The organism is Streptococcus sp. 4094 (genome assembly GCF_013277125.1).
GTDB lineage: Bacteria > Bacillota > Bacilli > Lactobacillales > Streptococcaceae > Streptococcus.
Genome location: NZ_VMMI01000011.1, coordinates 1 through 57,671 on the forward strand (window position 1 = coordinate 1; position 57,671 = coordinate 57,671).

The window sequence follows — 57,671 nt, forward strand, 5'->3', positions numbered from 1 at the left end:
ACTCTTCGAAAATCTCTTCAAACCTCCTCAGCTTCCATCTGAAACCTCAAAACAGTGTTTTGAGCAACCTACAGCTAGCTTCCTAGTTTGCTCTTTGATTTTCATTGAGTATTAAAAAACTCTCTTATCTGAAACCATCACAAAAAACAATTGAGATACTAAGCCTACACAGACTGATTCCAATTGTTTTTTTAGATTGTTTAACAATCAATTTTACCATTCTTCATAGTCAAAACCATCATAATCTGGATATTGTTCTGGCGGCGTTCCAACCGAACGTACGAGATAAGCTTCTTCGTCCTCCGTCTCGATTTCTCTCAGCACTTGACATTCGAAACGCCATTCATCACCGAAGTCGAAAATAAACTTAAATTTTTGTTTGACACTTAGGGTATCCAGATAGACATTTTCTGTGTAACGTTCTTCAACATCGTCACTAACAAAGCTAAGAAAGTAAGAATCTGCATGACTCCACGCAACATTATCCATGAAAAATGCATGAGCATGATCATTTGCAAAATCAAAACTCCATAAAATCACATCTGCTAGTTATGCTAACGTTTTTGTTTTTGGAATTTGTATATGTCGGTAGCAACCTTTTTAAAATTTGACGAAAATGACCCAGGCTTCTACAGATGCTGGCTTTTCAGCTTCTATTTCTTGTTTTACTAATTTTAAGTGTACCACAATACCTCCAATAGCTAATCGATAGGGGTGCTCCTAAGAGACATTCCCTCTCAGTCATTTTAACATAAGTTTGTCTAACTGTAGTATTTGAAACTAGATAATCCCTCTGTTTCACGCGAAACACCCTACGCCAAGCAAGGTGTTCTTATTTTTAAGTTGTATAAATGGTTGAAGCTGTCGCAATAGTATGCCATTGGTTGGCTGTTGTGGCTGCGAAGCCCTTGTCTGCGTAGAAGTCGTTAAATGGCAGAATTTCTACTTCCAGCTCGTCTATGCGGTCAAGCTGACCAGCCAGATAAGCCTCGATACGGCTTTCTGCTCGTTTGATGCGTTGCAAGAGTCCGCCCATACGGATATCGACCGTATCCAAGCCAAAGACCTTGTTTTCCTTCAGCCATTGATGGCTAAAGAGGGAATGGAAGTCTTCAATTTGGCTTCTGAGTTCTGGTAATTCTTGTCTTGCGATTTCTTGCAGACTTTCCTTATCGTTTACTTGATAGGCCTGACGAATGCGTCTTCCCACATCCACTTTGCTACTTAAAATAGCATTCAACTGGGCCTGAGTTTCAAAGAGGTAGGCATAGTTGCCAGCTTTTTCTTTAATATCAGCAAGCATCTCAGCAGCCTGAGCAAAGTGTGGTTTGTCCTGTTCAGGTGTCATGTGCCGGTCAAGGATCGGACAGAGAACATCCTGATAAAAGACATAGCGGTTGGGATTGATGCCACTGAGATTGCCTGGTAGGTCTGGCAAGAGGTTGGCTAGGTCAATCTGCATGAAATCCTCAACTGATAGACCTGTATTGGTCTGGAAGTGTGCAGACAAACAGTCTAGGTCATTGCGGTAGCTTAGTTCTGCCCAGATTTGCAAGCTTGGGAGAATAGAAAACTGGGCTGTTTCACCACCATTGTCCCCCCAACCAGTCACGATGACTTCTTTGATTTCATTGGCACGGCAGGCTTTATTGGCCTCAATAGCTACTAGACGGCTAAAATGGTTGTGAGGTGTAAAGCCAATCCACTTCCAAGCTCCCCCTGCAAAGGCAAGGTCATGACTAATCTTATGATGGTTGCGGAAATTGCGATTGTATTTTTCCTCGCTATCCTGGTAATAATCCCAGTAAACCAAAGTCACTCGGTCTTTGAGACGGTCTAGGTAGACACGCGTTTCCTCTGGAATTTCCACATCACGGTCGTACTGGCCATCTGCTGACATAAGTTTAAAGAACATATCGCTCCACATCTGGCAGTGGAAACCATATTTGTCAGCAATATCCAGCACGCGCTCCAAGTGTTGGCACATGAGGAGACTACGATCCACAACACCGTTCAATATCAAGTAACGTCCCAAGCCAACCAAGTGTGCTTCGTCCATCCCAATATTGACCTTGCGAGTTTGTAGTTTAGATAGAGTAGCAAACATGCCATCAATCAGGTTATAAACCTTTTCTTCGCCAATGAGGAGAATGTCCTCTACATCACGGAGCTCCTGGACTTCTTTGACACCCCATTTGACGAAGGCTGACAAGTGAGCCAAGGTCTGGATACATGGCACAAAGGTCATGTCAAACTGCTGGGCATAGGCTTCGATTTCCTGCAACTCCTCAGCCGAATAAGCTCCACGGAAATAGCCAAAGTAAGGCTGCCCTTCAATCTGGTAGGTATCTTCCATGTAGAGTTCAAAGGTTGAGTAGCCCATGAGAGCCAAGACCTCAATCATCTGCTTGGCAGAAGCCACATTCAGCACCGCATTTCGCGAACAGTCAGCCATATAAGCCAACTCTTCATAAGCCGCCTGCTCCTCAATTTCTACTTTGTCACCTTCTGCTAGAGCTGTTACCAACAAGGACAAGGCACGATAAAGTTGGTGGGGGTTGCGATAAGTTAATTGATAGCGACCACCCTCACCCTTGATAGAGATAGAGGCTTGGTCAGATTGAGCGACTGCTACCTCTACATCTGGTAGCGAAATGTGCTTTTGAAGCAACTCTATAGCTTGATGTTGTTTACTGCTAATTCCTGTAAATCTTACCATTGGTTTTCCTCCTGTAGCCAGTTGACAAGGGCACCGTAGAGATTGGCATCTGCATGATAGGTGCAGGCTTGGATAACGGGTGCGACCGTGTATTCTTCGTAGGTCTCAACAAAGTCATCTACAGCTTTTTTGACACCTTGGATAAAATCTGGATTTTGACTGATAGAGCCTCCCAGACTAATGACATCTGGGTCGATCAGATACTGGATATTAAGCAAACCTTGCGCCAGATTACGGTTCATGCGCTCAATGGCTTCTTGACAAAGGGTATTACCTTCTTTAGCTTCTTGGTAAATCTTGCGGCCGTCCCAGTCAGTCTGACCAGATTTTTCAATCACGTATCGCACCATATTTCCAGTTGATGCTAGTTGCGACCAGTTGTTGAGCTTTTCAGCAGGGGCAAGGGTTGTCATATAGCCAAATTCTCCACCCAGACCGTGGCGACCTCGGTGCAGTCTGCCATTGATAATCATAGCTCCGCCAATCCCTGTCCCAATCACGACACAGGCTGCATTTTCAAGTTCTGGATGAGCCAGTAATTCACTGAGTCCAACGCAGTTGGCATCATTTTCCAGATGGACAGGAATCTGATAAGAGCTAAGCGCCTCATACCAAGAAAAGCCATGGATGTAGGGCACCGCACTGAAGCCATCAATCACACCTGTCTCTTGATTGACCGCGCCTGGAACGCTCATAGCAATCCCGCTATAATCCTGCTCTGACAAGCGCTGGTCTAGCCAAGTTAGTAAATCTTCCAAACTTTCAGGCGTTGGAATGCTTGTCTTATTCAGTATTTTCCCATCAGGAGTCAGACTGGCAAACTTAATCCCAGTCCCTCCGATATCAATCGTTGCAATAGTCATTGTTTTTACCATAAAAAGGGGCGAATCAGTAGTTAGTTCTTACCTTTTCGCCCCTCCTTTCTTTTTATGTTTACTTTTTGAAATTAAATTTCTTCTTTTTTGATGAATTCTGTACGAATTTCTTGTGGAGCCAATAGTCCTGAATGAACTGGGTATGGTCGTTCAAGTAGGTCAAGGAAGAGATGTTGACTTTCCGGTACACGTACATTTTCACTACACATATTGTAGTAACGGAGGACATAGCCTTCTTCATTTTCCGCCACTTTAAAGGCTGTTGGACAAACTTGCGGTATGCTGAGAACAGAATGGCTCAAGAGGCTACCAGTCGCAGCCACGCTTCCTTCCTGTCTAGTAAGCTGAAGACTGGTAAACGGCGTCTGCAAGGCTTTAGCGCGACGATAAGCCGAGAAGCGTTCTTGGGTTTGGTGGCATTCAAGCGCAAACTCGACTTCAAACTCACGCAAGCATTGTGCTTCTGGTGTTGGGAAGTAGCCCCAGTCACCTAGCTCACCTGACGCACGCAGAATGGTCACGGCAATGGTGTCGTCTCCAAGGATTTCGTATTCATTCAATCCCTTGTTGGATACAGTCACACCTTTTTCATCGTCATACAGACTGACAAAGGCTTGTTGGTGTTGAGGATTTTCAGGATTTTCCCATGAAGCAGCTGGTTTGTTTGGTCGTGTCACCACCTCATAGATGCTTTCAGAATCATTGCTTGGACGCGTGTTGTGAGTCTTGACCAAGAGACGGATACGGTGGTCTTTGGCAGTGTTGGTAAAGCGAGTCTTGCAACGGATTTGTGGATTGTCAACGAAGACAGTCAACTCAGTTTCCAGAGGAATGCTTGTCAATTCTTCTGAACGTCCAGCCTCACGCTTCATAAACTCGATGATGCCTTTTTGCTCTTCTTCTAGCTTTTCATCTGCACTGACAGGCACGGTCAATTCATGTTTGAGCAAAATCTTAGCGTAGCGAGCTGTATTTTCCAAGACCTCGTAGCTCTTAAGCTCTGCATAGATTGGCTCTGTTCCTTTTGGTTGGAAATAGATATACTCGTTTCCGATGTCACCACGGTCTTCGAAGCGGATAAAATCTTCGTAAGCTTCGTGAGTTGTCTTGTCATAAACTGTGATAGTATCATCCACACTCACCGTTACAAATGGCGTATCAATCACTCCGTTTTGGTAAATACCCTCACGGTGTTCTTGTTCTCCTTCCAGCAATTGGAAAGTTGTCCAAGAAAGCGGCGCTAGGTGAACTGGAATAGTCACGCGCACTTGTCGAGAAATACGAGCTTGGCGGAACTTGTCTTTTGGTAAATCGTACTCAAAATTAGCCCCAAGATCCTCGATTTTAGCCTCTACAGGACGACCATCCAAGTCCTCCACACGGTAGCTTGGCAAGGTAAGAGCAGCCATCTTCTTGTAACCTTCTGTTGGGTGCAATTCCTTGAAATCACAAGTCGCAACATCAATCACTGTGCTGACAGTATCGACCTTATCATGCAGACCTGTGTTAATGACAGTAAAGAGATAGTCACTTTGAGCCTTAGACGTAGCGATTTTACCCTTCCATTCGTTAAGAAGATTGCTCTTAACAAAGGTTCCGACTTGGTTAACCTTGGCAAAACGAGTTTCCATCTCACGGTGAACTTCGTCCACGCTACAGCCACAGATACTATCATGCGGCGCATTTTGCAAAAGAGTTTTCCAAGCATAGGTCAACTGGTCCTTGTGGTTATGACCCCCAGTGATAATAGTTAGTGGCTCCACTACTTGCTCTAGGAGGTTGCTATTTTCTTGGAAGGCTTGTTTGAGATAAATACGAGATGAAGAAGTGTTGGCAAGTGTGTACCAGCCGTCTGTTTCCTGACTGGTCAACTCACCTGTAACCGTTGATAACTGCTCTGGTAGGGCACTTTCCACGGCTTGTACATATTCATCAAAAGAACTATGAACAAAGGTTACATCTGGGAAGAGTTCATTTGCTACACGAATGGCTTCGCTCAGATTTTTCTGAACAGGCTGGTGGTCACAGCCGTTCATCATCAACCATTGGTTGGTCGAAGCATAGTCACGCACGTCTGCCAGTTTTTGTTTCCAGAAGGTCAAGGCCTCGTCTTTATCAACTGGGATTTCATTCCCATTACTGTACCAGTTGGCAAAGAGAATCCCGAGGACACGACTTCCGTCCGCACCCTGCCAGTACATTTCTGAAAACTGGGAAGTAAACTGCTCATCTTCGAGGACTTGGTTGTCAAATCCAATCGGTTTCACACCACGACCAAAGGCTGCCACATGAATGCCTGATTTTTGAAGGATTTGAGGAGCTTGTCCCATATTTCCAAAGGTATCTGGAAAGTAACCAATCTGGGTTGACTTGCCCCATTTTGCACATTCTGCTTGACCAATCAAGGTATTGCGGATATTGGCTTCACTTGAAATCAAGTAATCATCCTGCAAAATGTAAAAGGGACCAATTTTCAATTTTCCTTCGTCAATGTAGCGTTGAACCTTGTCACGATTTTCAGGACGAATCTCCAAGTAGTCATCAAGGACAATAGTTTGTCCATCTAAATGGAAACTCTTGAACTCAGGATCATTTTCAAAGAGATCAAAGAGATTATCAAACAACTCCACCAACTGCATACGGTGGCTTTCAAAAGGCAAGTACCACTCACGATCCCAGTGACTATGTGAGATGATATGTACGACAACATTTTCCATGAAGTAAAACCTCATTCTAAATTAAATTTTTCATATTTTAAATGTAAAAGTGTAATTCTGACAAGAATTAGTGAAGCTAAAGCGTGTTCCTTAGCGGATATCCAAGTAATCCAAGACCAATTCACAGAACATCATGTTGGCCCAAGAGAACCATTCACGAGAATAGAGAGTTGGGTCGTCCACGTGGAAGCTTTCGTGCATAACACCTGTGCCCCCATCGCAAGCAACCAGCTGATCTAGCAAGAATTTCTTCTCTGCCTTATCCCTTGTTGTCAAACCTTGGATAGACAGGGCGATTGGCCAGATATAGCGATAGAAGGTGTGAGAACTTCCGAGACCGCTAGCGTATTCTCCTTGGTAGAAGTATGGATTTTCAGGGCTCAGAATGGTACGGCGAGTAGCTTGATACACTTCATCATCGACCGAACAGTAGCCCAGATAAGGCGCAGCCAACAAACTTGGTACATTTGGATCATCCATAATACTAGCATTTCCTAGACCATCCACTTCAAAGGCATAGATTTTCTCGCCCTTGCTGTTGCTTGTGTAGGCGTAGTTTTCAATTCCTTCTTGGATTTCATCCTGGAGACGCTTAGCATCAGCAATAATGCTCTCGCTATCAGCTAGATTCAATTCTGTAAAGATTTCTTGCACATAACCCAAGACTACTACAGCAAACATATTTGACGGAATCAAGTAACTATACTGACAACAGTCATCACTCGGACGAAAAGCGGACCAAGTCATACCTGTCACTGCAAAATCAGGTCCAAAGCCATCATTTACCAAGGTGTCTTCCTTGCGGTCCGTATCTCGGACAAAACGATAAGGAGAGTTCTTGTGGTCTTGTTCTACCGTCCACAGATGGAGAATTTCCTTAGTCGCTGCGACAAAAGTCTCATCAAACTGACTAGTCTCGCCAGTTTCTTTCCAGAGGAGATAAGCCAACTGCAAAGGATAGCAAAGCGAATCCACCTCGTACTTGCGTTCCCAAATCCAGCCATTAAGGTCTGTATGGTCGGTCTCGTGATGCCCCTTCCAGTTCTCCTCTATGTTGAAGGAATTGGCATAAGGATCCTTGAGTACCAAGGTCATCTGACGCTTGACCAAACCTGCAATGGTCTGACGCAGGATGGGATCTCTTTTAGCCACATGCAGGTAGGGTCTGAGTTGGGCTGTCGAATCTCGAAGCCACATAGCAGGAATATCTCCTGTGAGCACAAAGGTTGAACCATCTTCTAGGATTTCAACTGTATTGTCCAAGGTGTCGGTGTAGCAACGCTCGAAAACATCCACCCACTCTGGATGGTCCTTAGCCCTCTCTGCCACTTCATCTAGCCATTCTCTAACAATTTCTTTTGAATAAATCATCGTGCAGTATCCTCTTTCAAACAAGTTTCATTTTCAGTATATAGCTTTTGAGACAGAAAATACATACACAAATGATAGTCATTTTTCTACAAAATAGTTATCTTTGAAACTCCTTTTCTAAAGGCCCCATTTTTCTGATATAATGTATAAAAACAGCTAAAGGAAAGACTATGAAACCACTACTTGAAAGCATCGATACCCGCTTTGGTACTGCCAGCAAGCATGCCTTTTCTCGGGGAAATACCCTGCCATACACAGGCGTTCCTTTTGGGATGAATTACTTTGTGCCCCAGACCAGTGACCAGGAGGGAGCTTGGTTTTTCGATCCGCATCTGCCTATCTTTCAGGGGATTCGATTAACCCATCAGCCTAGTCCTTGGATTGGGGACTACTCTTGGCTCCTTCTGACACCTGTCACAGGCCAGCTAGGTGGAGACAGCCTCTTCCATCGTCAGTCTTCCTATGATATGGATAAGGCCTCTTTCAAACCTCATTATCTGAAGATTTTCTCCCTGCGCTATCAGATTGAAACCCAGCTCACACCGACTTGCTACGGTGCTTCTATTCGTTTGGAGCAAAAACAAGGCAAAGCCCTCTCCCTCTACCTTCACGCAGCAGATGAACTGACCGTGGAGCAAGTAGATAAGCGAACTCTTGCCCTGCGACAAGAAGGTAAAACTGAAACCAACAAAAATCCACTGATACTGTTCACATCCCTGAAAATGAATACGGATATTCTTGCTATCAGCCAAGAAGGTGAAGACTGGCGAATCGACCTGGCAGATAGTCATGCTGAAATTCAGCTAGCGACTTCTTTCATCTCCCCTTCTCAAGCTCTAATCAATCTACCTCAAGAAGATTTTGATAGCTGTAAAGCAAATGCCCAAGCGGACTGGGAAAATCTCCTCCATCGTTTTGACATTATAGAGACAGGAAAAGCTGACCGAACCTTCTTTGATCACTGTCTTTACAGACTCTTCCTCTTCCCACAGACTTTTTATGAGGTTGATGAATCAGGGCAAGCCATCCACATGGATCTGGCTACTGGCACTGTCAAGCCTGGTGTTCTATTCAGCAACAATGGCTTCTGGGATACCTTCCGCACCACCTTCCCCCTCTTTGCCCTTATCATACCAGAACACTACCACCGCTTCTTAGAAGGATTTCTCAATAACTACCGCGATACTGGTTTCCTTCCAAAATGGCTGGCTCCAGATGAACGGGGTATGATGCCAGGTACACTTTTAGACGGTATTATCGCAGATAGCGCCTGCAAGGACATGACCACCGACCTAGAAGAAGAACTCCTCCAAGCCATGCTTGAAACAGCCAGCAAGGCCGACCCTCTCGGCATCAATGGTCGTCACGGACTAGCCAAATACCAAGAACTAGGCTACCTCTCTACCGACCACCACGAAAGCGTCAGCCACACCCTAGACTATGCCTATAGTGACTTTTGTATCGCTAGCTGTGCTGAAAAACTAGGGAAAATAGAAATCGCTGAAACCTACAAGGCCGCATCACAAAATTACCGCCATCTATTTGACGCTGAGACAGGTTACATGCGAGCGCGTGATAGTCAAGGCAACTTCCGTCCTGACTTCTCTCCTTATAGTTGGGGACGCGACTATGCCGAATGCTCTGCCATCCAAGCAACTTTAGGCGTCCTCCACGATATCCCAGGCTTGATCCAGCTTATGGGTGGAAAAGAAGCCTTTAGCAACTATCTTTTAAAAGCCTGTCAGGAGGCTCCCCTCTTTGAGACAACAGGCTATGGCTACGAGATTCACGAAATGAGCGAAATGGCTACTGCTCCTTTTGGGCAACTCGCCATTTCTAACCAGCCTAGCTTCCACATTCCTTATCTCTTCCGCTACAGTAACTACCCTGACTACACTGCCCTTCTTATCAAGACCTTACGTCAAAAAGCCTTTCACCCAAGCCGGCAAGCCTATCCTGGCGATGAAGACAATGGTAGTCTCTCGGCCTGGTACATCTGGTCAGCTCTCGGATTTTATCCGACCTGTCCAGGAAAACCAAGCTATGACCTCGGAATTCCTCTCTTTGACCATCTCCGAGTCTATCTTGCCAAAGAAGATAAATGGCTAGATATTCATACTGAGCAAAACCACAGCCACTTCAACTTTGTCAAAGAATGCCGACTGGACACAACTCTAGTATCAACTATTCAACACCAAGATCTCCTAAAAGCTGAGCAACTAACTTTCACCCTTAGCTGGTTGCCAAGTCAGCCGTCCACTTCCTGAAATACAAAAATCTCCTAGCAGACTTTCCTGCTAGGAGATTTTCTTATGAGAGGTACTTGTTTAAGCTTTGAAAATCGGATTTATTATTCGATAATTATCAAACAATCTACCAATTAAGCTTCTTCGTCTTCTTTACGACGACGGCCTGCAAGACCAAGACCAAGTAAGGCACTTGCGGCAGCTGCTACCATAGCTACAGTAGAATCTGCTGTACCTGTATTTGGCAATTCTTTAGCTGCTTTACGCGCGTTTGTTGCTGCTTGGTTGGCATTTGCTGCTTGAGCAGTAGCTGGAGTTACATCTGATGTTTGAGCAGCTTGGTCCTTAGCTGGGCTTGTAGGGTCAGTTGCTGGAGCAACTTTCGCCATGAAGTCTTCGATACGTTTAACCATTGCATCCACTTCATCTTGGCTTGCTTTCGGATCTGCAAATACTTTCTTAGCGTCTGCCAATAAGTCAGTCGCTTCTTTTGCAGTTTCTGCATCAAGCTTAGCTGATTCTTGGATGAACAATTCATCTAATTGATGGATAGCACCTTCTAACTTCGCTTTATCCACTTTTGCGGCAGTGTTATTAGCTGCGTTATTGCCTCCACCATTTGATGGTACATATGGACGTTGTTTGAATGCGTCATCTCTTGGAATTGCTAATACTTGGCCTTCTTTTGTAACGATTGTTACATTTCCAGCTTTATCAATATTAACAGCTACTTCTTTCTTACCATCTTTTTCGACTGTTGCATTACCATCTTTGTCGATTGTAATTTTCACTTTAGAATCTTTAGATGTGTAAACTGTGTTTCCATCTTTATCTGTTGATTTAATGTAAGCATCAAGATCGAATTCTTCTACATTTGTGATAGCACCTAGAACTTTGAATTGGAATTTCGCTTTTTCTTCTGGAGTAATATTAGCAAGGTCTGCTACCTCTACTTTACTCAAGTCGAAATCAAGATTATTACCACCGTTTTTAGCTTTCGCTTCTTCTGCATTCTTCACTAGTTGTTCTTTAGAAATTGTTGCTGTAGAACCGTCTGGCATTGTTACTGTTGCGTTTCCTTTATCGTCTACTACTACAGTTGCGCCTGGGTTTACTGCTTCAATTGATTTCTTAACAGCATCTTTTTCGTCTTTTGTTAAGTTTTCTTTATTTCCAACTAATGTACGGATAGCTGGTGTTTTCACTTTAGCAGTCTTAGCTTCGTCAGCAAATTTTTCTGCTGGGATTACTAAGTCTGTAGCTGGGATGTTAAGAACTGTTCCGTCACCTTTGGTTACTATTGCGTTTCCTTTATCGTCTACTACTACAGTTGAACCTGGGTTGACTGCTGCTACAGCTTTCTTAACAGCTGCTTTTTCTTCATCTGTAAGTTTAGTTGGATCTGCTACTACAGTCTTAGCTGCTGGTGTGTTTGCATCGTTACCACCATTTGGTTTCGTAGCATCATCTTCAACTTTAACTAAGTCTGTTGATGGGATAACTGAAACATTGCCATCTTTCACTACAGTTGCATTTCCTTGGTCATCTACTACAACTTCAGCACCTGGATTTGCTGCTTTAACTTTGTCTTCGATTGCTTTCTTCTCTTCTGGAGTTAGAGAATTTGGATTTGCTACTTTTGTCTTAGAAGCTGGTGTAACTGCGTTGTCTTTAGCTTTTCCATCATTCACATCTTTTTCAGATTTTGTTAAATCTGATGCTGGGATAACTGCTGTATTTCCGTTTGGAAGAGTTACTGTCGCATTTCCTTGGTCGTCTACGACTACAGTTGAACCTGGATTTACGGCTGCTACTTTAGCTGCAATTGCATCTTTCTCATCTTGTGTTAATGAGTCTGGATTTGCAACTTTTGTCTTAGAAGCTGGTTTAACGATGTCGTTTCCTGCTTTTGGTGCCTTTTCTGCATCTGCATTCTTCGTTAAGTCTGCCGCTGGAATGACCGCTGTCTTACCATTTACTGTTACTGTTGCGTTGCCTTGGTCGTCCACTACAACTTCAGCACCTGGGTTGACGGCTGCTACTTTAGCTGCAATTGCATCTTTCTCATCTTGTGTTAATGAGTCTGGATTTGCTACTACAGTCTTATCTGCTGGTTTAACGATGTCGTTTCCTGCGTTTGGTTTAGCTGCGTCTGATGCTGTCTTAGTTAAGTCTGATGCTGGAATGACAACTGGTTTTCCATCTTTAGGTGTAACTGTTGCATTTCCTTTGTCGTCTACTACTACAGTCGCATCTGGATTTACTGCTTTAACTTTAGCTGCAATTGCATCTTTCTCATCTTGTGTTAATGAGTCTGGATTTGCTACTACAGTCTTATCTGCTGGTTTAACTACGTCGTTTCCTGCGTTTGGCTCTTTGGCTGAATCTGCTGTCTTAGTTAATGCCGCAGCTGGAATGACTGCTGTCTTACCATCTTTAGTTACTGTTGCGTTTCCTTTGTTGTCCACTACAACTTCAGCACCTGGATTTACTGCTTTAACTTTTTCTTCGATTGCTTTTTTCTCTTCTGGAGTTAGAGCATTCGGATTTGCTACTACAGTCTTATCTGCTGGAGTGTTTACATCGTTTCCTGCATTTGGCTTAGCTGCTTCTTCTGCTGTTTTCACCAAATCTTTCGCTGGGATAACCACTGTCTTACCATCTTTAGTTGTTACAGTTGCATTTCCTTGGTCATCAACAACTACAGTTTTAGCTTCTGGATTCACTTCTGCAACTTTAGCTGCGATTGCATCTTGCTCATCTTTTGTTAATGATTCTGGATTTTCTACAACTGTCTTGTCAGCTGGTTTAACTACATCGTTTCCTGCATTTGGTTCTTTAGCTGAATCTGCTGTCTTAGTTAATGCCGCCGCTGGAATGACCGCTGTCTTACCATTTACTGTTACTGTTGCGTTTCCTTTGTCATCTACTGCTACAGTTGCACCAGGGTTAACTGCTGCTACTTTAGCCGCAATTGCTTTCTTCTCATCATCAGTTAATGAGTTTGGATCTGCTACTACAGTCTTATCAGCTGGTGTGTTGATATTGTTTCCTGCATTTGGTTTCGCTGCTTCTTCTGCAGTTTTCACTAAATCAGCCGCTGGAATTGTTGCAATATCACCATCTTTAGTTGTTACCGTTGCATTTCCTTTGTCGTCAAATGCCACCTTAGCTTCTGGATTTACCGCTTTGATCGCTTCTGTAATCTTAGCTTTATCCTCGTCTGATAAATGATCTGGATCACTTACAACTACTTTATCAGCTGGTGTGTTAACTTTGTTTCCTGCATTTGGTTGTTTAGCTTCTTCTTGACTTGTTACTAAATCTGCCGCTGGAATTGTTGCTGTTTCCGTATTACCATCTTTATCTTCTATAGTTACCGTTGCATTTCCTTTATCATCTACGAAGATCGCTTTTGCATCTGGATTTACTGCTTTAATCTTAGCCTCAATCGCTTTTTTCTCTTCTTGAGATAATGGTTTAGTTGGATCTTCTACTACTACTTTATCAGCTGGTTTGTTAATGTTGTTTCCAGCTTTTGCATTTTTAGCTTCTTCTGGAGTTTTCACTAAATCTTTTGCTGGAATTACAAAGCTTCTACCATCTTCTGTAGTTATCGTTGCATTTCCATTGTCATCAACAACAACCGTTGAACCTGGGTTCACTTCCTCAACAGCTTTCTTAATAGCGTCTTTATCCACATTAGCTGGATCTGTTACTAACACTTTGTCAACAGGTTTCTTAATTAAATCTTGTTTCTCAGGTTTTAATAGATCTGCTTTTGGTTTCGCTAAGGCTTCTACAGGAATTGTTGCGATGTCTCCATTTGCATTCTTAACAGTCGCATTTCCTTTTGCATCAAATACTACTGTTGCTCCTGGGTTAACTTCTAAGATGTTTTTCTCAATTTCTTGAATATCTTCCGCTGTCAATTTATCTCTGTCTTTGACTAAGACTCTGTCTGCTGGTGAATTGATTTTATTTCCTGCATTCACTTTAGCTTTATCAGCATCAGTCTTCGTTAAATCTTTCACTGGAATTGTTGCAGTTTTACCTTCTGATGTTGTTACTGTCGCATTTCCATTTTCATCTACGAATACTGTTGAACCTGGATTTACTCGTTGAACCTTAGCAGCGATTTTAGCTTTAACATCATCCGTGATTTGTCCATCTTTAACAAATACGCCGTCTGCTGGTTTGTTAATAACGTTACCTGCTTTTGGATCGCTTAATACTTCATCATCAGTTTTCACTAAATCATCCGCTGGAATTACTGCTGTTTTTCCGTCTGGTGTTGTTACTGTTGCGTTTCCTTTTGCATCAACTACTACAGTTGCATCTGGGTTAACTTCTTGAACCTTAGCTTTAATAGCGGCTAAATCTGCTTTAGTTAATGCATCTTTATCAGCAACTACTGTTTGATCGATAGGTTTCTTAACCGCATCTTGTTTCGCTGCATTTTCCAAGTCTTCTTTAGCATTTGATTTCACTAAATCACTTACAGGGATTGTCGCTGTAGCTGTAGTACCGTCTTGATTTGGTACTGTTACTGTTGCATTTCCTGCTTCGTCAAATACAACTTTAGTTCCTTCAGGGTTTACCTCTTGAATCGCTACAGTAGTCTTAGCTTTTTCAGCATCAGTTAATTTAGCTGGATCTGCTACTACTGTTCTTTCCGCTGGAGTGTTTACTTTGTTTCCTGCTGATGGAGTATCTTTAGCTGCTGGATCTTTCAGTAAATCTTCAACAGGGATTGTTGCTGTGTTTCCTTCTGGAGTTGTTACTGTTGCGTTTCCTTTTTCGTCAACGAATACAGTCGCTCCTGGGTTTACTGCTTCAACCGCTTTTTTGATTTTAGCTGCAACTTCATCTTTCTTAGGTCCAACTAAATCTGCCGCCGCTGCCGCTACTTTATCCGCTGGCTTGTTGATGTTATTTCCTGCTTTTGCACCATCAACTTCTTGTGGAGATTTCACTAAGTCTTCTTTGGCAATTACTACAGTTTTACCGTCTGGAGTTGTTACTGTTGCATTTCCTTCGTTATCAACTACGATAGTTGTCTTCGGATCTCTATTTACTTTAGCGATTTCTGCTTTGATTGCGTCTTTTTCATCTTGAGTTAATTTACCTGCTTTCTTAACAAGTGTTTTGTCCGCTGGTTTGTTAACTTCATCTTGTTTGTCTGGGTTCCTTAAGTCAGCTGCATCTTTTGCTAAATCAGCTGCTGGAATTGTTGCCACAGCTCCATCTTTCGTTGTTACTGTTGCGTTTCCTTTTTCGTCAAATGCAACTGTTGCACCTGGGTTAACTTTCAGGATTTCTGCTCTAATCTTATCTTCATCAGCCTTGATATTAGCAGGATCTGTTACAACCACTTTCGTTGCTGGTGTGTTTACTTTGTTTCCTGCATTTGGTTGAGTTGTATCTTTGATAAGATCTTCAACAGGAATTGTTGCTGTTTTACCATATGGAGTTGTTACAGTCGCATTTCCTTGGTCGTCTACGAATACTTTTGAACCTTCTGGGTTCACTGCTTCTACAGCCGCTTTGATTTTAGCTTTAACGTCTGCTTTCTTCGCATCATCAGCTAAATCAGCTTTTGTTGCTGCTACTTTATCGGCTGGTTTGTTGACGTTGTTTCCTGCTTTTTCATCTTTAGCTTCTTCTGGAGATTTCACTAAGTCAGTTACTGGAATTGTTGCTGTTTGTCCGTCTGGTGTAACTACAGTTGCGTTTCCTTTGTCGTCTACTACTACTGTTGCATCTGGGTTTACTGCTTGAACTTTAGCTTTGATTGCTGCGATATTTTCAGGAGTTAAGGCATCTTTATTAGCAACTACTTTGTCTGCTGGTTTGTTGATGTTGTTACCAGCTTTGGCAGTTTCTTTGTCAGCTTCTTTCTTCACTAAGTCAGCTTTTGGAATAACGACAGTTTTACCTTCTGGTGTTGTTACTGTTGCGTTTCCTTTATCGTCAACTACTACAGTAGAATCTGGATTTACTGCTTCAACTGCTGCTTTAATAGCGTCTTTAGCTTCTTGTGGTAAATCTTTATCAGCTGCTTCTAATTCTGGAACAACTACTACTTTGTCTGCTGGTTTGTTTACAGCATCTTGTTTCGCTGGATCAGCTAAGTCAGCTTTAGGTTTTACTAAATCGCTTGCTGGAATTGTTGCTACAGCTCCGTCTTTCGTTGTTACTGTTGCATTTCCTTTTTCATCTACAACAACTGTTGCATCTGGATTTACTGCTTGAATTTTAGCTTTAATAGCGTCTGTAACTTCTTGTGGTAATGGTGCATCTGTACTGTCTACCACTACTCTATCAGCTGGAGTGTTTACTTGGTTTCCACCAGTTACATTCTCTTTATCAGCATCTGATTTGACTAAATCTGCCACTGGAATTGTCGCAGTTTTACCATCTTTAGTTGTTACAGTCGCATTTCCGTTGTCATCCACTACTACTGTAGCATCTGGGTTCACTGCTTCAACTGCTGCTTTAATTCTAGCAAGTTCAGGGTCTGTTAATTGCTTACTGTTATCAACACGTACTCTGTCAGCTGGGTTGTTGATGTTGTTACCAGCTTTGGCAGTTGATGTTTCATTAGGTTTTTTAATTAAATCATCTGCGTCAATAACTGCTGTTTTACCTTCTGGTGTTGTTACAACTGCATTTCCTTGGTCGTCAACTACTACAACTGCACCTGGGTTTACTGCTTCTACTTTCGCTTTAATTTCAGCTTTTACTTTATCAAGTTTTTCTTTATTTGCCTCACCTTGCAATGCTGCAATATCTTCTACAACTGTTTGGGCATTCGGTTTGTTGATGTCATCGCCACCGTTTGCTTTCTTAGCGTCTTCTTCTGTCTTGAATAAGTCACCTGCTGGAATTGTCGCAATTGTTCCGTCTTTAAGAACTACTGTTGCATTTCCTTCACCGTCATATTTAACAGCTTTAACTTTTTCGTCGCCACCATTTAATTTTTTCAGTTTTTCAGTTACTTCAGCTTGTGCTGCCGGGTCTGTCGCTAGTCCAACTTTTTTATCTGCTGGCTTACGAACACCTGCATTACCTGAATCAGGATTTGCTGCATCAGCTAAAGTACGCACCAATTCTTTGGCTGTAAATCCTGCTGTATTTCCTTCTGGTGTTGAAACCGTTACTGTACCATTGTCATCAATTGTCACAACAGCATTAGGATTTACTTCACGAACAGCTTTTTTGATGTTTTCTTTATCTGCATCTGTCAAACTTTCAGGATTTCCAACAATCACTTTATCCGTTGGACGGTTGATGTTGTTGCCACCACCTGCAGTATCTAAAGCATTTACATCTTTTGTTAGGTCTGTTTGTTTTAATGTTTCAGGTGCTTGCTTCCCTGGTAAGGTTACTTCAGCACTTCCATCATCCTTAACAACTACCGTCGTTCCAGGAGGGTTTACTGCTTTAATAGCATCTTCTAGTTTTTTCCGTTCATCCTCATTTAAGGCTGTTGGATTTTCAGCAATTACCTTGTTCGCTGGTAAACGAGCAGAGTTGATGGCTTTAATCGCTGCTTCTGCTGATTTCTTAGCGTTATCAACATCGGCATTTTTCTTAGCACCATCGATTGCCTCTTCCGAAGCTTTCTTAACAGCATCTACCTCAGCTTGAAGTTTTGCTCTAGCTTCTTCAGTCAAGGCTGCGTCTTGAGCAATTTCTTGCTTTTTAGCAGCGGCTGTAGTTTCTACCGCTGTTTTAGCTGCTGGTTTTTTAGCAGCAGGTTTAGTAACACCCTCTACCTGTGTTTTTCCAGTATCGCCTGCTGTATCGATTTTACCTTGCTCTTGTGTAGCTGCTTCAGGCGTTTCTGCATTATCATTTTTATCCTTAATTTCAGCTTTCTTAGCATCAGCAAGTTTTTTAGCTTCTGCCTTCGCTTCTGCCTTTTCTTCCTCTGTTAGGTCAGTGCGGGCATCCATTTCTGCTTCTTTAGCTTTTAAAGCTTCATCGATTTTGTCTAATGCTGCTTGTTTACCGATTGGGTTGATTTTAGCAACTTCTTTGGTTCCTTCAGCTTGTTTTTCATTTACAGTAGTTTGAGCTGCTGTTGCCGCAGCTGCTGTTTCTGCTGTTGCTGGTTGTTTTTCGATTTCAGCAAGGGCGGCGGCTGCCTTGTCTTCAGCATCTTTTTTAGCTTTTTCCTTCTCGGCTTGTGTTAAGCTATCATTGTTCGCAATAGCATCCTTCTTAGCTTCCAAAGTCTTAGCGATTTCTTCTTTAGCTTTTTCTTTACCGATTGGATTTACTTTCGCTACAGCACCAGTACCTTCATCTTTACCTGCAGTTATATCTGCTGCATTTGTTGCATCAGCGATTTTTTCTAATGCTGCGTCTTTATCTTTATTAACTTCAGCAATAGCTTTTTCTTTTTCAGCTGGTGTTAACTTATCGTTACCATTGATAGCTGCGATTTGTTCTGTCGCTTTGTTAGTAACCGCATCAATAGCTGGTTGTTTATCTAATTTCACAACTTTCTCTACAGGAATTGTATCTTTAGAATCATCTTGATAAGTTACTACTAAGTTCGTACCCTCTTGAACAAGATCTTTTACAACCTTCTTAGCATTTTCAGCTTCTACTGCTTTTCCTTTTTTATCTTCTAAGTTCTTATCTTCATTTTTCTTAGAGTATTCTAATGGAAGATTTTCTTTAATATTAGCTAACTCATCTGCTGGAATATTATCAATGTTTGATACCACCGGTTTCTCAGCATCAGCCAACTCTCTAATGTCATATTTTTTCGTTTGAGATTTTAATACAATACTGAATGAACCTGGGTCAGTTTCATATGAAGAACCTTTAGCAACATTACGAATTTCTTTTCCATCTGTGTCAGTTGCAGTTGCATAACGAGTTACTAGACGATATTCATCATTATCACCTTTAGGGAATTTAGCCGCGTCAAGTTTAGGTGTCTCTTTCGTTACCTTACCACCAATTTTCACAATTGCAGGATTTTCAGCTGTCGCTACTGTTTCTGCAGTAATTGGCGTTAAAGTCATATCATATTCGTTATCTAAAACTGCAGGATTCGCAGTTGCACTTAAATCATTGTTTCCACCTTTTTTAACTGTTGCAGATTTAATCTTACCTAAATCATCTGTATATTTAATATCGATATTGATATCTTCATTAGCATAAATATAGACATCTTTTTTACCATTTGCAGTTGTAGAGTAAGGGATTGTTACTTCTGGAGCATTGTTCGTACGTGCAAAATCAGTCAATGGTCTAGTGTCTGTTGAACCATCTTTATAGGTTACAACTACATTGTTATCAACTTTTTTAATGCTTGCAATACGGTCTGCTTGATTTTCTACAGCTTGACCTTTTTTATCAGCCAGACGAGCATCGATGTTATTTTTAGAGTATTCAATCTTAATCTTATCTTTGATTTTATTAAATTCTGCTTCACTCACATCTGACGCGTCATCCACTGCTACTTTATCAGCTTCTGCTGGTGTTTGAATGTCATACTTTTGAGTTTGTGGTTTCAATACAACTTCAAATGCTCCTGGGTCTGTTTGGAACGAATTACCTCGAGCAGTATTTTTAATTATTGCATTATCTAAGTCAGCCGCTGTTGCATATCGCTTACCTAACACTAAACCTTTAGTTCTGGCTGTTTCTAATTGTTTATTTGTTAGCTTACCTCCAGGCATTCCTGAATAACTAATAATTGCCGGTGAATCTTCTGTTGCTGTTGTTTCAGCATCAATAAAGTTCGCAGTGTATCCCCACTCAACATCTACTTTATTTTCTTCACCTTCTACTTTATTAAATGCATTATTCCCGCCTTGAACTACTGCAGCACTCTTGATCTTACCTGAGTCATCTTTGAATTTAATATCAAATGAATTTTCTTCTCCTCCATAAACATAAACCTGCTTTGTTGCAGCATCAGAGAATGGAATTTCGACTGTTGGTGCGTTATTGGTACGTGCCACATCAGAAATTGAAGCTGTGTCTGTTGAATCATCGTTATAGGTTACAGTGATAGTTTGTCCATTTACGTCAATACTTTTCACTACAGAAGCTTGATTATCTAAATCTTGACCTTTTTTAGATTCAAATCTAGCATCTTGGCTTGTTTTAGAATATCCAATTTTGATTTGGTCTTTAATTTTCTGAATATCAGTTTCCGTTAAGTTGTTAATATCTGAAACAGCAATTTTATTCGCATTGTTTTCTGGTTGTTGGATGTTGTATTTATATGTTTGAGGTTTAACGACAACATAAAGAGCGCCTGGTTTGTCATCTCTTTCATCTATCGCTCTTAAACCATTCCCTGCTTTATCTGTCGCCTTAACATAACGCCAACCTAGATTTAATCCTGTAGTTCTAGCATCTTCTAATTGTTTTTGATTTAATGTACCACCAGGAAGACCTGTATAATGAATAACAGCTGGATTAGACTCACTCGCTGGAGTTTCTGTTGAAAAGACATTTGCTTTATAACCAAATTCCACGTCAAGTATATCTGTTTCACCTGAAACAGCAGTAAATGGCTGATTACCTCCTCGTACAATAGTGGCATTTGCAACAACTCCAGAATTATCTTTGATTTTTATATCAAACCCTTCTGATTCTCCACCATATACATATACATTCCTACCCTCGGAATATGGTATTTCTGCCACTGGACCTTCCGTATCAGTCGCTTCTGTTCTAAACGGATTATCTTTACTAATCTCTTTCTCATTACGTGGGTCGTTTGAACCTGTGTTTTCGATTGCGTTAGATTCTGATTTTTTCTCAGTGTTTTCGGCTTTTTTACCTACAGTTGGTTGTCCGTTAGTAGTGTCTACTTTCGGAGCGTCTTTTGAATCTTTTGGTTTGTTTTTTAACCCTGAACTAACAAACGTCACTAGTTTCTGATAAGCCTTTGTCAATTCATCTTGACTAGTTGCAGAAGCGAGTGTAGACTCAGCAGAAGCCAATTCACCATTCAAAAGAGCAAGGCTCTCCTCTGTTTTATTAGCATACTTACCTGCAGAAAGTTTTGATTTAACTTCTGAAATGTAGTTTTCAAGTTGCTTTTTGTCCAAAGCTGGAGTTGTTACTTCTGCTGCAGCTGGTTTTGTTGGTTCTTCTACAACTGGTTGTGCTGCTGGAACGCTTTCTGCTGGAGTTGATGGGGCATCAAGGGCTGGCGCTAGAGCTTCTACATCTGGTGTATCTTGTTTACTTAGCTCATTAGCTGATACAGCTCCATTTCCCAAGAACATGAACAGGGCAGCAACTGCTACGCTGGCTGCTCCAAAACTATATTTACGGATTGAGTAACGTGTGACCTTTTCACGGTGCAAGCGTTCAACACGACTCATAGGCGATTTCTTCTCCACTTATTGTGTTCTCCTTAAAAATATTTTTTTATCTCCATATCTACATGCAAAGATTCCTCGCCATGGACGAGGTTTTGCATATGATACTTTACTTCTTCATTGTACATGATAAGTGATATATATGCAAACTAAATGCTCATCAAATTTACTAAAAAAAAAAAACATTTTCAGACAATTTTCACAATTTGTTCGTTTTTATAACCAAAATTATGAATTTTTTAACTTTAAAATCAGGAAAATATTTTGGTTTTCTGCATGTTATTATATTGTGTTAAAACCTGAAATTCGGAAATGAATTTGGATAAAATCTTTTTATTTTGAAAAGCAGATAACTTTGATACCTAAAAGGAACTATTCTACTATTTTTAAACAAAACATTCGTAAAATAAATATACAAAAATTTTTAGGTTTTTAGCTTTTTTTCTTCCAAAAAAGAGAACCTATCAGTTAAATGCCCAGATTCTCTAATAGCTTTCTAGCAGAGCCCAACAGAACCAGACCCTATCTCTCATATGCACTATTCTCTTAAAATTCAAAGGCAAAATACGCCAGAGTCGCCTCACCGTAGAAATATGACTGACTTCCACATCCTAATTACGACCTAAAAGTGTTAGCATTCTCTGGCTGGTCTGCCTGTTGCAACTAACAACTAAAGCTAAAATAAAACATGCTACCTCATTTTGGCAACATGTCATCTGTTCCTATTTACAGCAATGCCTCAAACTCAGCGACGGTTATCCCCAATTGCTGACTGGCTACCTCAGAAGTCAGAAGACCTTGACGGACTAAATTTAGTAGCATGGACAAACTTCCCTCAACTTTCCCGCGCTCTAAACCTTGTTCAATACCTTCTGCTCGACCACGTTCAAGACCACGTTCCAACCCCAGTTCAATACCTTCCGCCCTAGCTGTTTCCAAGGCATAGTCATGCGCTAGTAAAGCTTGTTCTTCTCGCATACGTAGTTGACTAAACATTTTTCTGTCCTCCTCGGACCAGCTCTTGTAGTCCAGCAGTTGGTCTGCCTGGCTGATGGCTCGCTCGGGTTCCTGAGTAAAGGGTTTATTCCCGAAAAACTCCAACCAGGGCTTGCGAACCTCATCTTTGCTGGTTTCTCTGTATTTTTTTAATTCCAAGAATGCCATCTTGACTAGATGGTTTTCCTGTCCGTTATTTGTGATAGTTAAGACCTCACCTGTCGTATCCTCTCGCATACTAAAGCTATGAAAAGCTAAGTCATCTGAAAAGTAATTGCTGTCCACGATTGCGATAGCGTATACTGGTGCGATGTGTTTATAGCTCTGGTGAGTATCACCTTCGCGTTGGCGAATTTTTTCAAGGTTTTGATTGACCTGACTGCACAGGTAAGCCCATAAACGATTAATGAAAAAATTCTGATGATGTACTTGTATTTCAATAATTACTTGCGTTCCATTATCCAACTCCGCCAAGACATCTATACTAGTGTAAAAATCCTGAGCTGAGTAAGGTAGGGAAGGCAAGACATGAATATTACTTCCCTCCAAAATGGTCACATTTTTTGCTGGTAAATCCAGCATATCGCGAATAAATTGACAAGTGATTTCTGGGTTACTAAAAATCTTCTTAGCAACCAAGTCGTTGGTTGGGCTAATGCCCGGATGTCTTAGAATCATCCTTTTCCTCCTTTTATTATACCACAGTTTTAAATCTAGGTTTGCTAGATTTACTGCTACTATCTATTTATTCGGAAAAGAAATGAATTATAAAGATATTTTATCTCGTTTCAACTAAAATATGAGCTTGATCCATCAGTTGTCCATCAACAGTCAGATTTAGATAAAAATCTAAAGTCTTATCAGCAGCAAAATACAGGGTTGGTATGCTCAAGTCTTTTTTGCTTTCCCCTGCTTGGAATTGAAGGACTTGAATCTCATCCTGATAGGCGACACCATGGACACCTGTCCCCGGTTGAATCGAAATCTTAGCCTCCAAAGGAGTGTCACTTTCGCTACGTTCAACCCTAAAATGAAGAGTCTCTCCCTTTGCTACAGCTAGACTTTTTTCTACAAATGCTAGTCCCTGAACAACTTCTTTTTGTGATAAGCTAGGAGTTTTATAGAGGGAAATCTTGGTCAATACAGGCATAGATTGTGCCTCGGTAATTATCACGCGCACCTTCTGTGCCTCTACTAGCGGACCTCGCAAGAGACGCTTATGACCAACGGTAAAGCCCATGCCAAATTCTTGCCAGACACCATCCACCTCTACTTGCACATGAAAAGCAGCGATTCGTTGCCCCAGCTTCAAATCTTCTCTTAACTCAAGCACATCGAAAGTTTTAGGCGCCCCTAAGTCTAGTTCTAGCTGGATGGGCAAGTCTGCAGCGCTTGCCCAAGAGCTAGTTTCAAGGCCGTCTGTCAAATGGCGACAAGCAAAGTCTGCGGAAAGAGCAGGACCAGATACCTCAGCTCCCAGAGCCAAATCTTCTTTATAGAGCTCATTGCGATAGGCCGCAAATTCATAGAGGCGTTCAATATCCTTTGCATCAAATAGCCCAGCTTGATTCGGCGGAATATTAAGCAAGAGTGGAGTTCCCCGACCCACCGAGTGAAAGTAGATTTCGATCAACTCCTCAAGTGACTTAGGATCCTGCTCTTCATGGTAAAACCAACCCGGCCGGATGGAAACATCTGCCTCACCGATTGAAAAAATAGTGCCTGAAGAATCTCCATGCTGAAGATAATCCAGCTCTGCTTCTGTTCCTAGTTTGTCAGGATTCACCTTTTGCCACAGTGGATCACCTGCATACCCTCGTTCATTGCCAATCCAGCGGATACTAGTGCCTTCTGTTGAAAAAATTAAGCAATCTCCCTGCAGTTCACGAATGGTTTCAAACCATTTTTCAAATTCATAATTGACCTTTTGAGCGCCCTCTCCTCTGGCACCATCCATCCAGACCTCAGCAAATTTCCCTCCATTTCCATAGACAGGATTTGATAAAATCTCCTTCAGCTGTGCCAGATAATAGGCATTATAGTCCGCTTCTCGGTCCACATGATAGAGGGGACTATGGGCATCCCAGGGTGATAGGTAGACCCCCATATCCATATCAAACTCTGTGGCAGCTTGGGATACTTCAAGGAGCAAGTCCCCCTCTCCATTCCTCCAAGGACTGGCCTTGACCGAATAATCTGTGTGAGCTGTCGGATAGAGGACAAAGCCGTCGTGGTGCTTGACCACCAAAATCAACTTTTTAAAGCCCATTTCCTTGAGCACACGAACCCACTCACGCGCATCTAACCTTGTCGGGTTAAAGCGTTCAGGATTCTCCTGACCTGTCCCCCATTCCTGGTCATAAAAGGTATTGGGTCCAAAATGGATAAAGGCTGCTAGTTCATCCTCTAAATAAGCTAGCTGGGCCTGACTAGGCAAGGGGCCATGCGGTTTTATTTCTCTTACCATATTACTTCCTATCTACATTTTTCTTTACTTTTTTGGCATGTACTTGCAATTCTGTTAACGCTAGGGGACTGGTCAAGCCTTCAAATCGAAGACGAAGGGCATAGGATTCCACCTTGTCAAATTCAAAACGAAGCCCTTCAGCCTTGTCGCTTGAAACTTTTCGGATAGCTGATACAGGGTGCCAATTCTCCTCTTGTTTGAGCAGAGAATCCTTATCCAAATGGTTGGGGGTCCGAGGCAGGGCAGGCTCATTCCCTACATAATAATCAATAAAAGTAGGCTCCATCGCCACGTATTCTTGATTCTCAACATAATACAAGGTCACATTATCCACAAATCGCGGTTTTAAAATCCCTGCATCTCCAAAAAGAATGCCCACGCTAGCTTGCTCTGACTTGGCAATCCAAGTATTGGCTGTCGATTTCTTCCGAGCAATGACCTTGTCATTGAGGTAAGAGGCTGGGTGATTCGGCTCTGAGTGAGAAGCAAAGACCAGAGGCAGGTTAGACCCTGTCCACTGATTGGAAATAACTTCCCCATCTACACTGGCACCTGTCACATGAATGGTGACTGTTGCTGGCAACTCACAGCCCGCTACCTGCCCTGTGAGCATACATTTTCCTACCTGAGCATAGACTTGAGGATCGAGTTCATCCCAAGTCACCTTGGCCGTATCTCGTCTGCCATCTGATAAGACTAGCTTAACTCGATCTGGTAAGTGTGGAGCTTCCTTGATAAGTGTCCAAACCCTTTCAGGCTCAATAGCGCAAATCCCTTGGACACAAACCTGAGCAGAAGCCTTTAAATCCAGCCCTTCCAGCTGGCCAGATACCGTAAACTCATGAAATCTTGCCAAATCTTCTTCAGGAATCTCCTCCCAAACAACCTTGACTCGTTTTGCACCGCCTGACTCATAGTCTACCAAGACTGAAGATGGTAGCTGTGGATAAGTCCCCTTATCTGTATACAAGCGAAGTGGTCGCACAGAAACTGCCTGCTCTAGTGAGGTATTTTCTGCAACCTGCAAATGAGTTTGATAGGTTTTCCCTTGATAAAAGGCGCGAATAGCCAAGTCTCCTGCAGACAAGCAATGAAGCACTCCCTGCTTGATAATAGCGTGGGCACTACCACTCGTCTCCCAAATCACTTCACTATTCCCCACCTTGTTCACAGGGTTATCCACAGTTTGTGGATAAAGTCCAATGGCTAGGGAATCCCCTTCTTGCAATCCTGCCTGCTTGTCCACTCGAATCTCAAATAAGCTCTGATTTTTCACTGGCTGACAATCAAAAGCCTCCCCCACTAAGAGATCAAAACTTGCTGGCTCTAACCCTCTAGCACTGGCTTTTACTCTCACTTGGCCTACCTGTTCCAAGCTCTGAACTAAGAGGACACCTCTGCCATGAAAGGCTTTCCGCTTAAAACGACCATTTTTCTGAGCCTGATAACGTTCACGACTGGCCTGCCTGCCATTATCCACACCCACAATGCGAGCAGGACCTTCAATTTCAAAATGAAGCTGATTGGAAGCAGTCGGCACCCAATTTCCAGCTTGGTCCAATACATCAAAATAAAGATAGAGGAGATCTTGCCCATCTGGCTCCAGTTGTGTTTTCTCGGCATGTAACCCGATTTTTGCTGGCTTACCTGTAGTCACCACCCTATCTTCTGCCACAAGCTGACCTTGACAGTCATAGGCCACAGCACGCAATTCTCCCGGTTGATAAGCCAAAGGCCATTCAAGATAGAGTTGATCAGAACCTTGTCCCTCTTGGTATGTTCTACCGTCTGAAGTCCATTTTTCCTGAAAGGTTTTCCTGCCTTGAGATTTTCCATTGAGAAATAGCTCTACTGAACCAGCATTTGAATACACTCGAACAGGGATATCCCCATACTTATCCACAACTTGTTGATAACTCTTGTGGATTTCCCAATTCCAGTGGGGCAGGATATGAACCATGGGATGCTGATTTACGTCCACCCACTGACTTTGATAGAGATAATAATCATTTTTAGGAATCCCTGCTGTGTCCACAAGCCCAAAATAGGAACTCTTTACAGGCGTGTCATTTTGATTGTGCCAAGGAGTCGGCTCACCGATATAGTCCACTCCTGTCCAGATAAACTGACCCGCATAGTCTAGCCGATTTCTATCTGCTATCCAAGAAGCCGTCGCTGTCTTCCCCCAAGGAACTCGATCATTGCCATAGTCCGACTGTTCAAAATTCCGCACGCGACGATTATCCCCAACCCATTCCTTAGCTGGGCGAAAATAGCTGTCACGCGTCCTTGTAGCTGATGAAGTTTCAGACCCGTAAAGTCGCCACTTGGGATGTCTTTTACGAATCACGTCAATATTATCTTCCGAGTAATTTAAGCCCACCACATCCAGCAAATTGGCTATCTTTTCATGACCTCCAGAACCATCGCCAAAGCGGAATTGATCCATTCCCATGGTCACAAAACGGCTATCATCCACTTCCTTGACCCTTTCTAGCAAGCGTTTGATCGTCTTCAATGAATAAGCATCTCCATTTGCTTCACTAACTTCATTTCCTAAGGACCACATAAAAATCGCTGGATTGTTCTTGCCACGCTCAATCATGGTGCGCAAATCGTAATCTGACCAGAAATCGCCTGCCTTCGCTTCTGGATGAGTCGCTTCTTTCTCAAAAAAGCGACCATAGTCATATTCTTTCTTGCCTCCATACCAGGTATCAAAGGCTTCTTCTTGGATGAGTAAGCCCATTCTGGCAGCCACATCCAGCAAAATGCTACTGGCTGGATTATGTGTGATTCGAATAGCATTGACGCCCATTTCCTTCATCTGGCGCAAGCGTCTCTCGGCAGCTGACCTGTTTTCCACAGCTCCCAGCGCTCCGTAGTCATGGTGCAGACAAACCCCATGAATCTTCAACCAGCGACCATTTAGAAAGAATCCCTTATTCGCTTGCCAATCCATATAGCGGTAACCAAAGGTCTCCTCTTCTTCATCAACCAAAATGCCATTTTTATAAAGGCGAGTCTTCAACTGATAGAGATGAGGATGGTCAATATCCCAAAGCAAAGGTTGGAAAATTGATATGGCTTGTTGGAAAGAATATTTGTCCCCAGACTCAATCACTAGAGAGTCTGTCGCCTGCCAGTCTGACAGCTGTTGTCCATCATACCAGATACTCTGTTCTAAATATACCGACACAGACTGAGGCCCATCATTTGAAACTTTACTTTCAAGCTGAGTTTCCACCCATCCATCTCTTTGCTCCTTGAGCTTGGGACTTTCTATCTTAATCCCATATAAATCCAGATGCACCAAATCTCTAATCAATAATTTTACTTCTCGGTAAACACCACTGCCCGAATACCAACGACTGCTAGGTTGCTTATTTTCCACAAAAACCGCAAGCTGGTTGGCTGTCCCATCGTTTCTTAGATAAGAGGTGATATCATAAGAAAAGGGTGTATAGCCATTGGGATAATAGCCCAGCACTTGCCCGTTAATATAGACTTGGGCATTCATGTAAACCCCGTCAAACAACAAACGCACCGATACAAGACTGGCATCTTCTTCCAAGTAAAACTGCGTCCGGTACCAAGCCTGACCCCCGTTTAACTGACCACCCTCATTTTGCGCTGGCGAATACTGGTCAAAATCATTGTAAATACTCCAGTCATGTGGCACTTGAATGGTCTGCCAATTTTCCCTCTGAAAATCCGGTGCCAAGGCTTCTTCTTTCCCCACCTCTTGGCTAAAAAACCAGTGATTTCGTAAAACTTCTTCTCTTCTCATACAAGCATTCCTCTTTAAACGACTCGATTTACTTGACTATAGCACAAAACAAAAGCGCTTTCAAGACTTCCTCTATCACTCCCTAAATACTCAGAAAAGATTCTATAATTTGTGGAAAAGTCTGAAAATCACTCCATATTCAAGCAAACTAATAAAGTCAAACCTTACAAGAGCGCAAAAAAACACCTCTCTGAATGTTCATTCCAGAGAGATGTCCCTTTTGTCTTAACTATTGTAAATCGATTGTCTAAAGTCATCTGAATCTTTGAGATAAGCTTTATAAATCGCTTTTTTCAGTTTTTGAACGGGTGTTTCGATAAATTTAAACTTTTTAGCCGTTGTGTTTCCTGCTTTTATCTGGGCTAGTTCAGCTAAAACAGCTTTATTCATAAGCTCTTGTAATTTTTCTTTACTATCAATCACTTCTTCTTTTCCGTTGTAATTTATAGTAATTGGTTTTAACTTACCTAATTTCTCAACACGCTCAGTTATTTGCTCTTTTTTGAAAGCTGCGTAAGATTTTCCTAAAATGTTATCGAAAATATATTTATCAGATAGCGGTTTGCCTTCTTCTTCAGCTTGGTTTTTGTATTGATTTGACACATAAGGAACAAATCCTTCATAATAGCCCAAAGCTCCCATAAGTTCAAAAGCTTGTTTTCTAAAGGTGATATCCCCACTCATACCAGAGTCATTTTGACTAACACCATAAATGGTATCAAACATATCCACTAAATAATACCCATTAGCTTTTACATCACCTGTTGCATAAAATCCATTTATGATATAACGATTAACTAAAATATTATTGTCAATCAGACTATTGATATCCGATAGATCTCTCGCTTCATCTAGTGTAATTTCTGAGATTTTTTCACTGTTATGCGTAGCTTTAACCGCTTGGTTTGTATATGTTACGGGTGTTCTAGTCCCAGTTGAATTTATCGGAGTTATTTTCTTGAAGTATTTCGTCTTGTCTTCTGCTGAAAGTTGCTTTGTTGCTTCTGCCTCTAAATAATCTAAACTATATAACACATCAAAACTTCCATGCATATAAGATTTCAAATCTGCAGCTGTTTTGAATCTATCTGGTGTTTTGTTGTAGAAACCATTTTTATTAGTTTCATCATAAACAAAGTTTAAGTTGAAATATGTATCTGTCTCTGGTGTATAAGAGTTCTCGAAGATTCCTCGGGCATAAAACTCTGCCGCTGTACCATCTCGACGACCATGATTATTAAACAGTACTGTTCTGTCTAATAAATGCGTCATTTCGTGAGAGTAAGTCGCTGAACCTCTATCATCAAGAACTCTATCTATAAAGTAACGGACACCCACTCCATTGGCTTCTGCACCTACATTTTGCGATGGTGAATACAATCCTAGAGGTGTCATAAAGTCTTTAACCCCTTTATCCGCTGTTGATCCTGATTCTTTAGACCATGTTGTCGCTATTCCAGCAGACGTATTCGTCGTATATTTTTTCATCGTATCGACAATCACTCTATTTGTAATCAGTTTCGGACGATTTTCTTCTTTTGTAATTCGATATAGAGTATCGATATAATCAGCCTGTCTTGTCGCAGTTAATTCTATCAATTCTTTAACCTTATTAAGCTCTTCGGTATACTTAGCTTTATTGGTTTTCTCTAAAGAAGTATCCATATACGTTCCGATGTTTCCGTAGGTTACCGTCGCTATGTTAGTTATAGCATACACGCTTGGCTCTTTGATATTTACCAACCCTAATAATGTAGCTACATTTTGTTGTCTTCTACTTTCTATTTGACGATTTTCAGCTCCATATTTCTCAGGAGGGGTAGTTAATTTTGTATATAAGTCTACTTTTTCATCAGGTTTTTCTTTCGAAGCTTTTTCAACTACGATAGCTTTAGTCGCTTTCTTCAACCACGTATCGCCATCCATATTAGTGAATGTAGTTCTATTGTAATCTAGGAAATCTAATAGCGTTGGTTTATCTGTGATTTTTCCGAAGTATTTCTCAAATGTTTTTGGACTATTGGTTAATCTTAATTCATCATAACTCATAGACCCAAGGTGTGTTAACCAATCTAAAGCAGTAACCTCTTTCTTACCAAATGAGCTTGGATTATAAGCTAGAATATCACGGATATTGGTATCTCCAAAATCAATATTATAAAAACGATTGATATAGGATAACCCTAGTAATATTTTCTCTTTATTAGCTTCAATATCACCTTTTACTTTTTCTCTATTTTGTTGATTGTCACCTAAAATACTCAAGGTATGCGCCGCAACTTTTTTCAAACTAGCTTCTAAATCGGTTTTAGTCGCATCGAGTGTTTCTTTAATCGATAATTTTTCAAGATATTCTTTTCGTAGAATTTCTTTTACTTCTTCATCAGTTATCGCCGGATTAGTTTTTTTCAACTCACTGCGTTTTTTATAAAAATCACGCTCTATTTCTAAAGCAGGCGGAGTTAGTTGCGCTTTAAAGTTTTCATCTGTTAAGAAGTCTACAGACTTCATTTCTCTACTAGCTTCCATCACATCCACTGCATTTTCTAACTCGCTATTTTCTGGAAATAGATGTGGTTTGTCTTCTTTAGTACCAACCAAGATTACTTTTTGGCGCATAGCTTTAGTTACTTCAGTTTTCTCAGTTGGATTTGTTAATTCTCCTGTCTCCGGATTAACTTCATAAGTGTTAGTGACGGTTGTTTCCCCTTGCTCACCTTCATCTTCAACCTTTTCTTTTCCTTTCAGAAGTTCAGGAGCGTCTTTTTTCACCTCTGTAATTTCTATAGGTGATACTATCTTTTCCACATTACCAACTTTTACTATTTTGTCTTTAGCTGGAGTGTTCTCTGTTGTAGTTTCTTCTGAGATAGCTCCTGTTTCTTGATTTACTGTGTATTTTGTAGTTGATACTGAGCTACCATTCTCCCCTGGTGTCTCTTCTTGTTGCACATTGTAACTTAAATCTGACGATGCTTTATAAATTGTCTTAAAAGGAATTTCTTGTGATTGAACTGTTGGTTTTGTTCCTACTGCCGTTATTTTCGCTTGCATTGCTTTGGCTACTTTTGTTGAAACTTCTGGATCAGTTAATTCTCCTGTTTGTTCATTTACTTTGTAAACTTTTATTGTTGTCGTTTCTTCATCCTGACCTTGATTTCTGACTTCTTTGACACCTTTATCAAGTGACTCATCCGCGACAAACTGTTCACCTCTTTTGACTGTTGATCTTGTTTCTTCTACATTCCCAACCTTAACAACTCTATCTACTGGATGTTTTTCTATCTTTGTTGAAGTGTTTTCTACTATTTTCCCAGTACTTTCATCAAAACTGTAAGAAGTAGTTGTCACTTCCTTACCGTTTTCGCCTGCTACTTCTACTTGTTGCTCTTTGTAATTTAAAGCTGGTGAAGCTTTATATGTTGTTTTATAGTCCAGTACTTTTTCTTTCGTTACTGAACTTGGGACAGTTGGTTGCTCTTGGGGAGCTAAGGGTTCAGGCTGAACAGCTGATTCTGGTTCGTTTCCTTGACTTGGCTTGACCTCTGGAGATGGAGGTGTTTGTTCTGCTTGTTTTTGGGTTTCTTGTGGGGCAGACTCACCAACATCTTTTACCCCCTCAACTGGATTCTCCAGCTGGTTCTCCTCACCCTTTTGTTCCGCAGGAGATTGATCTTCTTCGCCTCCTGATTCCACGGCTGGGCTTGCTGGTTCAGAATCTTTGGTCTCAGCAGTTTCTTTAGATGGTTGCTTAGACTCAGTACCTTGTGGGGCATGAGTTTGATTTTCCTCACCCCCTGATTCCACGGCTGAGCTTGCTGGATCTGGTTGTTTCGGCTCGGCTTCAGGTTTGTCAGGTGTTTGTTTCTCTCCTGGTGTTGCTTCTGTACCCGGCGTTTCTTCTGCTCCTGGTCTTGGTTGTCCTATTCCATCAGCTGGTTTTTTCTCTGTTTCATTCTCTACTATTGGAGTTTTTTCAGGTTGAACTGGTCTACTTTCCTCAGATTTGGGTTCAACTTCTTCCTTAGTCCCAACTGCAATCACCTTGTTCACCGGTTCTTTTGTGATTATATTTTCTATAACTTTGCTAGATTTTTCCCCATTAACGATAGTGACTTCCGTATAGATGGTGCGTTCACCAACAACACCTTCTTGAACAACTTTAGTTTGCCCTTTAGCTAAGGTTGCATCTTCTTGTTCTATCGTTTGGAAAGCAACCTCCTCTGTAGTGACTAGCAATTCTGGTTTCTCTACTGTGGCATTTAACACACCTTCCTCAGGACTTGTTTTATAATCACTATTATCTTCTGCTTTCGGTTGTTCTACTTGGGGATTTCCTGCAACTTCTTCCTTAGTCCCTATGGGCACAATTTCATCAGGAGCTTGTTTGCTTACAGGAACTTCAACAATTTTCTCAACTGCGTAGGATGGTTGAGGAGATTGCACAAGGTCTTCAGTCGAGCTAAAATGCGATGCAGTCTGTGGTACAATCTTCTTAGATTGAGGTTCTGCACTTTCCTCCTTTTGAGATAATGCTGGCAACTCTACCTTATCAACAGAAAGTTCCTTGTTACCACTATCTCTTACCAAATAATATCCCGTAAATTCATATCCTTGGACTCTTTCAGGGCTTGGTAGAAACTGACCTTCTACTCTCTTAACAAGGACTGGTTGCAATTCTACCAGATTTTCTAAAGCAGAGATGGATGCTCCCCAACCACCAACAGCAAAGACGCTCACAAGGAAGTAAGACGCTCCCTTTTTTCTCCTGATTAAAGTGAAGGAAAGCAATAATAATCCTGCTCCCATGATAAACATCCCATCATTAGAAAATAGACCTGTTTCTGGTAATCTTGTAGCCAATTTTCGATAGATAAAGTAGTATTCTTTTCCCTCTTTTACCTCAATTTTATTTTCTTCAAACCATTGCAACTCAGATTTCAGCTTTTCAGATAAATCCTGCTCATCCAAATAATGACTTGAAATTAGTGCTGAACTCGTTTCTGCAGCCTGTACGGGTTGAGCCCCCATACCAGCAAAAAATAAACTCGTTCCTAGCAAGACTGAACAAGCTCCTATTGCATATTTCCTCAAAGAAAAACGCTGCTTTCTCTCAAATTGAAATTCTTTCATCCCATCTCCCATCATTCATTATTACTGTATATTTAGTATATCAGAAATAGTCTGTATTCACAAATCTTTCTAGTTATTCCCTTATCATTCCAAGTTAAGGGCAACAATATACAATAATTTTTAGTTAAATGTATATCAATGTTCTTTGCTTTTCTTAACAAATGCAATACAAAAAGAACCTGTTGCCAAGCTCTTTAGTCTATTATTTCTTCTCAGCACGGAGGGCTGACAAGATTTGTGTACGGATATCATCTACACCATTTGGAGTATTTGGTAAAAAGATGGTTTGATTTCCTTTTGCAGCAAAGGTGTTCAAGGTATCCAAATACTGGTTGGTCAAGAGGATTGACATGATTTGTTCTTCTGTCATACCAACATTGGCTTCCTTGAGTTCTGTGATAGACTCTGCCAATCCATCCACAATCGCCTTACGTTGTTGGGCAATTCCCACACCATGAAGGCGATCCTTTTCTGCTTCGGCTTCAGCTGCAGTGACGATTTTAATCTTGTCTGCTTCCGCCAATTCTTGTGCTGCGACCCGCTTGCGTTGCGCCGCATTGATTTCATTCATGGATTGCTTAACTTCTGCATCAGGTTCGACCTTGGTAATCAAGGTTTTCACAATAATATAGCCGTAAGTGGTCATTTCTTCTGCTACTTGGTGTTGAACTTCAAGGGCAATCTCATCTTTTTTCTCAAACAATTCATCCAAGGTTAATTTTGGAACAGAAGAGCGAAGGGCGTCTTCGATATAAGATTTAATCTGAGATTCTGGACGCATGAGTTTATAGTAGGCATCTGTCACGCTCTGCTCATTGACACGGTACTGAGTCGCCACATTCATCATAACGAACACATTGTCCTTGGTCTTAGTCTCAACCACAATATCGCTTTGCAACAAGCGCAACTGAATGCGTGCTGCAATCGAGTCAATCCCAAAAGGCAAGCGAATGTGAATACCGCTATTGGCAACCTTTTGGTATTTCCCAAAGCGTTCAATAATCGCCACCGACTGCTGACGAACCACATAAACCGTACTCAGTGTGACTATCACCAATAGGAGCACACAAACAATCAGAAAAATCATGAAAAATATTGCCATGATGGAACCTCCACAAGTATTTTTCTAGTATTATAGCACATTTAAAGAAGGCTGTACCGTTTTTACTGCGATTTTTCCTGAAATGTCAATAATTAGAGGTGAATTGTCACATTGTCGTCAAATCTCTTGCTAAAACAACTCTTTATAAAAAGCAATCGTTTCTTCTAAGGTTGGCATAAATGGATTTCCTGGTGCGCAGGCATCAATCAAGGCGTTCTTAGAAAGGTATTCAAAGTCGAAATCTTTTTCTTCAATACCAAGTTCAGTCAATTTCTTAGGAATACCTACTGTCTCAGAAAGCTTCTCAATCTCAGCAATTGCATAATCGGCACATTCTTGATCTGATTTACCTTCTACATGAAGGCCCAAGGCTTTAGCAACATTGCGAAAAGCTTCTGGTACACGTTTAGCATTTTCACGTTCTATAACTGGTAGTAGCATGGCACAGCACACGCCATGAGGCAAGTTATATACTGCGCCGAGTTGGTGAGCCATTGAGTGAACATACCCCAGACCTGCATTGTTAAAACTCATACCACCAAGGAAGATGGCATTGACCATACCTTCACGCGCTTCAATATCGTGTCCATTTGCTACAGCGCGAGGAAGGTATTCCTTGATAAGTTCAATAGCACCAATAGACAGTTTCTTGGTCACATCATAAGCACCAGGTGTTACCAAAGCTTCAACTGCGTGGGTCAGAGCATCCATACCTGTCGCTGCAGTCAAAGCTTGAGGTTTTGAAATCATCAATTCAGGGTCATTGATAGAGATAAGAGCAAGGCTATTCTTGTCAACCATTACCATCTTAACCTTGCGTTCTTCATCGGTAATCACATAGTTAATGGTAATTTCTGCTGATGTACCTGCAGTAGTATTGATAGCTACAACAGGAAGGCCTTTTTTAGCAGACTTATGAAGCCCTTCATAATCCTGTGGTTTTCCACCATTTGTAGCCATGATAGAGATACAACTAGCTGCATCCTGTGGAGACCCCCCACCAAGACTGATGATAAAATCACATCCATGTTCTTCCAAAGCAGCTACCCCATCTGTGACATTCTTACAAGTAGGGTTTGGCTCCACATCGCTAAAGATGACATATTCGATTCCTTCTGTATCCAGTGGTTTTAAAACCTTAGGTAAAATGTCACTTCCTTCGATGAACTTATCTGTCACCAAAAGTGCCTTTTTATAGCCAAGTTCCTTGATATAAGGACCCACTTCATTTACAACACCTTTACCAATAAGGTTGACTGCCGGAACATAAAATGTAGCCATATAATTTTCCTCCTGCGCCTTCGCGCTATCTATTTAACATCATTATATTACTTTTTGTATTCGTTTTCAATTATTTGTGAATTATTTAACAAATCTTTTTAAAAGGAGTGGATTTTGACTATTATTTATGAGATCCTTTTCCATCAGCAAACAAAACAAGTAGAACAGATTTTGAAATTATAATATACGAGGGCTTGCGAAAACCCTCTGTCTTCGCCCCTCAATTTAATAAAGGAAGTGTTACATATGCCAGAAACTTTACTTACAGTATTTCTAGCTTCGTTGCTTATCAACGTACTATATGAGCTTTTAAAGCCGTGGACAAAGAAACGAAACAAGTAATGGGTAATCCTTTAAGAGAGTAACAAAAAACATCATTACAGTGAACCGCACTCCAATAGTTCAAGCATTAAGCAATGTTGATGATCTGAATGTAGTGTGGTATAATATTTTTGTCATCGGTTACCGATTACGTTCCTATGGGTTCGTGAGAGGAGGTGAAACTAATGAGCCTTATCATAGAGCTCGCTCTTACTATTATAGCGGATGTTATAGCTGGAATTATCTTGTATTTCGTCTGCAGATGGCTAGATAGTAAGTAGTAGACCGAGTGACTAGCCTATCAACACCCGTTAAATCGCTAAGATACGTCAAAAAAGCCCTTAACTATGGCAGTAGTTAGGGGCTTTGGTGTTCTAATGAACCTTATCAATTAACTATATTCTAGCATATAAGTCCTAATATTTCAAGCATTAAGCAATGTTGATGATATAAATTTAATGTGATATACTATTTTTGTCATCGGTTACCGATTACGTTCCTTACGGTTCGTGAGAGGAGGTGAAACTAATGAACCTTGCCCCAGAGCTCGTTCTTACTATTGTAGCGGACGTCATAGCAGGAATTATCTTGTATTTCGTCTGCAAATGGCTAGATGGTAAGAAGTAGACCGAATGACTAGCCTGTAAACACCCGTTAAATCGCTAAGATACGTCAAAAAATCCCTTAACTACTGCAATAGTTAAGGGATTTGGTGTTCTAATGAACCTTGCCTATCGATTTTATTCTAACATACAGGTCCAGATATTTCAAGAGTTTTATTTATTATTTAAAATTCCTTAGTTCTGAAAGGTATTTGATTTTTCATCAATTCATTTAAAAATACTATACAAATTTCTTACATTTTCCATAAGTGTGATATAATGGACTCAATAAGATAACTTGTGAAGGATAAACGCTGGGTCCCAGAATGGGGTAGACTGAAAGGTTGAGCATTCCTATGTGCCTGGGGTTATCTTTTTATTTTGATTTTTTAAGGCTCTCTACAAAGTTTAGAGGGTCTTTTTCTATTCCTGTAGAATATACCAAAACACCCCTTAACTATGGCAGTAGTTAGGGGGTAGTATTCTAATGAACCTTATCCGATAAAATTATTCTAACATACAGATCCAGATATTTCAAGAGTTTTATTTATTTTTTAAAGTTCTGGAAAGGTCTATAATAAAATTAGCCATCTAGTATCAAAAAACCGACTAGCTCCTATGAACTAGTCGGTTTCTCATCAATGCGCCAACATTTCTTGGGCGATTTCTTGTCCAGATAGATTATCTGGGTAATAGGTTGGCCAGTTGTCCATTTCTTCAAATAGAGCTTCTTGGCTTGTGCCTCCAAAGAAGATATGGAAATGTTCTGCCTTAACTGGGGCAATATTGTGGTCACTAAACTGAACATATTTGAATTGTCCAGCATCCGCATCTGTCGCTTCAAAAAGGAAGCGCACGCCACGATTGCCTTTCTTGTAAGTCAAGATTTTTTTACCGACATACTTGTAAGTATATTTCTTACTTTGTCCACCTTGAACAAATTCCATAGTATTATCAGTAATGTTAATCTTAGTGACATCTGTCTGATAGCCTTTGGTATAGTAAGTCTTGTACTCAGCCTGGGTCATCTTACCAGTCAACTTAGCCTTGTAGTCAAAGACTTGGTCAAAAGTTCCATCTTCAAGGAAAGGATAAACTGATTGCCAGTTACCTGCATAGTCACTCAAGGTGCGGTCTTTGACGTCTGCATCCTCAAAGTAACCGTTTTGAACTGTCTTGGTATCCTCTGCCTTTTCAGGTTCGATAGCTGGACCTTCTTGGTCTGTTGTTTGTTTCAAAGCTTTGAGGTTTTTCTCCATGATAGAGATGTAATTTTCTCCCGCCTTGGTATCCTCTTCTGTCAGACTTTCTAAAGGATTGAGGACATCTGTTTTGACACCTGCCTCTTTTGAAAGTGTGTTAGCAAGGGCTTGTGAAGCATTCTCTTCAAAGTAGATATAGGCGATTTTATTTTTCTTGACGTACTCTGTCAATTCTGCCAGACGAGCAGCTGATGGTTCTGCATCTGGAGAGAGGCCTGAGATTGCGACTTGTTTGAGTCCATAGTCCAAAGCAAGATAGTTAAAGGCTGCGTGCTGAGTCACAAAGCTCTTTTGTTTAGCTTGAGACAAGCCTTCTGCGTAAGCCTTATCCAAGGCTTGTAATTTTTCGATATAGGCAGCCGCGTTCTTTTCAAAGGTTTCTTTTTTATCAGGATAATCTGCTGACAAGCTATCACGGATGTGCTCTACAAGTTTAATGGCACGAACTGGTGATAACCAAACATGGGGGTCAAACTCATGGTGATGGCCTTCTTCTCCATGGTCATGGTCTCCCTCTTCTTCCTCACCACCTGGCAAAAGCAACATATCGCCTGTCGCCTTGATGGTTTTGACCTTTTTCTTATCCAAGGTATCTAGCAATTTAGGAACCCAAGTTTCCATGTTTTCATTTTCATAAACGAAGGTGTCTGCGTCTTGGATTTTGGCAACTGCCTTGGCAGACGGTTCGTATTCATGAGGTTCTGTACCAGCACCGATGAGGAGTTCTACATTAGCAGTATCTCCTGCGACTTGCTTGGTAAATTCATAGACAGGGTAAAAGGTTGTCACGATATTGAGTTTGCCATCTGCCTGTTTTTGATTGGAACAAGCCACTAAAAACAAGGCACATAGACTGGCGAACAATAAGCTAATTTTTTTCATCTTAGTCTCCTATTTGATAAAACGTCTTACTAAACTAATTAGCAAGAAAACAGTTACAAAAATAATAGTAATACTTGCACTTGCAGGTGTTTCTGCATAGTAGGAAATGTAAAGTCCTGCTACCATTCCCAAAAATCCAATAGCACTGGCAAGCAACATAACCGATTTAAAGTTTTTCCCCAGACGCAGGGCAATACTAGCTGGCAAGACCATAATGGTCGATACCAGAAGAGCTCCTGCTGCAGGAATCATAAGGGCAATGGCCACCCCCGTCACCATGTTAAAAAGAATGGACATGGTACGAACTGGCAAGCCATCCACAAAGGCCGTATCCTCATCAAAGGTCAGGATATACATTGGACGAAGGAAGAGGAAGGTCAAAATCAAAACAACCGCCGCAATGACAAAGAGGGAAATAACCTGCTCCTCACTGATAGTCACTATTGAACCAAAAAGGTACTGGTCCAAACTCATAGAACTAGAGCTTTTCCCCTTGCTCATGACAATCAGAGAAACAGCCAGACCTGTTGACATGAGGATAGCTGTCCCGATTTCCATAAAGCTCTTGTAAACCGTACGGAGATACTCCAGAAAGACCGCCGCAATCAAAACAATAGCAATCGTAGAAACAGTCGGAGAAATCCCTAGGACCAGACCAAAGGCTACACCTGAAAGTGAGACGTGACTAAGAGTATCACTCATCAAACTCTGACGGCGCAAGATAAGGAAGGTCCCCAATACCGGCGAGAAAAGACTCATGGCAATAACGGCCAGAAAGGCACGTTGCATAAAGTCATAAGATAACAAACTAAGCATGGCCCACCTCCTGATCATTCTCATGAACGTTGAAACAACGCCATGGCGAGTCTTGGTTACGGACTAGATGAATATTGCGATCCGCATAATCCTTAACTTCTTCAGGGTCATGGGTAATCATCAAAACAGCCTTACCATGATGATGGGCGCTGTGGTGCATGAGTTCGTAAAATTCATTTTTACTTCCTGCATCCATCCCCGTTGTCGGCTCATCTAGGATAAACACGTCTGGGTCAGAGGCAAACATACGCGCAATCACCGCTCGTTGCTTTTGTCCTCCAGATAGAGACCCCAAGCGTTTGTCTCGATGTTCCCACATGCCAACTGAGTCTAAACTGGCCTTGATATGCTCCTCATCATGAGCATTCAAACGACGGAACCAGCCTTTTCGCGGATAGCGACCCGACTTGACAAATTCATAAACCGTACTTGGAAAACCAGCATTAAAACTGGCAATCTGTTGAGGAAGGTAAGCTATTCTCAATTTCTTACCCTGCGTATTTGTCTTTGAAATGGTCACCTTGCCAATGCGTGGCTGGAGGATTCCAAGACTGGCCTTGATGAGTGTCGTCTTAGCTGCCCCATTCTCCCCTGTCAAGGTAACAAATTCCCCACTATCAACACTATAATTGATATGTTCAAGAACGGGCTCCTTATCATAATAGAAGGATAAATCCTCTACCGTAATATATCTCATTATTTGATTTCTCCTACTAAAGCAGTCAAAAACCGCTGAATCACTTTTTGTTCATTTGGAGTAAACTGAATCGCCACTTGTTCATAGGTTAAAAGCGTATGCTCATGGTGATGGTGGTGCTCCTCAGCAATTGGACGAGCCAAATCAGTCAACTGATAAAAAATCACACGCGCATCTTTAGGATCTTTAGATGTTTCCAACATCCCTTCCTTGACCAAAGACTTAATGGCCTTGGTAACTGCCGCCTGACTGACATTGAGACGACGAGCCAACTCTGAATTGGTTAAAGATTCCTCCGACAAGAGCATGAGAATGTGCTCCTGAGTATTGGTCAGGGCCACCTCGCTAGTACAATGACCTATTAGGATTTCATGCTGATTTTCTGCCTGCAAAATTACCTCATTCAAAAAAGCATCAATATCCTTCGCTAGCTGTCTCATATCTGACTCCTTTCCTTTTGAACTTCTCTTTTTTAAGAGAAAAATACTATTCTTTGGAATTTTATTTACCAGTTAATTATATCACAAGCAAAAAAAGAGTCAAGAAAAAACGTAAAAATAGGCTTCATTCTTGAACTCTTCTATATTATGATCTATTGAAATTCTTTGACATCTCCATCGTATGTCGCCCAGTCTTTGCTGAAAAAGCGCTCATTCAGATGGTAAGTCGGAGCTGGTGTGGGATTGGATAGGAAAGGATCAACTGCCTTGTCAAAAGCCAACCAACCCAACCAACCAAGGTGAATGGTATCCTTCATAAAGAAAACTTCCCCACCGTCCTTAGAAAAATCTGCTATATTGGTAAAACCTTGACTTTCTAATTGGTAGCGAATCTTTTGCACCGTTTGTTGGTACATATCCTCTCGTAGACCAGCATAGTCCATCCATTTTTTATTAACAGGTGGAATGATAAAAATCGGGTTTACCTTAGATTTAGAAAACTGGGTTAAAACCAACTGCAAGTCATTATACTCTGGCGACTTGAGATAGGTAAAGCTTTTCTGAGAGTCCTTTAATTTCTTCAAATCCTTCTTAATCTGCGTATTATAGAAATAATTTTCCATTCCCAGATCATTATTGGAAGTATTCTTTTCAGCATCTGCTTTAACAATATCTTCTATGGCTTGATAAGAAAACTGGTCTGGCAAGGTCTTTAAATACTTAACTACATGCTTATCATAATTGACATAGCCTCTAACTGAAAACTGACCAAAAAAGGAAGCTTGGCGTTCATTAAACCGAGCCAATAATTCAATCATTTCATTGTCTGCCGTCGACAATTCTTCTTTACTTGCCAACTTCTGAACCAAATCCTTCATAGCTACGTTTGGGAACTGCTGTAGTAAGCGAGTCGCCGCATATTGACTAGCCTGATCTCCAGATTGATGTTCCAGAAAACTGGTCAACTGGTCTCCATTAAAATACTGCTGGAAGGCTGCTGGCTCATAGCCGTTTTTACTGAACCACTGAGGTGAGATAACATACACAACTTGTTTATTCTCCAGCTGTGGCAGCATCTGTTGCATCCCAAAATACTGATTGAGCGAGGCAGCTCCCCTCTGTCCTAAAAGATAAGGACGGTAGGAGCGATTGTATTTCTCAGCTAATACCGCAGGATGAGCACCGTCAAAACGAAGCCATTCACTGGAGCCAAAGAAAGGAACAAAACGCATATTTGGATCAGATAGTGCTCTGACTTTTTGACTTCGCTCCTTAAAACTATCGATAGTAGTAGCCACCGCTGAACGCTTTTCAGCTCCTAGATTATGACGCATCTCAGTAGGATAAAAGAAAATGAGCAGAAAAACCAACAAACCAGCTATCAAGACCGGTCCGAAGATCATCCATAAGCGTTTAAGCATTTTGTAGCTCCACAATGCCAGCTATAATTTTATTAGCTGTATTCCAGTCATCACGACCAAACTCTGTTACAGGGACACGAATGTCAAAACGGTTTTCAATCTCCACAATCAATTCAACCGTTCCCATACTATCCAAGACACCTGCGTCAAAAAGATCTTCATCCATCATGTCAGAAACATCTTCCATAAACAACTCATCAATAATTTCGATAACTTCTGATTTGATATCCATATTTTATTTCCTTTATTTTTTAAACCATAAATCATTCAAAAATCCAGAAAAGATCAAGAATGACAGCATGACGACATGGAAGGTGATAACCATGCCAAGCAACTGAATCCAGCGATTCTCAGGTAGAGCAGGCTTCCCTGCTTTTTTCCGCTCCTTATTGAGCGTTTTTTTCTTACGAACCCAAGCGTCATTGATGACCAGTCCAATCCCATGAAAGAGTCCATAGGCGATATAGTACCAGGTCACTCCATGCCAAAATCCCATAATCAGCATATTTACAATATAAGCCACGCTTGAGGTTACATTGCGATTTTTAAAGACCTTCTTTCTGGTCAACACCATGACCATTCGCATAAAGACAAAGTCACGGAACCAGAAAGAAAGACTCATGTGCCAACGATTCCAAAACTCCTTCAAATCCCTTGATAAAAAGGGCTTGTTAAAGTTGATCGGGCTACGGATCCCCATCAAATTTGAAATGGCCAAGGCAAACATAGAATAACCTGCAAAGTCAAAGAAGAGTTCCAGACCAAAGGTATACATAACTGCCAAGGCATAGAGGTTAAAGAAGCCACCTGATTGCAGGGCTAGATTCTTTAGAGGAGGTAGTAAAGTTTCTCCTAAAACATGAGCTAGGATAAACTTGTACAAAAATCCCCACATGATATAGCGAACGGATTCATCCAGCATATCCATCAACTCATCCCGCTCAGGAATGGTCTGATAATTTTCATTAAAACGCTTAAAGCGATCGATTGGACCACTCGAGAAAGTCGGCATGAAGAGAAGGAAACGAAGGAACTCCCAGAGGGTAAAATCCTTAATCACTCCATCTCTCAGCTCGATGATAATCCCAACCGAACGAAAAGTCAGGTAAGAAATTCCCAAGAACCCAAGCAAAGACTGCGTTCCATTGATAGCCGGCTGCACCTTGACAAAGATAATCGGAAGTAGGGACAGAAAACTAACTAAGTAGAAGACCCACTTGCCATCCTTGCTTTTTCGATAATGCTTGTAGAAGAGTAAGAGCAATATTTCCCAGCAAAGGTAAATACCCAAGGCAGCCAATTGATTGGTCTTCCCACCTACCAACATGGTGACGATAAAGAAGAGGCTAACCAGCACTTCATACCAGGCAAAGCGTTTCTTGAAAAAGAGGCCGATAAAGATGGGCAAGGTTGCAACAATCACATAGACAAAATACTGAGGATTGCCATATGGCTCTAAATGAGGAAGCTGTTGAAAGAACTCCATCATCTCTTATTCACCTCGTTAATCAATCCTTTGATGTCAATCTTTCCATTTGGAGTCAGTGGCAAACTGTCTCGGTAAAGGAATTTAGACGGCATCATGTAGGACATCATGATGTCTGTCAAATCTTCCTTGATGGCCTTGGTAATATCGATATCTCGCTCAAACTGCTCACGAACACCATCTTTTAAGATGACATAGGCCAATAGATTTTGCACCTTGTGGTCTTTATTATAACGTGGCACAGCTACAGCAGACTCGATAAAGCGAGACTTATTGAGATTTTGAGAGACATCTTCTAACTCAATGCGGTAACCGTTGAACTTAATCTGGAAGTCCATGCGTCCACCGTAGAGAAGCAAGCCTTCATCTGTCATGGTTCCCACATCGCCTGTGTGATAGGCTGGTAACCCTTCAAATTCAAAGAAGGCTTCCACTGTTTTTTCAGGATTGTTCATATAACCTTTTGAAACAGCTGGCCCAGAAACAATGATCTCTCCCTGTTCGCCATTTGGCAGTTTATTGCCTTCCTCATCAATGATAAAGGTTGGAGAATCAGCCTTGGTATAGCCAATTGGTAGACGTTTGAGAGTCGCTAGCATCTCATCTGTCACGGCAACTGCTGACAGGGCCACTGTCGCTTCTGTTGGACCGTAGGCATTGATAATACGGGCATTTGGGAAACGCTCGCGTAGTTTTTGAGCTGTTTTAACCGTCAATTCTTCACCATCAAAGTAGAAATGCGTGATTCCTGGCATTTTCTCACTGTTGAAGTCTTCAGACAACATGGCCATATCTGCGAAAGAAGGGGTTGATGTCCAGATAGCGATTGGCAATGAAAAGATGGTCGCAAATAGTTGCTTAAAGTCCTGAGTAATAGCTGAAGGAAGAGCGAAGAGCGTACCACCCAGTGCCAAGGTCGGTGCCCAGTACATGACAGACAGGTCAAAAGAATAAGGTGGCTGAGCCAGCATTTGCGGACGACTTGGAGTCGCAAATTCCTTGTCTGTAATCATCCAGTTAGTAAAGCTGAGGAGATTATCATGGGAAATCTGCACTCCCTTTGGCTTACCAGTTGTACCAGAAGTAAAGATAATGTAGTAGTTATCATCACCCTTGACTGGATGCGTGATCTCATAGCTAGTCCCTTGGGCAAAGGCTTCTTGAACCTGAGCTAGAGTCATCATCGGTGTAGAAACCTGCTCCAATGGAAAGTCTGAGATGGCAATAATCAAGCTTGGCTCTGCTACTTCTAAAATAGCTGAAACTCGCTCCAAAGCCGAATGACTATCAATTGGAATGTAGGCATGTCCTGACTTAGTCAAGGCTACAAAAGTTGCCAACATTTCATATTCTTGGCCACCAAAAACGACCACAGGAGACTTCTTAGGCAAGCCTAGTTGGTCAATGGCTGCAGCCAAACTATCCGAATCAGCCTTTAAATCTCCATAAGTGTGTTCCTGCCCCAAAACATTGTAAACAGGATAGTTAGGCTGTGTCTGAGCAAAATGCTCAATGGTTTCAATCATATCTACTATTGGTTTATTTGACACAATAGGAATTCTCCTTCAAGTTAAAATTCATTATAGATAAAGCTTCCTTGACCCTGGCCAAGATAGCTAAAGAAGTAAAGCAGCCCTAGAAAGATAAGAAAATACAAGGCTGTCCGACCAAGAAAGAGGTACAATTCTTTTCTCTGTTTCATCAAGAAAAACCATTCATTTCTGTAATTTTTGCTAAATAAGATAGACTCTTACTATAGTATTTTTCTACTATTGTACCACTTTATAGACTAGTTTTTCAATTGTTTACCGTACATTTTCACTAGATTTCAGTTTATTTTAAGAATTATGCGGTTTTTCTATGTATATTTCAAATAGAGTGATCCTGGGCAAAAACTCCATTTCAGGAGACAATGAAGGGAATCTTTCCATAATAAAACGCACAATATCAAGTTTTTCAACACCTGATACTATGCGCTTTTCTAATTTTTCAAGACTTTTTAACCAGTCTCTTATTTAAAATAATCTCGTCTGATATAAATTAAAATAGCTTCTATCATCAGACAAATGGCTGATAGCCAAAAACTGATGCTAATACCAAAACTCTCAGTAATATAGCTCATTAGCAAAACAAACACTGAAAATGCTAGTGTCGAAATCACTTCAAGAACGGAATAGACATTAACCAAGTTATTTTCCTCTACTGTTTCCTGAAGAAATACACTTTCAGGAACTTCTTTTAGTTGCGATAACATACCAACTAAAGCTGAAAATAATAAAAAAATCTGTGCGTTTGGAAAATATAGAATAGTCAGTGTCACTATTGCCATAGCTACAAGCGGAAAAAGAATACTTTCCCATTTAGCAGCAAGGAACTTTTCAGATAGCCTAAAAGCAATTAAGCCACTAATTATAATACCAATAGAGTATGCTGTATTAGAATATCCCCAGTAACTTTCCGTTTTATTTAATAACTCAGTTACAAAAACAAGTATAATGGAAGAAACCCAAATCGTATTTGAGAAAATTTCCAATAAATTTGCTGATACAAAAAGTCTTAATCTAGGATCTCTAGCAACTAACTTCCAACCTTTGAGCAAAATTTCAAGATTAGTTTCTGACTCTAACACCTCCACTTCAGCGTTAGGAAGAAATAACATCAGAAAGCTAGAAATTATATACAACATTAAAATGATAAACGTGGTAGGTAAAAGACCAATTGTTGCAAACAAGAGTCCACCTAATCCCCAACCCACTAACTGAACAGCTTCACCACTCATTGATAAGGCTGAATTAGCCTTACCCAAATCGGTCGCATAGCGTGGCACAATAGCATAGGAAACAGGTGCTGCAAAACCATCTAATATTGAAATTGCCACAACAAATAGATAGGTTACCAAAGGCGCTACGGATTGCATTACGGTAAACATTCCTACCAGTATCGCCAATAATATAGTCTTTCCAAATTGGGATAAAGATAAAACTCTATTTAGCGCTATCCTTTTAGTAACTAAAGGAACTAAAAGACTCGCAACAAAAGAGGATATCCCTATTAAAATGGGAACTAATGACGTGGCAATTACTGATTTTGAAATAATGTATATGTTAGCAATGATTGTTACTCTAAAGAAAATATCTGCTAAATTTGCAAACAATTGAGAGACTAACAACTTGACAAATGAATTAGACATGTAGCGCTCCTATAACATAAAAATATTTAACTGATAAATGGTATAGTAGACTTTGTTTGATAACTATTTGACACAAGATTAGGTGGTCAGAAATTGAATTTTTAACATTCCAACTTAGCCATAGTTTTTAGTTCTCACATCTTTAAATCAGCTAAAACAATCCATAATATAACACATATATTATGGCTAGCAAGATGCCGAACAAGTCTATTTATTTTATTCTATATTTTCCCAAATCAATTACTTGATTATAAACCGTTTCTGAATCAATATGATGAGCAACTTCAATCAAAATGATAGGCAACTGCAAAAGTAACTGGCGCACTTGATATGCATTGTCCTTGTCTAAGGATGATGTAACCTCATCCGCCAACACAATGTCTTTTTTCCGAAGCAGACAGCGAACTAATTCAAGTCGTAAACGTTGCCCACCTGAAATGTTTTCTCCATTATTTATCAGTTGATAATCCAAGATATTAGTGATTTCATTCGTTAAGCCAACTTGTTCTAGGCAACAGAGTAATTCTTTATCTGAAATCTCCTGTCCTAATGTTAAATTTTCTCGAATTGTCCCATGTCTGAAAAATGGATTCTGAGAGATATAAGCGACATTCCCTTGATAATGAGTAAATTCTCGACCTGATTTATCACGTACGATAATTCTACCACTATTCGGACTTATCTTTCCTGCTACCAACTGTAGGAGAGTTGACTTTCCGGTACCACTAGCTCCCTTTATTAAAACTTTACTTGGCTTGGTTAATCTAAGTGACAAATCATAAAAGAGCACTTGCTCTCCAACCTGTTTTGAAACACCCTCCAAAACTAGCTCAGCTAAAGATTCGACTGTCGGATATGATGTTTCTAAACAAGATTCTTCCAATAATGAAAATATTTTTTCTTTCACTGTTTGCGATCGCTGTATATCAGATATGCTATACATAATTCTTTGAATAGGTCCGCTAAGATTCATTGTAGCTATATACATAGAGACCAAACTAGCTGTTGTTAACTCTATACCGCTCTTTTGTAATAAAAGACCAAGTGCAAGAGGTAGTACCTGACTAAGGAATTCTAAAGGACCATTGAAAAAATAAACGACATTGCTAGTCCATTCATTTTTCCAACGAGCGTTCTCGTAACACTCGTTGTTTTTTCTCATCTTAGCAAGGTTTTCTTTACTAGCGCCATAAAAATATATCGTATCTGCTCCCTTAAAAAAATCTCCTACAGATAGATGAAAAGCTTTTTGCATTTCCGAAAAATTTGCACCACTTTTCATTAAATGATTATTCATTACCCATTGAGGTAATGGTCGAAGAAAAGAGAACACGATAAAAACAATACCAAGCCAAAAATTTTGCACCAAAATAAAAACAATCGTTGTACAAAGTATAAAAACTCTTCCAACTATCATATCCAGGGGTAAAAAGAAGCGATTATAGAGCAGTTCCATATCTTGTGTAACAATTGAAACTTTTTCATCATATACAACATTTTCCTTCAAAAATAGTTTCTTGATAAGCTGATCTTTTAAACGAATTTGTAGATGACGCTGCAGATTATTACTGACAAAATTTGCTAGCAACATCGTGCTATAAAAAAACAGGTGCAAACACAGTCCATATAAAACAAAGTATGAAATTGTACCAATTGTAAGTTGCTCTTCACGAATATTCAATAGCTTATCCAATAACAATGGCTTTATTAGAGCCATCCCACTATTCAAAAGCACTCCTATTAAAAAATAGATAAAAATATTAGTTTTAATGTATTTTAGAAATTTCATAAATAAGCCTATCTAAAAGAAAGCGAATAGATATAAAAGCCTCAGTCTAAAAGTTATAAACAAATTAACTCCAACTGAGACTATACAATAATTTAATTAACCTATATATGATGCTGTTTATTAAGAGTGATTACCTCCTGAACTAGACTAACTAAATTTCGATTTATATTTTAAAAATCAATCTAAAACTCATTTCCATCTTCATCGCAATAATGATCACGGAGTACAAGTATATCAAGTTGAGTAGTACTCTTATTTTCAATTACAATCATCTTTTCACCCCCTCTCTTATTGCATCAAGATAATCACAATATTCCTTATTTAACATAAATAATTCTAGATTTTTATCAATTTTCTTTTTTATTTGATTGCATAATGTTCTTTGCTTATTACTTCTATGTTTGGGCGGACAAAATCCTGATTTACAAATTAAAACAATAGGACACTGCTTACAATCTGAATCCATGTTTAAGTGCCATTTATCAAACTTTTCCTTATTAAACTTAGCATGTACACTTCCAAATATATTAGAATTAGAATACAAGGCAACCGTACAAGTTTGAATTACACCCTTTACATTAATAGTATAGTGATTTTTTCTATTTGCATAACAGTTGAACAAATTTGTTATTATACCTCTAGCAGCAGGAACATTATAACCTTTTTTTATGGCAAACTTTGATAATTCAAAACTAGCATCTGAATTAGGTAATGTCACTTTATAATTTTGGGCACGCTCCCCACAACCCCAACTACCTACATTATAAAAATAAAATCTAAATCGTTTATCATGCTTAAAATATTTCCCATCTGAATCTAAAAAAATCTTAACATTATTAAAATTTTCTTTCGATATATTAAATCTTAAATTACAATAAAAATTCAAATTTGAATTTTGTAAACCTTTGATATTCTCGAGTATTTTGATATATGATCCCTTTCCATTACGCAACACTCTTTGAAAATTATGACTTTCCTCATCTCCATCAATTGTTATCTGAAAATTATTAACGCGATAGTCTAGAATTAACTGATGAATCATTCGTTCATTAAGCAAATATCCATTAGTTGTTATACTAGCAGAATAATCAAGTCCATTTTGAGAACAAATACTAATAAATTTTTTTGAAAGATTCTTTATCGTTTTTAGCCCTAATAAAGGCTCTCCTCCAAACCATGATACATGTAAAGATTTAAACATAGATTCAGATAATAGTTTTTCTGTAAATTCAACTATCGCAATCTCTGTTTCTTTACTCATTTTTATATTTTCAAATTTTTCATAACAATATTTACATCTAAAATTACAGTCTCCATGTGTTAAAATTGTAAATTCTAACGTCTCCGTTTCACTATTTTTAACATAATCTATTGTATTCTCGAATTCATTTTCTTCTTGAAAATAATTATACTTATTCAAATAATTTTCATATTGTTCCTTAATCTCTAAATCATTTTCCATAACATCTTGTAAATCATTTGTAATGAAAAAAGAATGATTATTTTTACTATTGAAAAATAATTCTCCTGTTTCACTTTTCTTTCTTAAAATATATGGAGATAGAACTTGCATATTAAATACCTCAAAATTCATAATTATGGTGACAACTTCGAAAAATCCTATCGCTCAAATACAATGAACTGATAAAACAACTGTAATTGAAATTTCTAAAGACAATTCTACCAAAATATTATTTCGAGATACTTCCTTTCCCATATCTGCACACTACCCTTTATCTGCTAAAATTTTTTCTAAATGTCCCTCATAATTCTTTGCCAAATGGTTACTTCCCGCTAATTTCATTGCTCCAATACACTTCCTCATTTCAATAATTGCTTTACAATCCGTCTCTTTTTTATAGCGATATAGATATTGGGCATACTGGAATACCAACCGTTCATAAATTTCAGTTTCAGTGAAAAAGCATTGGTTTAGTCGTTTTTCAAAATACAAAGCATCAAGCAATTTTCCTCTTTCAATACATGTGATATATCCGTTCAATAGCATAGATGAAATCAATCGTCTATTATTAGGAATTTCTTTATAAAAATCAGAACGTCTAGACATCTCTCTAGCCAAAACCATAAAGACATCGTGTTTTAGGACATCTAAAGTATTTGAAAAAATCAATAATTCATAGTATCCCCAGTATTCAACACTAAAGAGATAGTCAGTTAGATAAGATAAATCATCACCAGAATAATAAGCTTCTCCAGATAAATCTTGTAAACGAATTTTTAATAAAATAATGTTAAGCTTATGAAATTTCTCTTGTTTAGAATCTGACTCCATCTGAGAATAAAGTAGTTTTTTCAACCCATCAACATCATGATTTGATACAAAATGCCTAATCTTTGATAAGAGTTCATTCAGTTCATCACGATGAAAATCATGAACAGCATACATAAATTCATCAATAGGCATGTTAATTTCATCCAAAATAGCCATAAATTTTGAAATGGTTAAATCAGTCTCTCCCTTTTCAAAACGTGAGAGCTGTGATGTTGATATACCAGCTTTTTCGACATCTTTTAAGCGAAACCCTCTAGATTCTCGAAACTTTTTAAAAATTTCTCCAAATTTTTTCATAATATCTCTCCAACAAGCATATACGGGAACAATTTTTGATTTTTAATATTTTAGCATAAAATAGAAGAAAATAAAAGTGAGGTATTTCACATGAAAAAACAAAAACTATTGCCTTTATTATTCCTAATTTTAGGAGGAATTATGATTATCGTTGTTGGCTAGTACTAAGAAATTAGTTACTAAAATACTTACATCTTCAATCGAAAAAAGATACTGGAGAAAAAGTCTTAAAAATCATAAAAACGCATCATATCAGGTGTTGAAAACTTGATATGATGCGTTTTATTATGAGAAGATTTACTTCATTTTTTGCTGAAATTGGGCTCTTGCTCAAGCTCTTATCAACATAATTATTTTCTAAACTAGAAAAGGGAAAACACAAGAACTGCCAAGGCTGCACCGATAACAGGTCCCACAACAGGAATCCAAGCGTAAGACCAATCTCCGTCTCCCTTGTTTGAAATTGGAAGGATACTGTGCATGATACGAGGTCCAAGGTCACGTGCAGGGTTCAAGGCATAACCTGTTGTCCCACCTAGTGATAGACCGATACCGACAATCAAAGTTCCCACTGCAAAGGTTCCGATACCTGCCTGAAAATCGTAAAGACCCAAAGCAAAGATTGTCAAGACCAAAACAAAGGTTCCAAGGATTTCGCTAATCAAGTTTGATACAGTATCTTTGATAGCTGGTCCTGTGCTGAAAGTAGCCAAAATATTTCCTGCATTTTCTTCTGCCTCATAATGCGGCTTGAATTGCAACCAAACCAAAATCTGACCCAGCATAGCCCCTGCGAACTGGGCTAAGATATAAGGCAAAACGGAAGCCCAAGGCAAACCACCTTTCAAGGCCACACCAATCGTCACAGCTGGGTTTAAATGAGCTGGACTGAGCTTGCCAGATACAAAGACCGCAACTGCAACTGCAATCCCCCAACCCATAGTAATCACAATCCAACCTGAGCTGTTGCTCTTGGTTTTAGGAAGAACCACACCAGCCACAACACCATTTCCTAGAAGAATCAGGATTAGAGTCCCCAAAAATTCTCCAAATAATTCATTCATCATCTTTCTATCTCCATTAAAAAGGGAGAGAGGGTAGACTAGGAGTCCTGCCCTCCACCTCTTTTATTTTTTCTTAATTTTTTAATTCTGCTAAATCGTTATTAGCGAGAGCTGCTTCGACATCAGCACGGTAAGTTGCTTTTTCTTCTTCTGTCCAGTCATAGAATCGTCCCATTTCATTCAAAACTGGCTCAACGATGCTATCCAAACTATCACGCATAAAGAGCATATGGTTGGTACGACGAAGAAGGAAGTCAACTGGGCTAAGAGCCAACTCATTGCGCATTGCATAGTGAAGTGATAAAGTATCTGCCAAGCTGAGTCCTGGTGCTTGTTCCAAACTATGAGCAAGAGCAAAGACCTTCGGTGCATTTGAACCGTAAAGATTTGCTAGGTAATGGGCTTCCTTACTATCCAATCCACGTGACACTCCAAGTTGCGCAAAAGCTTCGATTTCTGAGTCTACATTTGCTGGGTTCAATTCTCCACCTGAAACAGGGTAAGTCTTAGAGTTGATCAGTTTAAAACTACGGTCAAATTCTGCTTTGAGGATGTCAACCACGCGCTCCATAGCTCCTTCAGCCATCTTACGGTAGTCTGTGATTTTACCACCAGCAAGGGTCAAGAGACCATTATCATCTCGGTCCAAGCTAGAGCCACGAGAAACAGCAGATGGGTCCAAATGTTTCTCAGAGGTACTGCTTTCAAGCTTGCTGACAGCAGACTCAACATCTTCACGCGTTTTTTCTTTAGAGAGATAAGATTCAACAGTAGCAATCAAGTTGTTAAAGCTTTCATCACTGATGGTTCCGTTATTTCCTCCATTGTAGTCAGAAGCGCTATTACCTGCGATCAATGGACGAAGACCTGCCCAGCTACTTTCAATGTCAGCAACTGTAATATTCGCTTCTGGGAAGCGGTTGTTGACAATACCAAGTAGATAATCTACATCTTCCTGCGTCACTTTTGGATGTTCCAAATCACCTGTGTAGTCTGTATCAGTTGTACCAAAGTAAGTCTTGTTTTCACGTGGGAGAACAAAGACCATACGGCCATCACCCAAACCTGTATCAAAGTAAACTGGCTGTGACACCTTGATCTTGCTTGAATCCACTACCAGGTGAACTCCCTTAGTTGGACGCATTTGTGAGAATTGGGTTCCCATATTAGACAAATTGCGCACCTTATCGCTCCAAGGACCTGTTGTGTTAATCACCAGACGGGCCTTGATTTCAAAGGCTTGGTCTGTCAAGAGATCACGGGCTACAACACCTGTAATCTTGCCGTTTTCGTCAAAGAGGAAGCCTTCTGCCTTCACGTGGTTGGCAATGAGGGCACCGTCTTGGTTGGCACGTTTGATATTTTCAATCACGAGACGCGCATCGTTGTTACGGAAGTCAAGGTAAACCCCACCTCCTACCAAACCTTCTTTCTTCAAGTTTGGTTGGCGTTCCAAGACTTGATCCTTGCTCAAAACCTTGTTTGCAGCAGGTGTGTTGTTCACACCTGCTAAAAGATCGTACAAATCCATAGCTACTTTAAGGCGGAAGAGGCTAAAGGTCGCTCCATCTTCTTCATAAACTGGTAAGAGCATTGGGTCTGGTTTTGGAATGTGAGGTGCAATTTGTTGTACCACTGCACGTTCTGAAACCGTATCTGATACCACTTCTACGTCAAATTGTTTGAGGTAGCGAAGACCGCCGTGAACCAATTTTGTTGAACGGCTGGATGTTCCTTCTGCGAAGTCCTGCATTTCAATCAAACCAGTCTCAAGACCGCTAGCTGCCGCCTGCAAGGCTACACCAGCCCCTGTGATTCCTCCACCGATAATCAAGAGGTCCAGGGTGCGTTCCTGCATTTTTTTAATTGATAATTCTCGTGTTTTCTTTGAAAATTCCATATTTACACACTTTCTAAATAAATTGCTTTATTCTGCCAGTATTAGTCGTCTACTTCCGCAAAGACTTGCGTTGCTTTTACAGCCTTCTTCCAGCCCTTGTAGAGTTGTTCCTTGCGCGATTCGTTCATAGATGGCTCAAAGAGTTCTCCTGTCTCGTTCAAGAGTTTCAACTCATCCAAGTCTTTCCAGTAGCCTACTGACAAACCTGCTAGGAAGGCTGCTCCTAGAGCTGTTGTTTCCAAGTTTTTGGCGCGTGCGATGTCAATTCCTAAAATATCAGCTTGGAACTGCATGAGGAAGTTATTCATGGCTGCACCACCGTCTACTTTCAAAACTTGGATAGCTGTCTGAGCATCCACTTGCATGGTGTCGATGATGTCACGCACTTGATAAGCAATAGATTGCAAAGTTGCCTTGATAAAGTCTTCTTTACTTGTTCCACGAGTCAATCCAAAGACAGAACCGCGAGCGTTTTGGTTCCAGTATGGTGCTCCTAGTCCTGTAAAGGCTGGAACGACATAAACTTCATCATCATTGTGAGAATCACGAGCGTATTTTTCAGATTCTGGTGAATTTTCAACCATGCGAAGTCCATCACGAAGCCACTGAATAGCACTTCCTGCGATGAAGATAGAACCTTCCAAGGCATAGTAAACCTTGCCGTTGATTCCGTAACCAATGGTTGTTAAGAGGTTGTTTTCAGATAACTGCATTTCTTCACCAGTATTCATGATGATGAAAGAACCTGTTCCATAAGTATTTTTAACCATACCAGGTTCAAAGGCCAACTGTCCAAAGAGGGCTGCTTGTTGGTCACCAGCCATACCTGAGATTGGCACTTCTCCACCGTAGAAATGGAATGGGGCTGTCTTACCGTAAATTTCAGAGTTAGAACGAACTTCTGGCAGCATAGCCTTCGGAATATTGAGGATTTCCAAAATCTCATCATCCCATTTGAGTTCTTTAATGTTATAAAGCATGGTACGAGCTGCATTTGAGTAGTCCGTCACGTGAGCCGCACCGTCAGTCAATTTCCAAACCAACCAAGTATCGATGGTACCAAAGAGCAATTCCCCTTTTTCTGCTCGCTCTTGAGCGCCTTCTACATGATCCAAAATCCAACGAACCTTGGTAGCAGAGAAGTAAGCATCGATGATCAAACCAGTCTTTTCATGGAATTTTTCCACATAACCTTGGCTTTTCAGTTGTTCAGCCAGAGGAGCAGTTTGGCGTGATTGCCAAACGATTGCGTTGTAGATAGGAAGTCCTGTTTTCTTATCCCAGACAACCGTTGTTTCACGTTGGTTGGTAATCCCGATTGCTTCGATTTGATTTGGTTTGACACCACTTTCGATGAAAGCACCTGCAATAACTGACTGAACAGAGTTCCAAATTTCATTGGCATTGTGCTCAACCCAACCTGCCTGAGGGAAAATCTGAGTGAACTCTTTTTGACTCGAGCTAACTTTTTCTCCTTTTTTGTTGAAAATAATGGCACGAGAACTTGTAGTTCCCTGGTCAATGGCCATAATGTATTTTTCTTGTGACATGTGCTGTCCTCCTGATAAAGATCTTGAGGTGTTTCCTCTTTACACTTACTAGTATACAAAATAAAGCGCTTTCTTGTTCATCAACTTTTTTTAATTTTTAAAAAAATGTGAGGAGATTGTGTGAATTTCACAAAAAAGACCTGGGTTAACCAAGCCTTTTAGGTAAATAATAACTGACGAATCCCTGCCAAATCTTCCATATCCAAGTCATTTTTTAAATAATAGACTGGTGTCTGTTCCTTCTTATGAATCGGGTTATTGGTAACCAGCAAATCATAATGCCGAGTTCGGTCATAGGCTTCAATGGTGATAAAACGATTGTATTCCAAATACCGTTTTAAAATGGCTGCCATCCTTGAAAAGACAAGAAAACCAGATGTCAAATCCAGACCAATCCGCATATGCTGGCCACCATTTTCAGCCATATATTCGATTAACTGAAGCCATTCCCAGAGAATTTTCTTATCCAAATCCGTCCCCTGCTGAAAGGCAGGTAGAGCATGAAAAATCTCCTCTGCCGTTCCCCTAAAATCATGTTCCATCAGTAAATATGGATGACGATTCTCTAACTGGTACTTGTAGCGATCCTGTAAAATATAACCCTTGTATAGATAGACTTGAGCACAAAGCTGACTGAGTTCATAGGTGACATGATCCTCTGTATAACCGCCCAGTAACTCTTCCTTCTTCATTTCTTGAATCAACTGCGTCAGCAAATCGGCCAACTGCCCTCCAAAACCAAGGATATATTCCATTGTATGAAGAGGAAGAATGCGATGGGATAGGAGGAAAGAGAAGAAAATCATCATCTCCCCATCCTCAGTTCCTAGAGGAAGGTGTTGTCCAGCGAAAAAGGACGGAGCCTTTCGATGCAAACGAAGGTAGAAAATATTGTCAAAATACCCTCGCATTTTTTCTTCTATCACTTGGAACTGACAGGCATTGACCCGAAGACGCTGTTGACTGATATGAGCCCAGAGAACCAAGTCTAACTTCTGCCCCGAAGACAAACTTGCACCGCAGATTTCTTCTAAACTGGCAATTTCCTGCTTTCTCTCTGGTTTCTGCATGTGGCCTTCCCATTCCTGACTCGACCAGACCTTGCGGAAAAGACAAAAATAGAAATAACGAATCTGATGCTCTGGACCTCGCCAACGTCCATTTTGGATGGATAAATCAAATTCTGACAAAATCTGATTTAAGCTAGCTAAGTGGCGACCAAGCGTAGCCTCGCTAATCATCAATTCTTGAGCCAGCTGATGGGCTAAAAACTGTTGGTGGTAGAGAAGATAGATCAAAATCTGGTATTTAACAGCATTCTCCAAAAACAAGCTCCGAATATCTCTCCCCTTGGTAGCTGCACCGATTGACAGACGCAGATTTTCATCTTCTAAGGAGATAGTCAGCTCTAAGCCACTGTCCAAAGCCTTGTCATTGAGTAGGGTGACATATTTGGTTAGGGTTGCTTTTGAAAATCCTGTTTCCTCCATTACAGCCTTGACGGTCGTCTGAGACTCTTGTAATAGAAAGGAAAGGATTGAAAATTGACCACACTCGGCTTTCTCCATCAAATCTCCTAAATACATTTGTTACCCCTT

30 protein-coding genes are annotated in these 57,671 nt (G+C 40.4%); 1 reads left to right on the forward strand and 29 read right to left on the reverse strand.

The window, feature by feature from the left end; translation table 11 throughout:
• Positions 1–213: 213 nt before the first annotated feature.
• The 5 genes from HT721_RS03305 to HT721_RS03325 form a co-directional block, all read right to left on the reverse strand.
• Positions 214–489, reverse strand: a complete 276-nt coding sequence (locus tag HT721_RS03305; RefSeq protein WP_240149956.1) for a hypothetical protein — start codon at positions 487–489, stop codon at positions 214–216.
• 349 nt (positions 490–838) lie between these two features.
• A complete protein-coding gene (locus tag HT721_RS03310; RefSeq protein WP_112444758.1) occupies positions 839–2,719 on the reverse strand; it encodes a beta-N-acetylhexosaminidase in 1,881 nt (626 codons plus the stop codon).
• Positions 2,713–3,582 (reverse strand): ROK family protein, encoded by an 870-nt coding sequence (locus tag HT721_RS03315; RefSeq protein ID WP_173228912.1) that lies wholly within the window; start codon positions 3,580–3,582, stop codon positions 2,713–2,715. The genes HT721_RS03310 and HT721_RS03315 overlap by 7 nt, the downstream gene beginning before the upstream one ends.
• Positions 3,583–3,665: 83 nt before the next feature.
• Positions 3,666–6,311 carry an alpha-mannosidase gene (locus tag HT721_RS03320; RefSeq protein ID WP_173228914.1) on the reverse strand — a complete coding sequence of 882 codons (2,646 nt, stop codon included), beginning with the start codon at positions 6,309–6,311 and terminating at the stop codon, positions 3,666–3,668.
• Positions 6,312–6,401: 90 nt separating this feature from the next.
• Positions 6,402–7,682, reverse strand: coding sequence for a glycoside hydrolase family 125 protein (locus tag HT721_RS03325; protein ID WP_173228916.1), 1,281 nt, complete (start codon positions 7,680–7,682; stop codon positions 6,402–6,404).
• Between the two features lie 170 nt (positions 7,683–7,852).
• On the opposite strand from HT721_RS03325, the gene HT721_RS03330 reads away from it, so the two are divergent.
• Positions 7,853–9,949 carry a GH92 family glycosyl hydrolase gene (locus HT721_RS03330; protein ID WP_173228918.1) on the forward strand — a complete coding sequence of 699 codons (2,097 nt, stop codon included), beginning with the start codon at positions 7,853–7,855 and terminating at the stop codon, positions 9,947–9,949.
• A 113-nt stretch (positions 9,950–10,062) separates the two neighbouring features.
• On the opposite strand, the gene HT721_RS03335 is transcribed toward HT721_RS03330, so the two are convergent.
• The 24 genes from HT721_RS03335 to HT721_RS03450 all read right to left on the reverse strand — a co-directional run bounded on the left by HT721_RS03335 (position 10,063) and on the right by HT721_RS03450 (position 57,659).
• Positions 10,063–21,315 (reverse strand): DUF1542 domain-containing protein, encoded by an 11,253-nt coding sequence (locus tag HT721_RS03335; RefSeq protein WP_173228908.1) that lies wholly within the window; start codon positions 21,313–21,315, stop codon positions 10,063–10,065.
• Positions 21,316–22,020: 705 nt separating this feature from the next.
• The gene (locus tag HT721_RS03340; protein WP_173212875.1) at positions 22,021–22,968 is read right to left on the reverse strand and encodes an Rpn family recombination-promoting nuclease/putative transposase; all 948 of its coding nucleotides are present in this window, start codon (positions 22,966–22,968) and stop codon (positions 22,021–22,023) included.
• Positions 22,969–23,068: 100 nt separating this feature from the next.
• On the reverse strand, positions 23,069–24,757 hold the full coding sequence (locus HT721_RS03345; RefSeq protein WP_173212877.1) for an alpha-L-fucosidase: 1,689 nt from the start codon (positions 24,755–24,757) through the stop codon (positions 23,069–23,071).
• Position 24,758: 1 nt separating this feature from the next.
• On the reverse strand, positions 24,759–28,547 hold the full coding sequence (locus tag HT721_RS03350) for a sugar-binding domain-containing protein (RefSeq protein WP_173212879.1): 3,789 nt from the start codon (positions 28,545–28,547) through the stop codon (positions 24,759–24,761).
• A 225-nt stretch (positions 28,548–28,772) separates the two neighbouring features.
• Positions 28,773–33,680: a ZmpA/ZmpB/ZmpC family metallo-endopeptidase gene (locus HT721_RS03355; RefSeq protein WP_173228920.1), complete on the reverse strand. Its 4,908-nt coding sequence runs from the start codon at positions 33,678–33,680 to the stop codon at positions 28,773–28,775.
• Between the two features lie 202 nt (positions 33,681–33,882).
• Positions 33,883–34,767 carry an SPFH domain-containing protein gene (locus HT721_RS03360; protein WP_050252682.1) on the reverse strand — a complete coding sequence of 295 codons (885 nt, stop codon included), beginning with the start codon at positions 34,765–34,767 and terminating at the stop codon, positions 33,883–33,885.
• 144 nt (positions 34,768–34,911) lie between these two features.
• The gene (locus HT721_RS03365; RefSeq protein WP_173212883.1) at positions 34,912–36,063 is read right to left on the reverse strand and encodes an iron-containing alcohol dehydrogenase; all 1,152 of its coding nucleotides are present in this window, start codon (positions 36,061–36,063) and stop codon (positions 34,912–34,914) included.
• A 1,561-nt stretch (positions 36,064–37,624) separates the two neighbouring features.
• Entirely contained in the window at positions 37,625–39,130 is a 1,506-nt protein-coding gene (gene adcA, locus HT721_RS03370) for a zinc ABC transporter substrate-binding lipoprotein AdcA (protein WP_061438593.1), read from the reverse strand.
• 9 nt (positions 39,131–39,139) lie between these two features.
• Positions 39,140–39,946 carry a metal ABC transporter permease gene (locus tag HT721_RS03375; protein ID WP_000950038.1) on the reverse strand — a complete coding sequence of 269 codons (807 nt, stop codon included), beginning with the start codon at positions 39,944–39,946 and terminating at the stop codon, positions 39,140–39,142.
• The gene (locus HT721_RS03380; RefSeq protein ID WP_001269496.1) at positions 39,939–40,643 is read right to left on the reverse strand and encodes a metal ABC transporter ATP-binding protein; all 705 of its coding nucleotides are present in this window, start codon (positions 40,641–40,643) and stop codon (positions 39,939–39,941) included. The genes HT721_RS03375 and HT721_RS03380 overlap by 8 nt, the downstream gene beginning before the upstream one ends.
• A complete protein-coding gene (gene adcR, locus HT721_RS03385; protein ID WP_164226154.1) occupies positions 40,643–41,083 on the reverse strand; it encodes a zinc-dependent transcriptional regulator AdcR in 441 nt (146 codons plus the stop codon). Before adcR ends, HT721_RS03380 begins: the two co-directional genes overlap by 1 nt.
• 152 nt (positions 41,084–41,235) lie before the next feature.
• Positions 41,236–42,504 carry a D-alanyl-lipoteichoic acid biosynthesis protein DltD gene (gene dltD / locus HT721_RS03390; RefSeq protein WP_164226153.1) on the reverse strand — a complete coding sequence of 423 codons (1,269 nt, stop codon included), beginning with the start codon at positions 42,502–42,504 and terminating at the stop codon, positions 41,236–41,238.
• Positions 42,497–42,736: a D-alanine--poly(phosphoribitol) ligase subunit DltC gene (gene dltC / locus HT721_RS03395; protein ID WP_000351967.1), complete on the reverse strand. Its 240-nt coding sequence runs from the start codon at positions 42,734–42,736 to the stop codon at positions 42,497–42,499. The genes dltD and dltC overlap by 8 nt, the downstream gene beginning before the upstream one ends.
• A gap of 12 nt (positions 42,737–42,748) precedes the next feature.
• Positions 42,749–43,993, reverse strand: coding sequence for a D-alanyl-lipoteichoic acid biosynthesis protein DltB (dltB, locus tag HT721_RS03400; RefSeq protein WP_164226152.1), 1,245 nt, complete (start codon positions 43,991–43,993; stop codon positions 42,749–42,751).
• Entirely contained in the window at positions 43,990–45,540 is a 1,551-nt protein-coding gene (gene dltA / locus HT721_RS03405; protein WP_164226151.1) for a D-alanine--poly(phosphoribitol) ligase subunit DltA, read from the reverse strand. Before dltA ends, dltB begins: the two co-directional genes overlap by 4 nt.
• Positions 45,541–45,560: 20 nt before the next feature.
• Positions 45,561–45,692 carry a teichoic acid D-Ala incorporation-associated protein DltX gene (locus HT721_RS03410; protein ID WP_000813667.1) on the reverse strand — a complete coding sequence of 44 codons (132 nt, stop codon included), beginning with the start codon at positions 45,690–45,692 and terminating at the stop codon, positions 45,561–45,563.
• Between the two features lie 309 nt (positions 45,693–46,001).
• The gene (locus tag HT721_RS03415) at positions 46,002–47,180 is read right to left on the reverse strand and encodes a ryptide export MFS transporter (protein ID WP_164226150.1); all 1,179 of its coding nucleotides are present in this window, start codon (positions 47,178–47,180) and stop codon (positions 46,002–46,004) included.
• A 211-nt stretch (positions 47,181–47,391) separates the two neighbouring features.
• On the reverse strand, positions 47,392–48,969 hold the full coding sequence (locus HT721_RS03420) for an ABC transporter ATP-binding protein (protein WP_173228922.1): 1,578 nt from the start codon (positions 48,967–48,969) through the stop codon (positions 47,392–47,394).
• A 268-nt stretch (positions 48,970–49,237) separates the two neighbouring features.
• Complete coding sequence (locus HT721_RS03425) at positions 49,238–50,542, reverse strand: radical SAM protein (protein WP_173228924.1); 1,305 nt, start codon at positions 50,540–50,542, stop codon at positions 49,238–49,240.
• Positions 50,543–50,695: 153 nt separating this feature from the next.
• The gene (locus HT721_RS03430; protein ID WP_173228926.1) at positions 50,696–51,559 is read right to left on the reverse strand and encodes an Rgg/GadR/MutR family transcriptional regulator; all 864 of its coding nucleotides are present in this window, start codon (positions 51,557–51,559) and stop codon (positions 50,696–50,698) included.
• Between the two features lie 362 nt (positions 51,560–51,921).
• Positions 51,922–52,626 carry an MIP family channel protein gene (locus HT721_RS03435; RefSeq protein ID WP_016398345.1) on the reverse strand — a complete coding sequence of 235 codons (705 nt, stop codon included), beginning with the start codon at positions 52,624–52,626 and terminating at the stop codon, positions 51,922–51,924.
• 70 nt (positions 52,627–52,696) lie between these two features.
• Positions 52,697–54,523 (reverse strand): type 1 glycerol-3-phosphate oxidase, encoded by a 1,827-nt coding sequence (gene glpO / locus HT721_RS03440; RefSeq protein WP_173228928.1) that lies wholly within the window; start codon positions 54,521–54,523, stop codon positions 52,697–52,699.
• A gap of 41 nt (positions 54,524–54,564) precedes the next feature.
• A complete protein-coding gene (gene glpK / locus HT721_RS03445) occupies positions 54,565–56,073 on the reverse strand; it encodes a glycerol kinase GlpK (protein WP_049511829.1) in 1,509 nt (502 codons plus the stop codon).
• 158 nt (positions 56,074–56,231) lie between these two features.
• On the reverse strand, positions 56,232–57,659 hold the full coding sequence (locus tag HT721_RS03450; protein ID WP_173228930.1) for a helix-turn-helix domain-containing protein: 1,428 nt from the start codon (positions 57,657–57,659) through the stop codon (positions 56,232–56,234).
• Positions 57,660–57,671 lie beyond the last annotated feature (12 nt).

Coding starts and splice junctions, on each gene's coding strand:
- HT721_RS03305 (WP_240149956.1), bottom strand. CDS start 489: ATGGATAATGTTGCGTGGAGTCATGCAGATTCTTACTTTCTTAGCTTT.
- HT721_RS03310 (WP_112444758.1), bottom strand. CDS start 2,719: ATGGTAAGATTTACAGGAATTAGCAGTAAACAACATCAAGCTATAGAG.
- HT721_RS03315 (WP_173228912.1), bottom strand. CDS start 3,582: ATGACTATTGCAACGATTGATATCGGAGGGACTGGGATTAAGTTTGCC.
- HT721_RS03320 (WP_173228914.1), bottom strand. CDS start 6,311: ATGGAAAATGTTGTCGTACATATCATCTCACATAGTCACTGGGATCGT.
- HT721_RS03325 (WP_173228916.1), bottom strand. CDS start 7,682: ATGATTTATTCAAAAGAAATTGTTAGAGAATGGCTAGATGAAGTGGCA.
- HT721_RS03330 (WP_173228918.1), top strand. CDS start 7,853: ATGAAACCACTACTTGAAAGCATCGATACCCGCTTTGGTACTGCCAGC.
- HT721_RS03340 (WP_173212875.1), bottom strand. CDS start 22,968: ATGATTCTAAGACATCCGGGCATTAGCCCAACCAACGACTTGGTTGCT.
- HT721_RS03345 (WP_173212877.1), bottom strand. CDS start 24,757: ATGGTAAGAGAAATAAAACCGCATGGCCCCTTGCCTAGTCAGGCCCAG.
- HT721_RS03350 (WP_173212879.1), bottom strand. CDS start 28,547: ATGAGAAGAGAAGAAGTTTTACGAAATCACTGGTTTTTTAGCCAAGAG.
- HT721_RS03355 (WP_173228920.1), bottom strand. CDS start 33,680: ATGAAAGAATTTCAATTTGAGAGAAAGCAGCGTTTTTCTTTGAGGAAA.
- HT721_RS03360 (WP_050252682.1), bottom strand. CDS start 34,767: ATGATTTTTCTGATTGTTTGTGTGCTCCTATTGGTGATAGTCACACTG.
- HT721_RS03365 (WP_173212883.1), bottom strand. CDS start 36,063: ATGGCTACATTTTATGTTCCGGCAGTCAACCTTATTGGTAAAGGTGTT.
- adcA (WP_061438593.1), bottom strand. CDS start 39,130: ATGAAAAAAATTAGCTTATTGTTCGCCAGTCTATGTGCCTTGTTTTTA.
- HT721_RS03375 (WP_000950038.1), bottom strand. CDS start 39,946: ATGCTTAGTTTGTTATCTTATGACTTTATGCAACGTGCCTTTCTGGCC.
- HT721_RS03380 (WP_001269496.1), bottom strand. CDS start 40,643: ATGAGATATATTACGGTAGAGGATTTATCCTTCTATTATGATAAGGAG.
- adcR (WP_164226154.1), bottom strand. CDS start 41,083: ATGAGACAGCTAGCGAAGGATATTGATGCTTTTTTGAATGAGGTAATT.
- dltD (WP_164226153.1), bottom strand. CDS start 42,504: ATGCTTAAACGCTTATGGATGATCTTCGGACCGGTCTTGATAGCTGGT.
- dltC (WP_000351967.1), bottom strand. CDS start 42,736: ATGGATATCAAATCAGAAGTTATCGAAATTATTGATGAGTTGTTTATG.
- dltB (WP_164226152.1), bottom strand. CDS start 43,993: ATGATGGAGTTCTTTCAACAGCTTCCTCATTTAGAGCCATATGGCAAT.
- HT721_RS03410 (WP_000813667.1), bottom strand. CDS start 45,692: ATGAAACAGAGAAAAGAATTGTACCTCTTTCTTGGTCGGACAGCCTTG.
- HT721_RS03415 (WP_164226150.1), bottom strand. CDS start 47,180: ATGTCTAATTCATTTGTCAAGTTGTTAGTCTCTCAATTGTTTGCAAAT.
- HT721_RS03420 (WP_173228922.1), bottom strand. CDS start 48,969: ATGAAATTTCTAAAATACATTAAAACTAATATTTTTATCTATTTTTTA.
- HT721_RS03425 (WP_173228924.1), bottom strand. CDS start 50,542: ATGCAAGTTCTATCTCCATATATTTTAAGAAAGAAAAGTGAAACAGGA.
- HT721_RS03430 (WP_173228926.1), bottom strand. CDS start 51,559: ATGAAAAAATTTGGAGAAATTTTTAAAAAGTTTCGAGAATCTAGAGGG.
- HT721_RS03435 (WP_016398345.1), bottom strand. CDS start 52,626: ATGATGAATGAATTATTTGGAGAATTTTTGGGGACTCTAATCCTGATT.
- glpO (WP_173228928.1), bottom strand. CDS start 54,523: ATGGAATTTTCAAAGAAAACACGAGAATTATCAATTAAAAAAATGCAG.
- glpK (WP_049511829.1), bottom strand. CDS start 56,073: ATGTCACAAGAAAAATACATTATGGCCATTGACCAGGGAACTACAAGT.
- HT721_RS03450 (WP_173228930.1), bottom strand. CDS start 57,659: ATGTATTTAGGAGATTTGATGGAGAAAGCCGAGTGTGGTCAATTTTCA.